The following is a 55,741-nucleotide window of genomic DNA, read 5'->3' on the forward strand; positions in this document are numbered from 1 at the left end:
GTTGGGGGCGTTGTGTGCGGGGGGGGGGCCGCCGGGGGGGGCGGGGCCCGCCGCCGCATCCTTGCGGGAACAGGGAGTATCGGTCCAGACGCAGGTGCTGGCCTCACGCCTGCATCGTTTCGCCGATGAGGACTGGCGTTCCGTATTCCAGCTGGCCGGCGATTTCATTCAAAGCGCGAGACCTCTGTGATGCGGCGGCGCGACGTCCTGTCTGCAATCCCTTTGGCGGCCGTGCCAGGGAGCGGCCTTGCGCGGCAGGCCGCCGCCCCTGTCGAGACGATCACATATGACAGCGGCGGACGCACCATCCGGGCGGCCGTCTACCGACCGGGGGCGCAGCACAGAGGGGCCGGGTTCGCTTTCATGCACGGTTCCGGCGGCGTCGGGCCGGCGTACCTCCGCCTCGCCAGCCGCTTCGCTGAAGACGGCTATGTGGTGATCGTGCCGGTCTACTATGACGCAGCGCCGGACGACGGCGTGCGGGCGGAACCCGTGATGCAGGCGTGGCGCGAGGCCGGTTCGGACGCGGTGGAATGGCTCATCGCCGACGGCCTGGAGCCTGAGCGGGTCGGGATCATGGGCTATTCGCTGGGATCCTACGTCGCCGTCGATGGCGCGCTGGGCCGCAGCCGGGCCGCGGCCGCAATCGGTGTCGCCGGCGGATGGGACGTGTATGTTCCGCGAAATCCCTACCGGCGTATCCCCGTGATGATTCTGCAGGCAGAGCGGGATGACCATGTGTCGCCTGCCAGCACACAGCGCTGGATCAATCATATGCGGGCCGCCGACGTGCCGGTGCGGTTCGAGGTCGTTCCCGGCGCCGGACACATCATGAACCCTGATCAATGGGACGACGTGTTCGCGCGATCCTCCCGCTTTTTCGCACGCAACATCGGACGCCGATAGGACAAGGAATCAGCATGACCGCCCGCAAGAACAGCCAGGGCTTCTCCACCCGCGCCATCCATGCGGGCCAGCACCCGGACCCGACCACGGGCGCGGTGATGACGCCGATCTACGCGACGTCCACCTACGCCCAGGAGAGCCCAGGGGTGAACAAGGGCTATGAGTACGCCCGGGGGAAGAACCCGACGCGCGAGGCGTTCGAGGCCTGCATCGCCGATCTGGAGGGCGGACCCCACGGCTTCGCCTTCGCCAGCGGCATGGCCGCCACGTCCACGGCGCTGGAACTGCTGGACGCGGGGTCGCACATCGTCACCGGCGACGACCTTTACGGCGGCTCGTGGCGTCTGTTCGAGCGGGTGCGGCGCCGGTCCATGGGGCTGGACTTCGCCTATGTTGACCTGTCAGACCTGAAGGCGGTCGAGGCGGCGATCACCGACAAGACGAAGATGCTGTGGGTAGAGACGCCCACCAATCCGCTGATGAAGCTGGCGGACATCGCTGCCCTGTCGAAGGTCGCGAAGGCGCACAATCTGCTGCTGGTGGTGGACAACACCTTCGCCACGCCGTGGAGCCAGCAGCCGCTGAGCCACGGCGCCGACATCGTCATGCACTCGGCCACCAAATATCTGAACGGCCATTCCGACATCATCGGCGGGGTTCTGGTGACGAAGACCCCCGAGCTGGCGACCCAGATCAAGTTCCTGCAGAACTCGGTGGGCGGCGTCATGGGGCCGTTCGACGCCTTCCTCGCCAACCGGGGGCTCAAGACCCTGGGCTTGCGCATGAAGGCGCACAACGAGAATGCGCTGGCCGTGGCGCGCTGGCTGGAAAGCCGGGCGGGCATCGAGCGGGTCATCTATCCGGGGCTGGAAAGCCATCCGCAACATGAGCTGGCGAAGCGTCAGATGAACGGCGCGTTCGGCGGCATGGTCACCGTCCTGATTGACGGCGATCTGGCGCGGACGAAACAGGTTCTGGAGCGGGTGGACGTGTTCACCCTGGCGGAGTCCCTCGGCGGCGTCGAAAGCCTGGTGAACCACCCCGCCATCATGACCCACGCCAGCGTGCCGAAAGAGGTGCGCGAGGCGGGCGGGGTGACGGACAACCTGATTCGTCTTTCAGTCGGGGTCGAGGATATGGATGACCTTATCGCCGACCTGGATCAGGCGCTGGGCTAGACTCCGATCGGCATCGGCGGAACCACGTCTCGAGCCCGCCGATGCCTTGAAGAGCGCCTGGGCTCAGGAACGCTTGTTCAGGATCGCGTCCAGGCTCCACGGGCCGGGGCCGGCGAAGATGAAGTAGAAGAAGGCGAAGCAGTACATGATCGCCAGCTCGCCGCCGTTGTTCAGCGGGTAGAGGTCGCTGGGCGCGTGAAACTGCCAGTAGGCCACCGCCATCATTCCCGACATGAGGAAGGCGGTCGGGCGCGTGAACAGGCCCAGAATGATGAGGGCGCCGCCCACAAGCTCGAGCACCCCGCCGATGCCCATCTGGGTCATCAGTTCGAAGGGACCGCGCGCCTCGGCCGGAAAGCTGAAGATTTTTTGCGTGCCGTGCTGGATGAACAGCAGGCCGGTGACGATGCGGAAGATGCTGAGCACCCTGGGTGACCAGGCCGTCAAAGCCGATGTGTTGAACATTGTCTTGCCCCCAATGGGCGGTCAGGCCGCCCTGGATTGAACCTCGGCCATCTTCTGGATGGCCACATAGTCCGTCTTGCCGGTGCCGAGCACCGGCAACTCGCCAACCTTCACTATACGCTTGGGAACCGCAAGCTCCGGCGCGCCGTGGGTGCGGGCCCATTCGGCCAGGGGTGCGACCTCGGCGTCGCTGCGGTCGGTGACCAGAACGAGACGCTCGCCCTTGCGGCTGTCGGGGATGGAGACCACGGCGTGACGACCCTCGGGCCAGACGGCGTCGGCTATTCCTTCCACGGCGGTTAGGCTGACCATCTCACCGCCGATCTTGGCGAAGCGCTTGGCCCGGCCGAGGATGCGCACATAGCCCTCGGCGTCCACATCGACGATGTCGCCGGTGTCGTGCCAGCCGTCCGGAAGCGCCTCCAGGCACTCCGGATCGTCGGGGGAAAGATAGCCGGCCATGACATTGGGGCCGCGCAGAAACAGGCGGCCGCCCTCGTCGATTCCTTCCACCGGCTCCACCCGCCACTCCATGCCCGGCAGGATCTGGCCGACGGTGCCGAAATGATTGTTCCCCGGCTGGTTCACCGCCACCACGGGCGCGGCCTCGGTGGCGCCGTAGCCTTCCAGCAACTCCAGCCCGCCGAAGCGCTGATTGAACATATCGCGCGTTTCTTCACGCACCCGCTCGGCGCCCGCGACGACGAACTGGATGGTCGAGAAGTCGTCAGGCCCGGCCACGCGAGCGTACTGGTTCAGGAAGGTGTCGGTGGTCATCAGGACCGACGCTTTCACCTCGGGCAGCAGGTCGGTGATCTGCTTGGCGTGGAGCGGGGAGGGATACTGAAACGCCTTCAACCCCTGAAGCATGGGCAGGATCACCCCGCCGGTCAGGCCGAAGCAGTGGAATGTCGGCAGCGGGTTGAAGAAGACCCAATCGGGGTCCAGCTCGATATGTGAGGCGATCTGCATGGCGTTGGCCACCAGATTCGCCTGGGTCAGCATCACGCCCTTGGGCGCGCCGAAGCTGCCGGAAGTGAACAGGATCACGCCCGCGTCACCGGGGCTGGTTTCCGCGCAGAAGCGCCGGGGGAAGATGCCCGCCATCAGGCCGTACAGCTTGTCCTGAAGGCCCACCGTCTTGCGGATGTCGTCCAGCCAGATGATCTCGGCGACCGGCTCCAGCGCCACGACAAGATCATCCAGCTTCGCCTGTTCGATGAAGCGGCGCGCGGTCAGGATCTTCTTCACTCCCGCCGTGGCGCAGGCGGCCTTGAGATTCCGTGCGCCGGACGTGAAGTTCAGCATCACAGGCGTGCGCCCGAAGGCGTGCAGACCGAAGAAGGTCACCACCACCCCCATGCTGGACGGCAGCATGATGGCCACGCGCTCGCCCGGCTCGGTCATGGCCGCGATCTTGCGGCCCAGCACGAAGGCGGCGCGGATCAGGCCGGTGTAGGTCAGGGGCTTCCTGTCCTGATCCTCGATGATCTCCTTGTCGCCGAACTGTTCGCGCGCCCCGATCAGGGCGTCGAACATCGACTGGTGAACAGCCTTCTCATCAAACGGAACCGGCAAACGCGCATCTCCCTTGGGGCTTTGAGCCGCCCTCTGCTTGTCGCGGCGTAAACTAGAGGCGGGTCACACCGTTGAAAAGGTCTGTAACATCCGGCGCCATGAAAGGCTTCGTGACCGGGGCGGGCCTTGCCTTTGCGGGCCGAAAGCCCGACATAGCGCCTTCGTTGCAAGGAGTTCCGTCACGCGATGGTGACGCTGATCGACACCCTGGCCAGGAAGCCGTCCGAGCTTCGCCACCCGGAAAAGCAGAACCGGCCGGAGAGCCCTGTGCTGCGCAAGCCGGACTGGCTGCGCGTCAAGGCGCCGGGTTCGGGCCAGTACAACGCCACCAAGGCCATCGTGAAGGACAAGGGTCTGGTCACGGTCTGCGAAGAGGCGGCTTGCCCCAATATCGGCGAGTGCTGGAGCCAGAAGCACGCCACCCTGATGATCATGGGCGACACCTGCACGCGGGCCTGCGCCTTCTGCAACGTCAAGACGGGCCTGCCCCAGCCGCTGGATCCGGAAGAGCCGGGCAAGGTCGGTCTGGCGGTGGCGCAGCTGGGCCTGAACCACGTGGTGATCACATCGGTGGACCGGGATGACGTCTCGGACGGCGGTGCGGCCCACTTCGCCGAGGTGGTGCGTCAGATCCGGCTGCAGGCGCCGAAGACGACCGTCGAGATCCTGACCCCGGACTTCCTGCGCAAAGACGGCGCGGCGGAGGTGATGATCGACGCGAAGCCCGACGTCTTCAATCACAACCTGGAGACCGTCCCGCGCCTTTATCTGAAGATCCGGCCCGGCGCCCGCTACTTCCATTCCCTGCGCCTGCTGCAGATGGTCAAGGAGCGCGACCCGAACCAGTTCACCAAGTCCGGCATCATGGTCGGTCTGGGCGAGACCAAGGAAGAGGTCATGCAGGTTATGGACGACATGCGCTCGGCCGGCGTGGACTTCATCACCATCGGCCAGTACCTGCAGCCGACCCGCAAGCACGCCCCCATCGACCGCTTCGTCACGCCCGAAGAGTTCAAGGCCTATGAGGCCATCGCTCGGGCCAAGGGCTTCCTGATGGTGTCGTCCTCGCCCCTGACCCGCAGCTCGCACCACGCCGGCGATGACTTCGCCCGGTTGAAGGCCGCGCGCATGGCCCAACTGGGCCGCTGAGGCGCCGCACCGCTTGGCTGTTCACCGCGTCACCCGCATCCTGCCCTATACGCCGGACCAGTTGCTTGATCTGGTGGCGAACGTGCGCGCCTATCCCGAGTTCGTGCCGTGGGTCACCGCCATGCGCGTGTGGAACGAGCGGGAGGAGGGGCCCTGCGTGACCCTGCTGGACGCCGAGGCGGGCGTGGGCTTCGCGGTGCTGCGCGAGAAGTTCTCCACCTGGGTCCGGCGCGATGCGAACCGCAAGGTGGTGGAGGTGGGCCTGATCCGGGGGCCGTTCAAACATCTGAAGAACCGCTGGGAGTTTCATCCGCACCCTGACGGGACGCGGCTGGAATTCATGATCGATTTCGCCTTCAAGTCCCGCATGTTGGACATGATGCTGAGCGCGAATTTCGACCGGGCCGTCAACGCCCTGATCCGCTGTTTTGAGGCGCGGGCGCGGGCGCTGTACGGCGGCTAAGCCCGTTCCGCGTCCGGCTATGGGCGCGGCGCGTATTTGGGCCTATCCTTGTGAGGTAGACGGAGGGTTCAACATGTCGCGCATTTCCCTGACGGGCATCGCCCTGATCGCCGCTCTGGCCGCCTGTGACCGGGCCGAGCCCGCCGCCGAGACCGAAACAGCGCAGGCGGAAGAGCAGGAACTGGCCCCGACCGAGGCCGTGAACGCGGCTGTCGCAGAGCATCAGGCCCTGTTCGCCGCCGCGCCGCCGGTGGAGCAGGCGCCCGAGGGCACGGCTTACCGATTCGCTTTCGACGGCCTGTCGACGCCGAACCTGCCCATGACGGCGTTCCAGGGCGATGTGGTGCTGGTGGTCAACACCGCCTCCAAATGCGGTTTCACGCCCCAGTATGAAGGCCTGCAGACGCTTTACGAGGAATACGGCGGCCAAGGCTTTGCCGTGGTCGGCGTGCCGTCCGGCGATTTCCTGAATCAGGAGCTCGAGAATGCGGACGAGATCCGCGAGTTCTGCACGCTGAACTTCGGCGTCACCTTCCCCATGGCGGGGCGGACCCGCGTCACGGGCGACGACGCGCACCCGTTCTATCAATGGGCGCGGGCCGAGATGGGCGATGACGCCGTGCCGGGCTGGAATTTCCACAAGCTGCTGATCGACCGTCAGGGCCGCCTCATCGCGGCCTTCCCCTCAGCGACGACGCCGACGGCTGATGAGGTTCGTCAGGCGATTGAGGGCGCCCTGTCGGCCTAGGTCTCCGTTTTCCGGCGTCGGCGTTCCAGCCACCACAGCAGAGCCAGCACGACCAGCAAGCCGAGGAACCATGGCCAGGGCGATCCGGCCTCGCGGCGCTGGGCGCGGGCCTCGGCGTCCGGCGTCGCGGCCGCCATGTCCAGCGTCGCCCGGCGGTTTGCGGCGCGGACCAGCGATGGCGCAGCATCGGAGAGATGGACGTAGAAGGGGGCTTGCCGGTCGCGGCTGTCCAGGGCGACGTGCCAACCTTCCGCTTCCGGCCAGTAAGCCGCGCAACGACCGCCGCCGGCTGCGGGATCGATGACCAGACGGCGCTCCTGGCCAGAGGGGGCGACGACCCGCCCTTCGTCCTCCAGCCCGCACACCGCCGTGCGCTGGCCCGCCCATGCCATGCCGCCCGCCTCGGGCCGCCCGTCCTCGGCCGGCCGCGCCAGAGCCGAGACCATGGACGCCCAGATGCGGCTGTGTGCGTCTGATCGCCCCGTCAGCGCCAGGGTGTAGGTGTCCGCCAGGGTGATCACCCCCACACGCCCCAGACCCATGCCGGACCAGCTGGCCGTGGTCTGACCGTCCTCGTCGCGCAGGGCCGGGACCGTGCCCCGACCGTCGTGAACGAAATCCAGCCGGGTCAGGGCTTCAGCGCCCTCGGGCGGCGCCACCGCGTCGCCGGAGCCGGATAGAGCCGCCCCGAGCGCCGCCCATTGATTGCGAGTGGCCCCATCCAGAGGCCCCGTGGGGCGTAGCAGCAGACCCATGCCGCCCCGTACGGCTGAGGTGATGGCGGAGCGCGAAGCGGCGGGCAGCCCCTGCCAGCGGCGGTCGTCGATGACCAGCAGGTCGAGGTCGCCAAGCGCGGCGGCTGTGAGGGGCGCCGCGCCGCCCAGCCTGACGCCGGCGCCAAGATCGACTTGCAGATTGACGTCCAGATCCGCGCTCTCCGCCCAGCGACGGACCTGCCGAACCTCAGGCCCAGGCGCGCCGGCCAGCAGCATCATGCGGACCTCGGTCGGGTCTCGCGTTTCCACCGGGACGGCGATGTCCTCGATCAGGTCGCCCGCCCCATCGCGAAGGCGCAGATGGAACAGGGCCAGACCAGACGCCCGGGCGGTTGCGGCGAGGGTGAAGCGGTCTCCGGCCCGCACATCCGCGCGATCGATCACCTGATCGGCGGGATCGACCAGTTCCACCGTGCCGGAAGACAGGGCGTCGGCCCGGCCGCCCACCTCGAACCCGGCGCCCGGCGCGACAGGCCGGGGCAGGGTCAGTTCGACGACGCCGACGGGCGCCGGCCCCGGTTCATAAGTCAGCGGGACGGGCAGGGGGCCGTGGTCGCGGGGCGGCAGGCCTGCGCCGGACACCCGGACCGACTGAGCCTCTGGGAAACGCCGCAAGGCCGCCGCCAGATCGGGGACGCGCGTGGCGCCCGGCGGTGCGCCGGCCTCGGGCAAGGCGACCAGAATTTCGCCCGGCGCGGGGGTCTGTTCGGCGTCTCCGCCCGTCAGCACCCGCAAGGCGGATCCGCTTGTGACGGCGGTCGGTGGATTGAGCGTCAGCCAGAGCAGGGCGGCGGCCGTAAGCTGAAGACCGACCAGGGCGGGCAATCGCCACGCAGGCGCCTCGGCCTGAGATGCGCGCCGCCACAGCCACAGGCGGATGACGCCCGCCAACACGGCCGCCGCGATGACGAGGGCCGTCAGCCACGGCCAGATCGCGCCAGCGCCGATCATTGCAACTGCTCCAGATAGCGACGGCCGCGACGGTTCGGGGCTTCGCGGCGCTCGACCCGCGCGGGTCCGGCGCCCATGGCTTCCCACAGCAGGCCTCGCAGGGCGCGGCGGCAGTCGCTGCATCGCGGCTCGGCCCGCAGCGTGTCGATGGCGGCGATGAGACCCAGGGGATCGCCCAGACGGCTCGCGTTCCCCCGGACCCAGCGCTCCAGCCCTTCCAGATCGGCCCCCCCGCCGCCGGGCTCGCCGCCCAGCGCGCGCCAGGCGGTGGCGAGCGTGGGATCGGCGTTCGGAACAGGCGCGGGCGGCAGGCGCGCGTCGATGTCGTCCCGGTCGCCGGTGAGGCGCCGGCTCATGTCCAGCGGCGGCAGGTCCGATCCGGTTCGGGGCAGGAAGACCCGATCCGCCCGCTGCGCTTCCTGCAGGAACTCCAGCGCCTGATAGGCGAAGGGCAGGGCTTCCTCCGGTCGTCCCTGGCGCAGGGCCCGCTCCGAGCTCCACATGGCGTCCAGCGCATTGCCGAGGGTCGAGCGTGTGCCGGGATCGAAAAGGGTCGCCGCGTCGCCGTCGTCATGGGCGTGGCCGTACTGGTTCAGGACATCGACCGCGGAGCCGAACGAGGCCAGTTCTTCCTCGGAATGGTCATGACCGTCGTTCGGCCCATGGACCTCTGGCTCGGGTTCGGGCGCCGGGGCGTCATTGGTCGGCAGGGCGGGCGCGTCGTTGGTGGGCAGGGCCAAACCGCCGCCCTCGGACTCCTCGCCCAGGAACTGGCCATAGCGCAGACGAAGGCGCGCCTGATCGACGCCCAGACCGTTGGACCGGTCGAGGAACTGGCGCGGCTGGATCTCTCCGCGCTGGGCGATGAGCGCCTCGGCGTCCATGATGATCTGCCGCTGGCTGGCGAAATAGGCGGGCATGACCGGGCGCAGCAGCCCGTCCAGACCGTCTGCCAGACCGAGTTCCGAGGAACGGCGCAGGATGACGCTGGGACCCTCGGTGACCTGCCCCTGTGGGCGCCGGTTGTCGCGGGCGATCAGCTGGACGATCAGGTCGCCGGGTTCGATCAGGCCCTCACGCGCCAGATTCAGGGTCGCGGAGAAGCGCTTGCTGCGGCCGTCGCCGCGCCCGCGAACGGTCATGGTGCGCGTCTGCGTCGTGATGCTTTCGCCTTCGCCCTGGGTCACGGTGATGCGCAGTTCAGCGGCGGCCGAGACGCCGTAGTCGTCGCTGACCTCGAACACCGGCGCGAAGGTGGTCTGGTCGGCGGCGGCGAGGACGAGCTGGCTGTCCGGCGTGACGAGGCTGACGACCGGCGGGGCGTCCTCGACGGCGTCGATGCGGTGCAAACGCTGGCGCGCCATGCCGTCCGCCTCGATGCGGTACAGGGTCGAGCGGTTGATGACGCGGGTTCCGGTCCAGCGGTCGCGGCGACGGCTGAAGGCGAGACGCGCTCCTTCCGAGAATTCCGCCCATACGCCGTCGGGGCGGGGTGAGACGTCCAGCAGCCATTCAACCCGCGAGCCGGCGGGCACGCGGGCGTCCAGCTCGGCCTGCTCGCGGGCGGGGAGGCCCGTATAGCCGGGCGGCACGATGCGAAGGCGCGCGCCGGTGATGCGCGGGGCGGCGGTGGCGGTGGCCTCCGGCGACGCGTCGGTCGGCTGCGGGTCGGTGCGACGGCCATCCGGCCAGAAGAGCGCAGCCAGAATGATGACGGCCCCAATCAGCCAGGCGCCGAGGATGCGGCGGCGCGACCAGTCGGGACGCAGATCGAGGCGGCGCGCCTCGTCCAGTCGGGCTTCGAGCCTGCGGCGCTGAAGGATGGCGAAGCCGGTCAGGTCGGCCGCGTCGCGGAACAGCAGATCGCCGCTATCCTCGAATTTGGGCGAGGCGGCGTCGAGACGGGCGGCGAGCCATTCGTCGCCGTACTGCTGAACCCTGCGCGCGGCGATGAAGCTCAGCAACCCGGCAACGGCGAGGGCGCACCCGAACGCGACCGGCGCCCCGAAGAACCGCCAGGCGACAGCGCCCACCGCCAGGACGATTGGCAGGCTGATAGCCAGGGCTTCAAGCCAAAGGCGCAGGCGGACGGCGCCCTGCTGTCGGCGAAGGACAGGATGCAGCATCATGGCGTCGCGCCTCGCCGGGCGCTGGTGGCCAGCCATCGCTCCGCCGCGAACAGCAAAGCGATCAGAAGCGCCAGCCACGGTCGGAGGTCCAGAGGCGGCTGGTCGAACGGCGCGACGCCCGCCAGCGGCGCGTGGTCGGCGGCCAACACCCGAGCGGGCGGAGGCGGGGGCGTCAGCAGCCGTTCCAGCACATCGGGGAAATCCGCCTCCAGAAGCTGGGGCATGGCGGCGGGATCGAGGGGCCGGGTGAACTGGACGACCCGTCCACGGCCATAGCGGGCTTCCGTGGCCATAGGCTGGCCTGCCGTGTCGCTCCACGCCTCGGCGGCGTCCTGCACGTCGAGGGTGGCGTCGTGGGACAGCAGGGCGGTTCCGCCGTTCTCGATCCAGTCGGTGACGGACTGGGGCGGCGGTCCAGCGGCCAGCCAGACCAGATGGCTGGCAGCAGCACTCAATGGTTGATCGACGGCCGCGACATCCAGCCTCGGTTCGGCGTCCGGCGGCGTCCATGAGGTGGCGGCGGCAGTAAAGTAACGGACGCTTTCGGCCGCCTCGGCGGAATGGCGGATGGAGAGGGCAGGGGCGGGGGCTGGCGCTGGCTCGTCCGCATCGCCTCCGCCCCCGGACACGCGCCAGTTCACCGACCGCGTCAGGCGGGGGCGTTCTGCGTCCGCATGGTCCAGGACCGGCGGGACGACGACATCCAGCCGCGCCTCCGGGGACAGTTCGGCGTCCAGCTGACGGATCAGGCTGACGGCGTCGGCGGACACCTCTGGCGCGGCCTCCTCGATATTGGGAAAACCCGGCGCAAGCCAAAGGATAAGGGTTCCGCGCGGGGCTGCATCGATAACGGGCGCTGGATCGACACCGGGCGCCACCGCGATGACCGGGCGCGCATCCTCCACGCCCCACAGCACCGGCCGCGCCAGCCACAGGGCGAGCAGCGTCAGCAGCAGGATGCGCGCGATCAGGAGCGGGATTTCGTCGATGCGCGGACGCCGACGGGGCCGGGCGCTGGGGGTCAGCCAGCGCAGGGCGGCGAAATCGACGACGCGGGTCTCGGTCCGTCGCGAGATGTGAATGACGATCGGGATCGCCAACGCCGCAAGCGCAGCCAGCGCCATGGGCAGGATCAGGGCCGGCGTCATCGGCGACCGCCTGTACGGAACAGGTCACGGATCGGCTGGTCGGCGGGCTGGTCGATGAAGTGGGCGGCGTGCCTGACGCCCAGCGCATCCAGACGGGCGTCCAGCGCCGCGCGGGCCTCGGCGAAGCGGGCGAGGAAGTCGTCGCGCATGGCCCGTCCGTCGCCCAGCACCTCTACCCCGCCCTCAACATCGCGGAACCGATGGCCGTGATCGAAGGGAAAGTCGCGTTCGTCGGCAGTGAGGATCTGGATCAGGCACAGGTCACGCCCGGACCGGGCCAACTGCTCGGCGGCGTCAATGCAGCTCTCGTCGAAGCCGTCGGTGAGCAGGATGACCAGATCGCTGCGCCCCATCTTCCCGCCGAACGTCGCCATATCGCGCGCCCATGCGCCAACGCCGCCCGCATGGATCCGGCCTAGCGCCAGCAGTATCTGATCGCGGTGGCGCGGCCCGGCGCCAGGCTCGATGATGACGGGGCCGTCCGCGGCCTCCACCAACACGCCGAAGCGGTCGCCCTGGCGCAGGGCGATCTCCATCAGGCCCGCAGCGATGCGGCGTGCGGCGTCGAAGCGCGACCAGTCGGGCCGGCCCACATCGGCCTGGGCCATGGAGGCGCTGGCGTCGATGACGATCCACAGGGCCAGCGGGCTTTCCCGCTCGGCGTCGCGGACGAAGAAGCGGTCCGACCGGGCGTAGAGCTTCCAGTCCACCTGACGCAGGTCGTCGCCCCGTTCGTAGGCCCGGTACTGCGCGAACTCGAGCCCGCCGCCGCGATTGCGGCTGGCGTGGGCGCCGGCCTCGGTCAGGGCCGTGGCGCGCCGCGGAACCAGCGACAGGCGCCGCAAGCGGCTTCGCACATCAGGGGGCAGGGCGAAGGGGGACACGGCGGTGGCCTAGTCTCCGGCCGGGGCTGGCAGGGCGGTGAGCAGGCCCGCGATGACGTCATCGGCGGACTTGCGCTCGGCTTCGGCGGCGAAGGACAGCAGGATGCGGTGACGCATCACCGGCGCCGCCAGGGCGGTCACATCCTCGCGGGTGGCCGCCAGCCGTCCGTGCAGCATGGCGCGGGCCTTGGCAGCCAGAACCAGCGCCTGTCCCGCGCGGGGCCCGGCGCCCCAGGCCACATAGTCGCGCACCACCTGCGGCGCGTCCGGCTCCGGCCGGCTGGCGCGGACCAGGGCGGTGATCCAGCTGAGCAGGGCGTCGCTGACGTGGACGTCCCGGCACCAGGCCTGAAGGGTCAGGATGTCCTTGCCGTGCATGACCGGCTGGACTGCGGTCGAGGCCCGGCCCGTGGTCTGCACGAGGATCGCCCGTTCCTCGGCCTCGGTGGGATAGTTCACCCGGATGTTCAGCAGGAAGCGGTCCAGCTGCGCCTCGGGCAGGGGATAGGTGCCCGCCTGCTCCAGCGGGTTCTGGGTGGCCAGAACGAAGAAGGGTTCCGGCAGAGCGTGGGTGACGCCCGCATAGCTGACGGTCTGCTCCTGCATGGCCTCCAGCAGGGCCGCCTGGGTCTTGGGCGGGGTGCGGTTCAGTTCGTCGGCCAGCAGCAGGTTGGTGAACACCGGCCCCGGCTGGAAGCGGAAGTGGCGGTGGCCGGTGCCGTGATCCTCCTCCAGCACCTCGGTGCCGAGGATGTCGCTGGGCATCAGATCCGGCGTGAACTGCACGCGCCGGAACTCCAGCGACAGGGCCTGGCCCAGGGTGCGGACCAGCAGGGTCTTGCCCAGGCCGGGGACGCCCTCGATCAGGCAGTGGCCGCCGGCCAGCAGGCCGATCAGCAATTGCTCGACCACCTCGTCCTGGCCGACCACGGCCTGGCCGATCGCCTCGCGAAGCCGGGACAGTTGCTCCAGCCTTGCGGCGACGTCGGACTCGGTTGGCGTACTCATCGGAACTCCGGGGAGGGAAAGCGAACGAAATCAGGCGGTCAGGGCGTAGATGATGATGTTGACCGCGAATCGGGTGTTGTCCTCGGCCAGGAAGCGCTTGTTGCGCCAGTCATAGTCCCACTCGCAGCCGTAGTCCTTGTTGCTGTAGAGGACCGCGACCCGGCCGTTGATGACGATGCCCTTCAGGTAGTCGTGGACCAGATCGTCGCCCCAGCCGTTCAGCTCGAAGCTGGTGGCCGGCGGGCCGTCGAAGGTGAAGAAGCTGGAGTAGATCGGGTGATCGTTGGGCAGGGTCACCAGCGAATCCTCCCCGAACATCCGCGCCATCTGCCGCTCGAAGGAGCGGGCGAACAGGCCGTCGATGTCGTGGTTGCAGTCGTCCACGAAGACGAAGCCGCCGTTACGCACATAGCGCTCGAAATTGGCGGCCTCGGCCTGGTTGAACTCCACCAGGGTGTGGCCGGACAGATAGCAGAACGGGGCCGTCAGCATCGCCGGATCGGCCAGGCTGACCACGCGCTCCTCCGGGTCGACGCGCAGGTTGGTGTAGTCCACCAGCGAGGTCAGAACGTTGGCGGGCATGCGCCGATCCACGTCCCAGTCGCCGGAATCATACCGCAGCCGGGTGAACCAGAAATCATAGACCGGCTGGGCGCCGGCGACGCGGGGCAGGGCGCCCAGAAGGGCCCCCGCCGCGCCGCCGGTCAGCAACCTGAGACACTCCGCGCGCGTCATCGCAGCCTATGACCCGCGCGGCCCCATCAGACCGCGTCCGACAGGGAGGTGAAGGTGAAGTCGCGGATGCGCATGGGCGGGATCATCGCCGTGAAGGACGAGTTGTTGCCCGCTGTACGAACCGGCCGACCCAGCTCATCAATGTTGTTGAGCATGATCACCGGGGACTCGTTGAAGCGGAAATTCTTCACCGGATACCGCAGCTCGCCGTTCTCGATGTAGAAGGTGCCGTCGCGGGTCAGGCCGGTCAGCAGAACGGTCTGAGGGTCCACCATGCGGATGTACCAGGTTCGGGTCACCAGAATGCCCCGCTCGGTCTCGCGCACCAGGTCCGAGGTCGACTTGGTCCCGCCCAGCATGATCAGGTTGCCCGGCTGGCCGGCGGCGGTCTGACCCTGACGATCAGCCCAGTAACGGGAGTAGTTCAGGTTCGCGATGCGGCCGTTCTCGACCAGCGCCCGTCGTTCGCGCGGCAGGCCTTCCCCGTCCCAGGGGAAGGTTTCGGCGCCTTCGTACCAGGGGTCGTTGAGGAAGGTGACGCGCGGGTCGAAAACCTGTTCACCCAGCTTGTTGCCGCCGCCTGCCTTGGACAGGAAGCTGCGGCCCTCGTCCGCCTGACGCGCATCGAAGTAGCGCATCATGAAGGTGATGAGGCCCTCGGCCGCGGCGGGCTCCAGGATCACGGTGTACTTGCCCGGCTCAAGGGCGCGCGCTTCCGACGAGGCGGCCGCCTTGCGCATGGCCACCTGGATATCGCTGGCGGGGTCGAAGCCGCTGATGTCCTGAAGGTTGCGACCGACCCAGCCGGAGCCGGTGCCGTCCTCGGTGCGCACGGTGCAGGTGTAGTCCATGCCCGTGGCGCGCTGATAGCCGAAGGCGCCGTTGCTGTTGGCGAAGGCCACGAAGCTGGCGCTATCGTCCAGGAACCCGGCGGCGATCAGATTCTCGGCGCGGCACGGCTCGATGGAGGCCCGCGCCACCTCGGCCCGCTGCTCCGGGGTGATGGCGGCGGTGGCGTCGCTCCAGGTCGCGCTGGGGCGATACTCCTGGGGCCCCACGGCCGGCATGAACTCAGGGTTCTCGGGCGCCAGACGGGCCAGATCCTCGGCCCGCCGGACCACACGTTCAAGCGCGGCGTCGGAGAACTCATTGATGGTGGTGGTTCCGACCCGGCGGCCGAAGGCCACCTGCACCGACAGCTCGGTGTTGCGCACCACGCCGCTGGTGGAGACGTTGTTCAGGGCGAAGCGGATGTTGCCGTCGACGGCGCCGGTCAGCTGGGCGACGCACTCGTCGGCGGTCGACAGGGCGACCACCTTCTCGAGGATCGTCCGGGCTTCGGATTCGGTCATGATGCTCATTGTGTTCTTTCCCCGATCCGATCAGCCGAGCGAGCGCGCGGTGTTGATGACGTTGATGCCGTCGAAGCGGGTCGTGGGCGACCCGTGGCTGACGGCCGAGACCTGGCTGGGCTGACCCTTGCCGTCGAAGAACGACCCGAACAGGCGGTAGTCGCTCTCGTCGCAGATGGCCGAACAGGCGTTCCAGAACTCCGGCGTGCGCATCTGATAGGCCACGTCCTCCAGCGGCTGGGTGATGCGTCCGTCCTTGATCTCGAAGAACAGGGTGCCGCCGAACTGGGCGTTGTAGCGCTGCTGGTCGATGGAGAAGGAGCCGCGGCCCAGGATGTAGATGCCGTTCTCCACATTGGCGATCATGTCGGCGGCGGTCATGGGCGTCGTGCCCGGGCGCAGCGAGACGTTCGGCATGCGCTGGAACTGCACCGAGGACCAGGAGTCGGCGTAGGAGCAGCCGTCGGATTCGGTCTTGCCCAGGATGTGGGCCTGATCGCGGATGGTCTGATAGTCCACCAGACGGCCGTTCTGGATCAGCGGCCAGCTCTTGGTGGCCACGCCCTCGTCGTCATAGCCCACGGCGCCGAGGCTGCCGACCTCGGTCTTGTCGGCGAAGACGTTGACGATCTCGCTGCCGTACTGGAAGCGCTGTTCGCGCTTGTCGAGGGTGGCGAAGCTGGTGCCCGCATAGTTGGCCTCGTAGCCCAGCACCCGGTCCAGCTCCAGCGGGTGACCGATGGACTCGTGGATGGTCAGACCCAGGTGGTTGGGGTCCAGCACCAGATCGTACTGGCCCGGCTCCACCGACTTGGCGGAAAGCTTCTCGCGCGCCTGATGGGCGGCGGCGATGGCGTCCTCGACCATGTCATAGGACTTGTTGTAGCTGACCACGCCGTTGGGCGAGACGATCTTGTCCTCGGCGCGGCCGTCCAGATACTCGTAGCCGAGGCCCATGGGCGCCGACAGGCCGTCGCGGGACCGGAACTTGCCGGTGGTCTGATCGACGGCTGTGACCGAGAAGGGCGCCCAGATGCGGTGCACGTCCTGATCGATGTACGAGCCGTCCGTGCTGGCGAAGTACTTCTGCTCGTTGACCAGGAACAGCTGCGAGTTGACGAAATTGGCGCCCGCCTGCATGGCCGCGTTGTTGACCGCCAAGAGCAGATCGACCTTGTCCTGGATCGGCACCTCCATGGCGTTGCGCTGGATCGGGGTGCGCCAGCTGACCTCGCCGACGCCGGGCGTGGGAGCCAGTTGCACCGGCTGGGTCTGGTTGCGGGCGTTGGCGCGGGCGATGGCTGTCGCTGTGCGGGCGGCCTCGGCCACCGCCTCGGCCGTCATGGTGTTGGTGGCCGAGAAGCCCCAGGCCCCGTCGGCGATCACACGAACACCCACGCCGAGGGACTCGGTGTTGACGATGTTCTGAACATTGGCTTCGCGCGTAATGACGAACTGGCGCAGATACCGGCCCACGCGAACGTCACAGTAGCTGGCGCCCGCGTCCGTGGCGGCGGTCAGACCGGCGTCGGCCAGACGCTTCTTGACCGCGATGTCGATGGTTTCGGCCAGCTGCTGGGCCGCGATGGCCCGCCCGGCGAATCCGGGAAGCAAAGCGCCCCCCGCTCCAATGCCGCATGCGGCGAGGAACTGACGTCTATCCAAGGTTCTATCTCCCCCGATGCTCGCCCCGATCCGGTGACGAACCACTGACTGGTTGACCCGCGCTCGAGTCGAGCCGGCCACGAGAGACGCACTGTTGTCCCCTGCGCGCGCGGGGTCAAACGCGCGAGGGGTCAAAGAACATGACGATTTTGTAATGGCGGACAGGGTGGGATTCGAACCCACGGTAGGCTCACACCTACGGCGGTTTTCAAGACCGCTGCCTTAAACCACTCGGCCACCTGTCCGGCGCGGGGTGCATAGCAGGGAAGGGGGCCGTTAACCAAAGCGGAAAATTTCGCCGCGATCATGGCCGCCGATTCCTTGAGTGAGGCAGGCGTGCTGGAACGGCTCATCCCATCTTTGCGCATCGGCGCTGTGGCGGCGTCCATGTTGGTTCTGGCGGCCTGCGCCTCGGGCGGACGGGACCTGCCGCGCGGCGGTCTGCCGACGCCGCCTGTGGTGAATGATCCGGCTCCCATCGTCAGCGGGACCATGCGCCCGTACCAGATCCGGGGGCGCTGGTATCATCCGGCGCACCAGCCCAATTATGAAGAAGTGGGCCAGGCGTCCTGGTACGGACCGGGCTTTCACGGCCGCCCCACGGCCACCGGCGAGCGCTTCGACGAGAACGCCCTGACCGCCGCGCACAAGACCCTGCCGCTGCCCGGGCTGGTGGAGGTGACCAACCTGGCCAATGGGCGCAGCGCCATTCTGCGGCTCAACGACCGGGGGCCGTTCGTGGACGACCGCATCATCGATCTGTCGCGCGGCGCGGCCGCCGAGCTCGGCCTGCTGGACGCGGGTCTGGGACAGGTGCGGGTGCGCTATCTGGGGCCGGCGCCGCGTCAGGGCGGCTGGGTCGCAGGGGGCGTGCAGACGGCCTCGACGCCCGCGCCTGCATCCGTTTCACCCCCCGCACCGACGACCGCCACCAGTATCTACTGGATTCAGGCGGGATCTTTCGCCGACCGCGACAACGCCCGCGCCGCGACCCGGCGTCTGGGCGACCGGGCGCGGATGGATTCGGTCCATGTGAACGGCCGGCGTCTGTGGCGCGTCATGGTCGGGCCGTGGGGTGATCCCAATCAGGCCGAGCAGGCCCGGCGCGGCGTCATCGCCCATGGATTCGCCGACGCGGCCATCGTCGGGGGATAGAGGCGGCTTCGGGCTTGCCTCAGGCGTCAGGCTCGCCATTGTGCGGGCGTGACTCGCGGACGGTTCATCACCCTTGAAGGCGGCGAAGGCGCCGGCAAATCGACCCAGGCCCGCCGCCTGGCCGATGCCCTGCGCGCTGAAGGCCATGCGGTAGTGCTGACCCGCGAACCGGGCGGTTCGCCGGGCGCGGAGACCCTGCGCGAGGTGCTGGTCAACGGCGCGGCCGATCGCTGGACCCCAACGGCCGAGGCTTTGCTGATGTACGCCGCACGCTCGGACCATCTGGACCGGCTAATCCGTCCGGCGCTGGCGCAGGGCGCCTGGGTCATCAGCGACCGGTTCGCCGATTCCAGCCGCGCCTATCAGGGTGTGGCCGGCGGACTGGATCCAGAATTCATCGAGGCTCTGGATCGCGGCGTGGTGGGTGCGGACCAGCCGGACCTGACCCTGATCTTCGACCTGCCGGCGTCGGCGGGTCTGGCCCGTGCGGCGGATCGCGGCGCGGCCGAGGCGCGGTTCGAGGGCAAGGGCGCGGCCTTCCACGAACGCCTGCGCGAGGGCTTCGCCGCCATCGCGAAGGCCCATCCGGAACGCTGCGTCATGATCGACGCCGACGCCACGCCGGACGCCGTGTTCGACCGGATCTGGGCCGTGGTGCGGGAGCGGCTGGCGTGAGCGATCATCCCCGCGACCGCTTCGACCTGGCGCCCCATCAGGACGCCGAGCGCGCCTTCACCGACGCCCTGTCGCGCGGGCGGCTGCACCACGCCTGGATGCTGACCGGGGTGGAGGGCGTCGGCAAGGCCACCTTCGCCTACCGCGCGGCGCGTCGTCTGCTGGGCGCCGAGCCGGACCCGTCTCGGGGCGAACTGGGTGCGCGACCCATGGATCCGGTCAGCCAGCTGGTCTCGGCCCAGTCTCATCCCGACCTGATGATCCTTGAACGGGCCGGGGAGGGCGCCAAGCTGAAGCGCAACATCTCTGTGGATCAGGCGCGGGAGCTGCCGGAGTTCTTCTCCATGAGCCCGTCGCGGGCGCGCTATCGAGTGGCGATCATCGATGCGGCGGACGACCTGAACATGAACGCCGCTAATGCCTTGCTGAAGGTTCTCGAGGAACCACCTGAGCGAGGCGTGCTGTTTCTGGTGACCCATGCGCCGGGGCGGCTGCTGCCCACCATCCGCTCACGCTGCCGCCGCCTGAACTTCCCCAACTGGAGCGTGGAGGCCCTCGGCGCGCTGGTCAGCCGACAGGCGGGTCTGCCCGATGAAGAAGCGAGCCGCATCGCCGCCATGGCCGCCGGGTCGCCGGGCGCGGCCCTGATACTGGCGGGCGACCAGATGCTGGAGCTGGACCGGCTGGCGCGCGGCTGGGTCAATGAGGGCAGGGGCGATGTGGCGGAGGAAATCGCATTGTCGGCCAAGTTCCGGGGCGCCGACGGGGCCGAGAATTTCGAGCGCCTGTTCGACCGTCTGTTAGCCGCCGTCAAGGACCGCGCCGCATCCTCCAGCGGGCGCGAGGCCGCCGCATGGTCAGAGACCTGGAGCCGTCTCAGCGTCATGCCGGATCAGGTTTCGGGCATCAATCTGGACCGGGCCGACGTTCTGGCCGCCGCCATGGCCGAGATCGGCCGCGCCCAGCGCATCGGAGCCGCCTGAATGCTGATCGACAGCCACGTAAACCTGCACGCACCGCAGTTCGACGAGGATCGCGACGCGGTCATCGCCCGGGCGCGCGAGGCGGGCGTGGCGCTGATGGTCGAAATCTCGGACAAGGTCTCCACCTTTGAGGCCACCCACGCCCTGGCCATGGCCCATGACGACATCTGGTGCACGGTCGGTACGCACCCTCACGAAGCCAAGGAAAATCCGTCGCTTGAGGCGATTGACCTGATCCAGCTTGCGAACCGTCCTAAGGTCGTAGGCATCGGCGAATGCGGGCTGGATTTCCACTATGATCTCAGCCCCCGCGACGTTCAGGCCCAGGTCTTCCGGGCCCATGTGGCCGCCGCCCGCGAAACCGGTCTGCCGCTGGTGGTCCACACCCGCGAGGCCGACGACGTGATGGCCGACATCCTGCGCGAAGAGCACGCGGCGGGGCCGTTCAAGTTCCTCATGCACTGCTACACCAGCGGCCCGGAACTGGCTGAACTGACAGCGAAATTGGGCGGGTGGTTTTCGGTTTCCGGGATCGCCACCTTCAAGGCGGCCGAGGACGTGCGGGCCGTGATCCGCGCCATGCCCGGGGACCGCATCATCGTCGAGACCGACTGCCCCTATCTGGCGCCCGTGCCCCACCGGGGCCGCCGCAACGAACCGGCCTACATCGGCCATGTGCTGGACAAGCTCGGCGAGATTCGGGGCTGGAGCCGCGATGAGGCCGAGCGGCGCACGACCGACGCCTTCTTCAATCTGTTCGACCGGATTCCCCGCCCGTGAGCGGCCGCTGGGTCTTCACCATTCTGGGCAGCGGCTCATCCGGCGGGGTGCCGCGCGGCGACGGCGACTGGGGCGCCTGCGATCCCGAGAATCCCCGAAACCGGCGCCGTCGCTGTTCACTGCTGGTGCAGCGGTACGGGGCAGGGGAGACGCCCACCAGCATCCTGATCGACACCTCGCCGGACCTGCGCGAACAGATGCTGGACGCCGGTGTCCGCCATCTGGATGCGGTGCTCTACACCCACGATCACGCCGATCAGGCCCACGGCATCGACGACCTGCGGGTGTTCGCCATGCGCACGCGGCGGCGCATCCCGTGCTGGATGGATGCGGCCACGCGCGCGACGCTGGAAAGCCGTTTCCGCTACATCTTCGAGCCCGTCGAGGGCTATCCCGCCATCTGCGACCTGCACGACCTGCCGCCGCTGGGCACGCCGTTCACCGTCGACGGCCCCGGCGGCCCGGTGGAGATCATGACCTTCGACCAGATGCATGGCCCGATCCACAGCGTCGGCTATCGCATCGGGCCTGTGGCCTATTCGCCAGACGTGTCCGATCTGGACAACGCAGCGCTGGCCGAGGTCGCCCGGGCCGACTCCTGGATTGTGGACGCTCTGCGCTGGACGCCGCATCCCACGCATACCCACGTGGACAAGACCCTGCGGTGGATCGAGCGATCAGGCGTGAAAGCGGCCGTACTCACCAACCTGCATCTTGATCTGGACTATGATCAACTGGCGACGGTCTTGCCGGAGGGCGTCGCCGTGGCCCACGACGGCCTGGCTCTTTCATTCAGTGACTAATCAAATTTCGCATAATATATCTTAGGCGATGAACACATCAGGGCGCGACAAGGCCGAAACAGGTCCCCTTGCCTAAACCTTCCTGACGAACTCCGCCCGAAGCACCAGGCCCTTGATCGTCGGGTGGCGGCAGTCGATTTCCTGATCGTCACCGGTCAGGCGGATTGATTTGATTGTCGTGCCCCGCTTCAGGGTCTGGCCCGCACCCTTGACCGCCAGATCCTTGATCAGGGTCACGCTGTCGCCATCGGCCAGCGCATTGCCCACCGCGTCGCGGACGACGACCTGGCTCGCTTCGGCGCGGGCGATGGCCTCGTCCGGGCTGAGCCACTCGCCCGAGGCCTCGTCATAGACGTAGTCACCGCTGTCGCTCGTCATGTGTTCTCCAGACAAGCCATGGTGCGGATGAGAGGACTCGAACCTCCACGCCTTGCGGCGCTGGAACCTAAATCCAGTGCGTCTACCAGTTCCGCCACATCCGCGCCCTGGCGCGCACCGGCTTCTATAGGGATTGCTTGAAATCGCAAGCGGCGCACGCCGCCCCCGTCGCTGGAGGCCAAGGACGAAAGCGGCGCGCAAACGCTGTCGTCATTCCATTTCGGTGATGCGCAGCCGGGCCGTCGGCGTGTCGGAGCCGAAGACGCCGACCCACACGTCATACTGACCGCTCGCCGGCGAGCGGTAGACGATGCCGGGATTCAGGCTGCCGCCGGTGTCGTCATTGCAGGACCAGCGGCCGTCGGGGCCGTTGATCACCAGGGTGGTGTCCGTCGACGAATTGACGCGGAACGTCAGGGCCAGCCCCGATCCGGCGGTGTAGTTGACCCGGTAATCCGGCGCCCGGCTCACCATGCCCGCGCAGCCGTTGATCCGGCTGGCGTCCTGATCACCGCCGGCGCGCAGCTCCACCACATGCGGGTCCGGCTGAAAGCCCGCCCGCAGCGTGGCCGTGCCGAAGTTCGGGGTCAGGCTGGAGTCCTGGGCGGCGCCCGCGCCGGCGGCGCCCAGCATCAGAACGGCAGCGAGCGCCGCGCTGGAGACAATGATTTTCATGGGGAATTCTCCGGCAAGCCACATGCTCGCAAAGCATGACTATACGAGAATGCTCCCGCGACATAGCGGCGATCGGTCTGAGCCAGGGAACCGTGACGTCAGTTCCGCGCTTCCGAAGTCAAGGCAGCAATCAGGCGTCATGGGACAATCGTTTCATTATCGACCGGCTGATTTCACGGACGCGGAGGTTGAGGTTCTGCGGCTGAAGCTGCTCGATGCGGCCGGACGCATGACCGAGGACCAGGTTCTGATGCTGGCGGACGCATTGCATGAGGTGATGCGCCGGCGTCGTGGTTCGCGATCATTCCAGCGCACAGACTTGAGCCTTTAGGCGAGCAACGCGCCCAGGATCGGGCCGATCCTGTCCGGCAGGTCCTCGGAAATCAGGCCCGGCCCTGTCGCCTCCCCCGCCTCTGCGTGCATCCAGACAGCCGCACCGGCGGCGTCGAAACTGTCCATCTTCTGGGCCAGAAGGCCGCCGATCATGCCCGCGAGCACATCGCCCGTCCCGGCTGTCGCAAGCCAGGGAGAGCCATTCTGGTTGAGGCGCAGACGTCCGTCGGGCGAAGCAATAACCGTCTCCGCGCCCTTCAGAACGACGATCGCGCCTGCGCTCTCGGCAGCGAGGCGCGCCGCCCGTTCCCTGCCATGCTGTTTCAACAGACCCGGAAAGAGGCGCTCGAACTCGCCCGCATGGGGCGTCAGCACATCGTCCCGGTCCAGACCGGCGAACAGGTCCCCTGCCCGGCCCTCGAACAGGGTCAGGCCGTCGGCGTCGATGACCAGGGCCGCGCCGTTGCGCTGAAGCGCGGCGATGTTGGCGGCGGTTGCGTCTGTCAGCCCTGCGGCCGGGCCGATCACCATGGCGTCCATGGGCGCGGCCAGGCGGCCAAGCTCGTCCGGGTCGTGGAACACGTCCAGCATCACCGCTTCGAGCACCGGCGCAAGAACCGGCGCGGCGTCCGGCGGGCAGAACACCTTCACCAGCCCCGCGCCGATGCGCAGCCCTGCCCGCGCCGCCAGTCGCGCGGCTCCTGTTCGCAGGGCGGGGCCGGACACCACCCCGAGCCGCCCCCGGCTATGTTTATGGCTCTGTGCGCCCGGCCGGGGCAGCGATTCCGTCCACAGGTCCGGGTGGTTGGTTTGCATCATAGCGTCGTCACCCTGTGACAATTCCGCAAAAGAGGCTTGCGTTATTGTGCAATGCAATGTCCCTTATCATCCCGTGTGCCGAGTGGCGAAACGCCACGCTACGGGGTCCCAATGAAGAAGATCGAAGCCGTCATCAAACCCTTCAAGCTCGATGAAGTGAAGGAAGCCCTTCAGGACATCGGCGTGCAGGGCATGACCGTTCTGGAAGCCAAGGGATACGGCCGCCAGAAGGGGCATTCCGAACTGTATCGGGGCGCCGAGTACGTCATCGACTTCCTGCCCAAGATCAAGCTGGAGGTAGTCGCGCCCGACGACATGGTTCCAGCCATCGTGGAAGCCATTCAGGTGGCGGCCCGCACGGGCAAGATCGGCGACGGCAAGATCTTCATCACCGATGTGTCCGATGTGATCCGCATCCGCACCGGAGAGACCGGAGCCCAGGCCATCTGACTTCCGCCGCCGGCCGCCCCGTGAGGGAGCGGCCGTTTCCTTTTCAACCTCCCCAAACCCGGACTTACGAGAATGAGCAGCGCCAGCAAGATCCTCCAGGAGATCAAGGACAAGGACGTGAAATACGTCGACGTCCGTTTCACCGACACGCGGGGCAAGCTCCAGCATGTCACCTTCGACATCGATCTGGTGGACGAGGAATTCCTGAACGAAGGCACCATGTTCGACGGCTCGTCCATCGCTGGATGGAAGGCCATCAATGAGTCCGACATGCTGCTCAAGCCGGACCTGGACACGGCCTACATCGACCCGTTCTACCAGCAGACCACCATGTTCCTGTTCTGCGACGTGATGAACCCGGACACCGGCGAGCCCTATTCCCGCGACAGCCGTTCCATGGCCAAGAAGGCGCTGGCGTACGTCCAGTCCTCCGGCGTGGGCGACAAGGTCTATTTCGGCCCCGAGGCCGAGTTCTTCATCTTCGACGACGTGCGCTGGTCCACCGCCGCGCATGAGACCGGTTACGCCTTCGACTCCACCGAGCTGCCGGCCAATACGGGCGCCGAATACACCGAAGGCAACATGGGCCACCGCCCGCGCGCCAAGGGCGGCTATTTCCCCGTAAACCCGGTGGACTCCGGCCAGGACCTGCGCGGCGAGATGCTGGCGGTCATGAAGGACCTGGGCCTCGATCCCGAAAAGCATCACCACGAAGTTGCTCCGGCGCAGCACGAGCTGGGCCTGAAGTTCGCCGAGCTGGTGACCATGGCTGACCGGCTGCAGCTGTATAAGTACGTGATCCACAACGTTGCGGCGGCCTACGGCAAGTCCGCCACCTTCATGGCCAAGCCCATGTTCGGCGATAACGGCTCGGGCATGCACGTGCACCAGTCCATCTGGAAGGACGGCAAGCCCCAGTTCGCCGGCGACAAGTACGCCGGCCTGTCGGAACAGTGCCTGTGGTACATCGGCGGCATCATCAAGCACGCCAAGGCCATCAACGCCTTCTCAAACTCGACCACCAACAGCTACAAGCGTCTGGTGCCGGGTTACGAGGCGCCGGTGAAGCTGGCCTACTCCAGCCGCAACCGCTCGGCGTCGATCCGTATCCCGTGGGTGTCCTCGCCCAAGGCCAAGCGCATCGAGGCCCGCTTCCCCGATCCCATGGGCAACCCCTATCTGACCTTCGTGGCCCTGCTGATGGCCGGTCTGGACGGCATCGAGAACCGGATCGATCCCGGCCCGGCCGCCGACAAGAACCTGTACGACCTGCCCCCGCAGGAGCGCGGCTCCATCCCCGAGGTCTGCGGCTCGCTGCGCGAGGCGCTCGAGAGCCTCGACAAGGATCGCGAGTTCCTCAAGAAGGGCGGCGTCATGGATGACGACTTCATCGACAGCTACATCGAGCTGAAGATGGAAGAGGTGGAGCGGCTGCAACTGCACCCGCACCCGGTCGAGTTCGACATGTACTACAGCTGCTGATCGACGCTTCGGAGACGATCGCGGGAACGCCGGGTCCGAAGGGGCCCGGCGTTTTTGCTGCGCCCTACTCCGCCGCGACCTCGGCGGCGTCTTCCTCCGCGGCCTCCCGTTCAGCCTGATTCAGCAGTTCGATAGTCTCGCGGATATAGTTGGCGTGGACCACGACGCCGATGCCCAGGCGCTCGCTGTCCATCTCCACCTGCTGGGTCAGGACGCCGGCGATGAAGGGGTGCTCCGGCTCGGGCACGCCGGGCCTGCGCCGCGATGCGCCGGTCATGAAGACGGGCCCGCCCGAGTTGCCCGGAAAGACCGTGAAATCAACGAGGAACGTGGGAAAGGCCACGACCGGCGACAGGGGGTAGGACGCGATCCGGCCCACCCGCAGAATCGGGAAGCCCGCCCGGTTCGCCGACAGGCCACGCGGAAAGCCCAGCGACATCATCTCGTCGCCCGGCGCAACATCGAACCGCGCGAAGGTGTAGCCGTCCGCCAGCCAGCCGATTGGGATGGCCGCCCGCGCGAAGGCGTCCGGCGCCTCGATGCTCATCACCGCCACGTCGTGGTCTGGATGGCTGGTCCACAGGGGCTCGCCCTCTTCGTCGCGAATGGTCAACGGCGAGGGCGTGAAGCGCCAGTTGCCGTCACTGAGCGGCACGCGCCAGCCGATGCGCGCGTCCTGTCTCGGCATGCGCTCCACCACGTGTCCGGCCGTGACCAGAACCACGCGGGGCGTGCCGTCGGCACGTGGCGCGTCGATCAGGAAGCCGGTGCCCACCGTGCGCGTGCCATCGCCCTGGGGTTGGTCCAACTGCACCGTCGCATTGATCAGCGACACGGTCAGATCCCAGGTCACGGCTTCGGCGAACATGAACTCTCCTCAATGATGCGCATCGCCATTTGACGGCCCCGCGAAGTCAGGCACAAGGTCGCGGCGCCAATAGGGCTGTCCAGTTCAGGGAATCGCGGATGAACCGCCGTCAAATGATCGTGTCCGCGGCCGCTTCGGCCACCCTCGCCGCCTCGGGCGGCCCTGTCCTGGCCCGCCAGCAATCCGGAGTTTCGATGCCCCAGCCGCCCGTCGCCCGCCGCGAACCCCACAGCATCACCCAGCTGGGGCGCACCCGCACCGACAACTACTTCTGGATGAAGGACGACAACTGGCAGGCGGTGATGCGCGATCCGTCGGTGTTGCGCGCCGACATCCGCGCGCATCTGGATGCCGAGAACGCCTATTCCCGCGCCATGCTGGCCTCCACCGAGGACCTCCAGACCACCCTGTTCGAGGAGATGAAGGGCCGCATCAAGGAGGACGACAGCTCCGTCCCCGCGCCCGATGGCGACTGGGAGTACTATGTCCGCTATCAGGTGGGGGCCCAGCATCCCCTGCACGCCCGGCGCCCACGCGGGCGCGAGGACGGCGAGCAGATCCTGATCGATGTGGACGACCTGGCCCAGCCTCACGACTACTATGACGTGGGCGGCGCCGAGCACAGTCCGGACCACGCCCTCTACGCCTGGGCCGAGGACGCGCAGGGTTCGGAATACTACGTCATCAAGGTCAAGGATCTGACCACCGGGGAGGTCCTGCCCGGATCGGTGGAAAGCTCCACGGGCGGCTTTACCTTCTCGCCCGACGGCCAGTGGCTGTTCTGGACCTTCCGCGACGAAAACGGGCGGCCCACGAAGATCTACCGCCGCCCGGCGCGCGGTGGCGAGGATGTGCTGGTCTATGAGGAAACCGACCCGGGCATGTTCATCGGCGTCGGAGTGACCGGCTCCGACAAGTACATCTCAATCGGCATCCAGAATCAGGAGACCAGCGAATACCGCCTGATCCCTGCGGCCACGCCCACCGCCGAGCCGGCCGTCTTCGCGCCGCGCCGCACAGGCGTCCGCTATGACATCGACCATTGGGGCGATCGTTTCGTCGTCCTGACCAACGCCGACGGCGCCATCGACTTCAAGCTGATGTGGGCGGAAGAGGACGCCACCGACTGGAGCGACTGGACCGAGTGGAAGCCGCACCGCCCGGGCACCTTCGTCATGGAGACCATGGCGTTCGAGAACCATCTGGTGCGCCGCGAGCGGGTTAACGCCAACACCCGTCTGGTCATCACCCGCAAGGACGATCTGAGCGAGCACGAGATCGTCCAGCCGGAAGAAGCCTATGTGCTGGGCATGCAGGGCGGTTACGAGTTCGACACCACCACCCTGCGCTACGTCTACACCTCGCCGACCACCCCGACCCAGACCTTCGACTACGACATGGCCACGCGCGAGAAGGTGCTGCGCAAGACCCAGGAAATTCCCTCTGGCCACAACCCCGAGGATTACTTGGCCCGCCGCCTGTTCGCCACGGCGCCGGACGGCGAGCAGGTGCCGGTGACCATCCTGGCCCGTCGGGATACGCCCATCGACGGCTCGGCCCCGCTGATGGTCTATGGTTATGGCTCCTACGGCATGTCGATGGATCCCAGCTTCTCGATCCGCAATCTGTCGCTGGTGGACCGCGGCTGGGTCTGGGCCACCGCCCATATCCGTGGCGGCACGGAAAAGGGCTGGGGCTGGTTCCTGGACGGCCGCACGGACAAGAAGATCAACACCTTCACCGACTTCAACGCGGTGACCGATCACCTGCTGGCCAATGGCTATGGCGATCCGGCCAAGGTGGTGGCCTACGGCGGTTCGGCCGGCGGCCTGCTGATGGGCGCCATCATCAATCTGCGGCCCGAGCTCTACACCGGCATCATCGCGGCGGTGCCGTTCGTGGATGTGCTGAACACCATGAGCGACGTTACCCTGCCCCTGACGCCGCCGGAATGGCCCGAGTGGGGCAACCCGCTGGAGGACGAGGCGGCCTACGACTACATCGCCAGCTACAGCCCCTATGACAATGTGACGGCGGCCCCCTACCCCGCCGTGCTGGCCACCGGCGGTCTGTCGGATCCGCGCGTGACCTACTGGGAGCCCGCCAAGTGGGCGGCCAAGCTGCGCGAGTTCAGCACCTCGGGCGACCCCATCCTGCTGAAGATCAACATGGAGGCCGGGCACGGCGGCGCCTCGGGCCGGTTCGATTTCCTCAAGGAAATCGCCTTCGACTACGCCTTCGCCCTGTGGTCGGTGGAGCGCGGATGGGAACGGGCCTGATCATCCGGGACGCGGCGGCGGGCGATCTGCCCGCCGTGACGGCCCTGTACGGGCACAGCGTCCGCACCGGAACCGGCAGTTTTGAATACGACCAGCCGGACCATGCCGAGATGACGGGCCGGTTCGCGCGCATCCGTGACCTGGGCTTGCCGTGGCTGATCGCGGAGATCGACGGCGTGTTCGCCGGATATGCCTATGCCGGGCCGTTCCGCATGCGGGCGGGTTACGGCTGGCTGGTGGAGGATTCGGTCTATGTGGAACCGGACATGCAGGGACGCGGCGTCGGCGCAGCCCTGCTGACCGCCCTGATCAACCGTTGCGAAGCCATGGGCCTGCGCCAGATGGTGGCCGTCATCGGCGACGCCGAGAACACCGGCTCCATCCGCTTGCACGAACGCTGTGGTTTCACCCACGCGGGCGCATTCCGCGCGGCGGGCTGGAAGCTGGACGACTGGCGCGACGTGATCTTCATGCAGCGGGCGCTCGGCCCCGGCGACGGCGAGCCGCCGACGGCGGATGGGCTGCCGTTCGTAGGGGCCTGACGGCGCCGGAACGGCGGCGGCGGGATGAACCCCGCCTGGCCACCGCCGTTCAGATCAGGCTCAGCGGCGAGACTCTATGGTGGGGGCAATCGACACTCCCGTCGAAGAGGAGAACCCCATGAAGAACAAGGCTCTCACCGCCGCCGTCGCCGCCGTCCTCGCCGCCAGTTCGCTGGGCGTGGCCTCCGCCGCCGAAGCCCAGTCGCGTCCTGATCGCGGCGACCGTTATGAACAACGCCACGACCGTGGCGATCGCTTCGACCGTCGTCAGGACCGCCGTCAGGATCGCCAGTGGCGCCAGAACCAGCGTCAGCAGCAGCGTGCCGTCCAGCAGCGTCAACGCCAGATGCAGCGCCAGCACCAGCAGGCCCTGCGCCAGCATCAGCGGTTGATGAATCAGCGCATCCGCGCCCAGCAGCGCTTCAACGCCGGCGCCTACCAGCGGCCCTATGGCTATCAGTATCGCCAGTGGCAGCCCGGCTACACCCTGCCCCCGGCCTATCGCCACAGCCGCTATGCGGTGGACCACCGCCGCTATGGCCTCCAGGCCCCGCCTTACGGCTATGAGTACCGGCGCGTGGACAACGACGTGGTCCTGACCGCCGTGGCCACCGGCCTGATCGGCGCGGTCATCGCGGGTCTGTTCAACTAAGGCCTGCCAAACCGGAACGGCCCCGTCGCAGCGATGCGGCGGGGCTTTTCCGTGCGCTCTGAACCGTCAGCCCCGTGATTCGTTCTGTCGCCACACGAAGGGGAATGACATGGTTGCGAGACCCACCTGGCAAGGTCGCCTGAAGCTGTCGCTGGTCAGCTGTCCGGTGTCGCTATTCACGGCGACGACGTCGGCCAATGACGTGCGCTTTCACCTGATCAATCCCGAGACCAACAACCGCATCCGCATGGTGCCCACCGATCCGGACACCGGCCCGGTCGAGCGGTCCGATCTGGTGCGGGGCTATGAGGTCAAGAAGGACGAGTACGTCCTTTTCGACGACGCCGACTTCGACAAGGTCAAGCTGGAGAGCACCAAGGCCATCAGCATCGACCGCTTCGTGGACGAGAAGGACATCGACCGGCTGTACTGGGACACGCCCCATTACATGGTACCGGACAAGGACGGGGCCGAGGCGTTCTCGGTCATTCGCGAGGCCATGAAGAAGGCGGGCAAGGTGGCCCTGGGCTGTCTGGTGCTGCGAGGCAAGGAGCGTCAGGTGGCGCTGGAGGTTCGCGACAAGGGCATCATCGCCTACACGCTGCGCGCCCAGGACGAGGTGCGCGACGCGGGCGACTTCTTCGACGACATCCCGACGGTGAAAGCCGACAAGGACATGATCGAGATCGCCCACAAGATCATCGGCCAGAAGGAAGCGGACTTCGATCCGGCCGAGTTCAAGGACGGCTATGACGACGCCCTGCGCGAGATGATCAAGGCCAAGACCAAGGGCAAGAAGCTGGTCGCCTCGCCCGAGCTGGAGGAGAGCAACGTCGTCGATCTGATGGAGGCGCTGAAGAAGAGCCTCAAGGGCTCGGCGTCGCCCGCGAAAAAGGCGCCGACGAAGAAGGCCGCGCCGAGGAAGAAGGCCGGCTGACCCTCTTCCCCGGCTGCGACCATGGCCGTCAGCCGTGCAGCTTTTTCGCCGTCTCGGCCACGTAGCGTCCCTGCCAGCGGGCGCCTTCCAGCTCATTGTCGCTGGGCATGCGCGATCCGTCGCCGCCGGTGATGGTGGTGGCGCCGTAGGGGCTGCCGCCGGTCACTTCGTCGATGCGCAGCTGGCCCTGCCAGGCGTAGGGCAGGCCCGCCACCACCATGCCGTGGTGCAGCAGGGTCTGGATCATGCCGATCAGGGTGGTTTCCTGGCCGCCGTGCTGGGAGGCGGTGGAGGTGAAGGCCGAGCCCACCTTGCCCGCAAAGGCGCCGCTGGCCCACAGCCCGCCGGTCTGGTCGAGGAAATTGCGCAGTTGCGATGCGGCCGTACCGAAGCGGGTGCCCGCGCCGATGATGATGGCGTCGTAGTCGCTCAGCTCGTCGATCTTGGCGATGGGCGCGGCCTGATCCAGCTTGTAACCGGACTTCTTCGCCAGTTCCTCGGGCACCAACTCGGGGACGCGCTTGATATCCACCTGGGCGCCGTCCACCTGCCGCGCGCCTTCGGCGATGGCTTCGGCCATGGCTTCAACGTGGCCGTAGGTGGAGTGATAGAGCACGAGAATCTTGGGCATGTGGGGAGCTCCCTGTCTGGAATGATCGCGGCCCGATACTGCAACCGGTCCAGTTGCCGATCTGGGCGCTGCCGTCCATCGATTCAACCCATCGCGGCCAGAAAAGATGCCTCAGGCTCGCAAACGGTCGCCGGCGCCCATGCCACACGCCGGAAACGGCACCACGGCACGATAAAAGGCGGCCCGCGCCGGCGCCGCCTGCCCACGACTCAGCCGAAACGCGTGCTCCACGGCGGAGGCCTGCTGCTCGATGTTCAGGCCGTCCCATGCACAATGCTCGAGCGGATAGGCGTAGGCGGCGCGGTCGTCACCCGCTTTCAGCTTGGCCAGCAGCAGGTTCACACCCTGCTGCGCCTGCCACACGTGAACCAGCTCGTGGATGAAGGTGGCCTGGATCTTCACCGGCGCGGCGGCGATATTGGCCGGCAGGCTCCGGCCCGGCCAGACGATCAGGTCCCGCCCGAACCAGCGGCCGGGCACGAACGCGCGGGACAAGGGCGAACTGACGATGCGGATCCCGTCCATCGCAAGGGCGTCGCCGAACACCTCAAAGGCCAGCGCCAGCTCGCCCGCGGTCAGGCGACGGATCAAGGCCCCACCCATTCCCAATGCCAGGGCTCATAGACATAGGGCACGAAGCCGAAACGGCGGGCGTTGGCCACCAGCCAGCGATAGGTCGGCCCCCGGCTTTGTTGCAGACGGTTGTAGGCGTCGGTGGAGTCCACGCCATAGCCGAAGGCGTGGCCCACATAGATGTCGATGGCCGTCCCGGTCCGGTGCGGCGAACAGACCGCCCGGCGCAGGCCGTCGCAGTTGCCTTCGGCGGCGCAGCGAGCGGCGTCGGCGGCCGGATCGCGCAGGCCCGAGAAGATCTGCAGCAGTTCCGGGTTGGCGGCTATCTCGGGAACCTCGGCTCGGGCGGCGGCGGCCATGCGGCGGTAGGCCTCCAGCACGTCCCGGCGCAGCATGCGGGTGATGCGGTCGGCGTGCTCCTCCTCCGGCAGCAGATAGGCCCAGGTGTTGATGGGCTGCGGTTCGGGACATTCCCCCGCCACCCGCGCCATGACGAACGGCCGCCGCTCCTGCCACACGCCCTTGAACACCTGGAATGTCTCGGCGTCGAACACCCCGGTCGGGATCAGGTCATAGCGGGTCTGGAACGCCGCCAGGGCCGCCGCAAAACCGGGCGAACCGGGCGAGCACGCCGTCGACAGCTCCTGCTGGATCAGCGGCGAATAGGTCTCCCACCCCGTCTCCACGGCGGCGAAGGGCGTCCATTCCAGACTCAGCACCGACTGCCCGTTGACCACAGCCGCGTCGCTGTACGCGTCCAGTTGGCTCCAGCAGGGATCGTCCGGCGCCTGGGCGCGGGCCGCCGTGGCCATTGCGAGGGCCATAAACAGGGTCAAGATCAGGCGTGAAACGATCATGGCGTCACATTCGATCAGCCCGCGCCGACCCGCAAGCCGCTTGCTCATATGCATCGGCGGCGGTCAGATGCCGCAGACCGCGACTCAGCGGCCGTCTCAGGCGTCATCCATGCCCCAGCCCGCCGCCGCGCCCGCCGGTTCATCGGCCACAGCCGCCCCCCGCCGCAGCAATGGCGTCCTGGCCGCCTTCTCCGCCGCCTGCCTGCCCTACGCGGCGCTGGGCCTGCCGGTCTATGTGACCTTGCCCGAGTTCTACGCCAGCCATGTGGGCGTCGATCTGGCGCTCGTGGGCATCATCTTTCTGGTGATCCGCATGGCCGACATTTTCGTGGATCCGGCGCTGGGCATGGTCATCGACCGCACTCACAGCCGTTTCGGTCGCTATCGTCTGTGGATGGGCCTGGCCGCGCCGGTGCTGATGCTGGCGGTGGCCATGCTGTTCATGGTGGGGCCGGGCGCTGGTCCTGCCTATCTGGCCCTGTGGCTGATCGTCATGTCGCTGGGTTTCTCGGTCAGCATCCTGTCCCAGATCAGCTGGGCGTCCGCCCTGTCGTCCGACTACGACCAGCGGTCGCGCATCTACGGCTGGTGGCAGACCGCCAATATCGTCGGCGTGCTGACCGTGCTGCTGATCCCGGTTCTGGTCCAGTCCATGGGATGGGGCGATTACGCCGCCGCCGTGCGCTGGCAGGGATGGTTCATCGTCATCGCCCTGCCCGTGACCCTGGCCATCACCTTCGCCTTCACGCCGGAACCGCCCCCCGGCCCGCCATCCGACAAGGCGTCTCGTTTCGCCTATCTGTCACTCTTCAAGCTGCCCGTGATGCAGCGGCTGCTGGGCGCCGATTTGATGCTGGGCATCGCGCGGGGCGTCGTCGGCGCGCTGTTCTTCTATTTCTTTGAGGCTGTGCAGGGCTTCGAGCGGGCCCAGACCTCCATCCTGCTGCTGGTCTATTTCGTCGCCGGCCTGATCGGCGCCCCCGTGTGGAGCGCGCTGGCGGTGCGGCTGGGCAAGCACGCCGCCCTGATCCTGGCCTGCGTCTATTTCGCCGTGACACTGCTGCTCGCCAGCTTCGGCGCGCCGGTCCTTGCGGGCGCGCTCGGGGTCTCGCCGATGATCATGGCGGCGATCATGGTGGCGCTGGTGGGCCTGGCCTTCGCCTCGGGCGACCTTTTGCTGCGGGCCATGATGGCCGACGTGGCCGACCAGGTGCGGCTCGAGCAGGGCGCGGACCGCACCGGCCTGCTGTTCTCGATCCTGACCGCAACCTCCAAGCTGGGCTATGCGGTGTCGGTGCTGACCTTCACCGGGCTGCAGTTCGCTGGCTTCAATCCGGCGCTGGTGGAAAATAACAGCCCCGCCGCCCTGATGTGGCTGCAGGTCATGTTCGCCGGTCTGCCGGCCCTCTGCCTGATGGTCGGCGCATGGGCGCTCTACCGCTATCCCCTGACCCAGACGCGCCACGCCGATATCCGCGCGGCTCTGGATGCGGCGGGCGCAGCACGATAAGCCCCCGCCATGACCGAACCCCGCCCCATCGACCGCCTGATCCAGATCATGGAGCGCCTGCGCGATCCCGACGGCGGTTGCCCGTGGGATGTGGCCCAGACCTTCGCCACCATCGCGCCCTACACCATCGAGGAAGCCTATGAGGTGGCCGACGCCATCGAGCGCGGCGATCTGGATGACCTGAAGGGCGAACTGGGCGACCTTCTGTTCCAGGTGGTGTTCCATGCCCGCATGGCCGAGGAGCAGGGCCTGTTCGCCTTCGATGATGTGGCCGTCGCCATGGCCGACAAGCTGGAGCGTCGCCATCCCCACGTCTTCGGCGACGAGGCGGCCAGAACCGACGCGGCCTCCCAGAAGGCGCGCTGGGAGGACATCAAGGCCGGGGAGCGCGTGGCCAAGGCCCAGCACGGGGTGCTGGACGACGTGCCTGTGGGCCTGCCCGCGCTGGCCCGGGCCGCCAAGCTGACCAAGCGCGCCGGCCGCGTCGGCTTCGACTGGCCCTCCACCGACGAGGTGTTCGACAAGCTGCACGAGGAAGTGGCCGAACTGCGCGCCGAGATCGCAGCGGGCGATCTGGACAAGGCCCGCGAGGAGATGGGCGACCTGCTGTTCGTAGTGGCCAACCTGGCGCGCAAGCTGGAGGTGGAGCCTGAGGACGCCCTGCGCGGCGCCAACGCCAAATTCATCCGCCGTTTCGGGTTCATCGAGGCCGAACTGGCGAAGGACGGCCGCACGCCGGACCAGTCGGACCTGGCCGAAATGGACGCCCTGTGGAATGCGGCGAAGGCGGCGGAGAAATCCGCCTGACCCGTCAAGCCGCCCGGATGATGCCCAGGAAGTCCGCGGCCTTCAGGGAAGCCCCGCCCACCAGCGCCCCGCCCACTTCGGGCGTGTTGAGGATCTCGGCGGCGTTCGACGGCTTGACCGACCCGCCGTACAGGATCGGGGCTTTGCGCGCCGTTTCGCCCAATCGCTCCACCATCGCCGCCCGCACCGCCCGGTGGACTTCCTCGATCTGCTCGACCGTCGGCGTAAGCCCTGTGCCGATGGCCCAGACCGGCTCGTAGGCCACGGCGAACGCCTTGCCGATCAGGGCGTCAGGCAGCGAGCCTGCGACTTGCGCCTGAACGACGGTCACCGCCTGCCCGGCCTCGCGCTGCTCCAGCGTCTCGCCGACGCAGACGATGGGCTCCAGACCGGCCGCCAGCGCCGCCCCCACCTTGGCCGCCACATCGGCGTCGGTTTCTCCGTGAAACGACCGCCGCTCGGAGTGGCCCAGAATCACCAGGCCCGCGCCCGCATCCGCCAGCATTGCGGCCGCTACGTCGCCGGTGAAGGCGCCGGAGGCTTCCGCCCGGCAGTCCTGCCCGCCAACCTCGACGGCCGAGCCTTCAACTGTTCGGGCCAGACGCTCGATCAGGGTCGCGGGCGGGCACAGGGCCACGCGCATGGCGGCGGGGCCGGCCTTCAGCGCCTCGGCCAAAGCTTCCGCCTCGGTCAGGGCCGATCCGACCCCGTTCATCTTCCAGTTTCCGGCGATCAGCCGTCGCATTTCGGTCATGACGGCTGTTTAGGCGGGCCATAAGGCCAAGCCAAGGGGCTGCCCGCTTGCGGGACCGCCGCCCCCTCCCCTATACGGCCAGTCTGCGCACTCTTGCGCTTCGTGATCCAAGGCCCGCCGCATGATCTCCTCGTTCCGCAAGCTCTCGAAGTCCTGGGTCGCCCCGATCATCGTGGGTCTGATCGCCATCAGCTTCATCATCGTTGGCGGAATGACGGACCTTTTCAGCGGCGGCAATCTGAACGGCCCGGTCGTCAAGGCTGGAAGCCGGGAAATCAGCCAGATCGAGTTTCGCCGCGTCGTTGATGGACGCATAGCGGAGTTCCGCGAACAGTCGGGTCAGAACATCACGATGGAAGAGGTGGTGGCCCAGGGCGGCCATGTGCAGGTTCTGGAAGGTCTGGCCGAGACCGAGGGCTTCCTGGCCTGGGCCTGGCGCGCTGGCCTGCGCCCCGGCGCCGAGCTGATCGCCGCCCAGATCCGTGAGTTCCCGGTGTTCTTCAATCAGGTTACCGGCCAGTTCGATCCGGACCAGTACGCCGCCGCCCTGGCCGAGCAGAACGTCACCCAGGCGGATTTCGAGGAAGAGATCCGCGACCAGCTGGCCGCCAACCACTACGGCGCCGCCATGTACGCCGGCCTGCGCCTGCCGCGCATCTACGGCGCGGTGCTGGCCGGTCAGTCGCTGCACACCCGCGACGGCAGCTGGTTCGTCGTCACGCAAGCCATGGCCGGCGAGGCGGAAGCCCCGACCGAAGAACAGCTCACCGCTTTCCTCAACGAGAACGCCGAGCAACTGCGCCGTCCCGAGTTCCGGACCATCTCGCTGGTTGTGTTCACCCCGGCCTCCGAAGCTGACCTTCCGGCGATCACCGAGGAGCAAATTCAGGAACGCTTCGAGTTCCGCCGGGAGTCCCTGTCCCAGGCCGAGACGCGCACCTTCACGACTCTGACCGCCGGCGACGCGGAAACCGCCGCGGCCATGGCCCAGGCCCTGCGCGGCGGCCAGTCGCCTGCCGCCGTGGCCGAAGCCAATGACGTGCAGCCGGTGGAATATGAGAACCGCGCCCGGTCCGCCGTCACCGACCCGGCCATCGCCGCCGCCGCTTTCGGCGCCGAGGAAGGCGCGATCGTCGGCCCGGTCCAGAGCGGCCTGGGTCAGACGGTGATCGTGGTCGATTCGGTCACGGCCGGTCAGGCCGCGACACTGGAGTCGGCCCGGGAAGGGATCGTCCAGGAACTGCGCGAGGAGGCCGCGCGGGGCCAGACCTATGACGCCGTAGAAGCCTATGAGCAGGCCCGTCAGGACGGCGCCTCCCTGGCCGATGCGGTCGAGACCGCCGGCGCCCGGATTATCGATCTGCCGCCCTTCACCGAGGACGGTCGCCTGCCGAACGGCCAGCCCCTGAACGCCCCCGAGCCGGTGCTGCGCAGCGCCTACGCCCAGGAAGAAGGTGGCGAAAGCGACGTCATCGACGCCGGCCAGGGCCAGTATTTCGTGGTTCGCGTCAACGAGATCACGCCCGCCGCCATGCCGTCGCTTGACGAGGTCCGCGAGCCTCTGACCCAGAACTGGCTGCAGCGGGAGAACGCGCGCCGTCTGGCCGCCCTCGCCGACCAGCTGGCCGGCCGGGTGCGCGGCGGCGAAGCCATCGCCGATGTCGCCGCCTCTGTGAACGCCACCCTGGTCGCCCGCACCGGCGTGCAGCAGGACGAGGAAACCCAGAACGAAGTCGGTCAGGGCGTCCTGCGCGGCCTGTTCGGCCAGGGCGCCGAACAGGTGTTCAGCGGTCCGCAGGACGGTCAGAGCTTCGTGGTCGGCCGCGTCGACCGTATCCGCGCTCCGGTTCCGGCCCTGGCCGCTCCGCAAGCCGAGCAGATCCGCCCGCAGATGAGCATGCAGGCGGCCGAGGCGCTGGGGAACGACGCCCGGGCCGCCGCCGCCGGACGGGTGAACGTCCGGACCTGGCCTGACCGCGCCCTCGTCGCTCTGGGCATCGACCCCGACCAGGCGCCCGCTGCGCCCGCCGCCGAAGAAGAATGAGTCGCGAGGCCGCTTCGCCCTGTCCGGAGGACTTCGCGCGCGGCTGGGCGGACGGCAGCGCGCAGGTGGTTTTCCGCCGCTTGATCGACGATCTCGAGACGCCCGTCTCGGCCTGCCTCAAGCTGGGACAGGGCGAGCCCTACGCCTTCCTGTTCGAATCGGTCGAGGGCGGCGCCTGGCGCGGGCGTTATTCGATCCTGACGCTGGCGCCGGATCTGGTCTGGCGTTGCCGGGGCGACAAGGCCGAGGTCGCGCGCGGCGACGACATCGCGGCGGACCGCTTCACGGCCGAGCCCGACGGCGCGGTCGCCTCCATGAAGCGTTTGGTCGACGACGCCCGCATCGCCCTGCCCGATGGCCTGCCGCCCATGGCCGCCGGCGTGTTCGGCGTGTTCGGCTATGATCTGGTGCGCCTGTTCGAGCCCATCGGCGAGGCCAATCCCGACCCGCTGGACCTGCCCGACGCCGTCCTGACGCGCCCATCCATCGTCGCTATCTTCGACGGCGTGGCCCAGGAGATCATCCTGGCCACCCCCGCCTGGCAGGACGGCGGCGACGCGGAGACCGCCTACGCCGCCGCCGTGGCCCGCCTGGACGCCGTGGTCGAGCGTCTGAACCAGCCCACGCCGCGCCCTGCACCCGGCGCGCCCGATCCCGTTGTCTTCGAGGGCTCTGAAACCGAGGAGAGCTTCGGCGCCATCGTCGGCCGAGCCAAGGACTACATCGCCGCCGGCGACATCTTTCAGGTGGTGCCCAGCCAGCGCTTCAGCGCGCCGTTCGCCCGGGATTCCTTCGCCTTCTACCGTTCCTTGCGCCGCACCAACCCGTCGCCCTTCCTGTTCCACATGAACTTCGGCGACTTCCAGCTGGCGGGCTCCAGCCCCGAGATTCTGGTGCGCCTGCGCGACGGCGAACTGACGATCCGCCCCCTTGCCGGCACCCGCCCGCGCGGCAGGACGCCGGAAGAGGATCAAGCGCTGGAGGCCGAACTTCTGGCCGATCCCAAGGAACTGGCCGAGCATCTGATGCTGGTGGATCTGGGCCGCAACGACGTGGGCCGGGTGGCCGAGCCGGCCTCGGTCAAGGTCACGAAGAGCTTCTTCGTGGAGCGCTACAGCCACGTCATGCATCTGGTCTCCAACGTCACGGGCAAGGCGCGGCCGGACCTGCATCCGGTGGACATCCTGCTGGCCGCCCTGCCCGCCGGCACCTTGTCGGGCGCGCCCAAGGTGCGGGCCATGGAGATCATCGACGAGCTGGAGACGGTCAAGCGCGGCGTCGGCTATGCGGGTGCGGCAGGCTATATCTCGTCAGGCGGCGAGATCGACGCCTGCATCGTCCTGCGCACCGCCCTGTTCAAGGACGGCGTGATGCACGTTCAGGCCGGCGCCGGCGTGGTCGCCGACAGCGACCCGAAGGCCGAGTACGAAGAGACCCTGCACAAGTCCCGCGCCCTCAAGGCCGCCGCCGAGGAAGCCTGGCGCTTCGGCTGATCAATAGAACGGCTCGGGCCCCGCGTCGGGATAGGGCCGCCGGGCGTACGGCGAAGGCTCTGCCCGGGGCGACTCGAACCGCGACGATTCGGCGTAAGGACCGGGATAGGACTGGTATCCAGACGTGTCTCGATAAGGGGCGGGTTCGTACCGATGCGGTTCGCGCGTCGCTTCGCGCTCCACGATGGCTCCGCCTTCGAAATAGCGCTCCTCCGTCATCATCTCGCGGCTCTCATAGCTGGAGCCGCCGCGGACCGAATGGCGGCGATCGCCCCAGGAATAGCCGTCTGAATACCGGCGGACGTGCGGACCCTCATAGGCCTCGTACCCATAGCCGTATTCGCGATAGCCCGGGGGCGGACCATAGGGCGGCGGCCCCTGGTATCCTTCGCCGTACCCATAGCCGGGGCCCGGTCCATAAGGGCCGTAAGCCGGTCCCGGCGCATACACCGGCCCGGTGCGGCCGAAGCCCTGCGACCCGCTGCGATAGCGGTAATCGGTCCCTGGCGCGGGCACGTGAAGCAGATACGGCGCCTCGGCGACCGGATAGGGCTGCGGTCTCGGCGCGCAGGCGGCGGCCAGGACGACGAAAGCGGAGAGTGTCAGAATGGTGCGCATGACGCGTGTGCAGCAAGCGCCGGGCCAGACCTCAGTCGAAACCGCGCATCGCATCCGCCGACGACCGATCCACCTCGAACCCCGGCCCCACGATCACTGCGCCGGCCATCATGAGGGCGGACACCGCCGCCAGCAGGGCCGCGCCCAGCGCGCCCATGGCCGGATCACGGACCGTAGGCGGTCCCAGCAATTCTCGCGCACGTTCGATGGCGTCGGCCTCGGTCATGGCCCCTCTCCGCTTGTTGCCCGCAGAGGTTAGGCCCCACCCGTTAGCTTTCCCTTTCCGGGACAGACGCATTGTCCTTGGCGACACAGGCTGCGCCGCCTAGAACAGCCAGATCATGATCCTCGTCATCGATAACTACGACAGCTTCACCTACAACCTGGTCCACTATCTGGCGGAACTGGGCGCGCCCACGCACGTCATCCGCAATGACGACCTGAGCGCCGACGAGGCGCTGGCGCTGAACCCCGATGCGGTGCTGCTGTCCCCCGGCCCCTGTGCGCCGGATCAGGCGGGCATCTGTCTGGACGTGCTGGCGAAAGCCCCCGAAAGCCTGCCCATCTTCGGCGTCTGCCTGGGTTATCAGGCCATGGGTCAGGCCTTCGGCGGCAAGGTGATCCGGGCCAAGGCGCTGATGCACGGCAAGACCTCGCCCATCCGCCATGAGGGCAAAAGCGTGTTCCGGGGGCTGCCCGATCCCTTCACCGCCACCCGCTATCACAGCCTGGCCGTGGAGCGCGAAAGCCTGCCCGACGTGCTGGAGGTCACCGCCTGGACGGCGGACGGCGAGATCATGGGGCTCGCGCACCGCACCCGCCCGATCCACGGGGTCCAGTTCCACCCCGAGTCCATCGCCACAGAGCGCGGCCACGACCTGCTGGCCAACTTCCTCGACCTCGCCGGCGTGCGCCGTCTGGCCGCCGCCTGAGCCATGTCCGACGCCTTCAAGCCCATCCTGTCAAAGCTGGCCGACGGCCGCGCCCTGACCGCCAACGAGGCGCGGGCCTTCTTCGCCGCCTGCCTGCGCGGCGAGCCGACCCCGGCCCAGATGGCCGCCGCCGTCACCGCCCTGCGCCTGCGCGGCGAGACGGTGGAGGAGATCGCCGCCTTCGCCACCGAAATGCGCGCCGCGGCGCTGAAGCTGGACCTGCCCTATGAGGTGATCGACACCTGCGGCACCGGCGGCTCGGGCCTGCACACCTTCAACATCTCCACCGCCTCGGCCCTTGTGCTGGCGGGCGCGGGCCTGAAGGTGGCCAAGCACGGCAACCGGGCGGTCAGCTCGAAATCCGGGTCGTCTGACGTGCTGGCCGCGCTGGGCGTGAACCTGGCGGCCAGTCCCGCCCAGCAGCGCCGCGCGCTTGACGAGGCCGGCATCGCCTTCCTGTTCGCGCCCGCCCACCACAGCGCCATGAAGCATGTGGGCCCGGTCCGCGCCGATATCGGATTCCGTACGGTTTTCAACCTATTGGGCCCGCTTTCCAATCCAGCGAATGCAAAGCGTCAGGTCATGGGCGTCTATGATCCGCGCCTGCTGGAGCCGCTGGCCGAGGTGCTGGGGCGTCTGGGCGCCGTGCGGGCATGGACCGTCCACGGTCAGGGTCTGGACGAGCTGACCACCACGGGCGCCACCGAGATCGCGGAATGGCGCGACGGCGCCGTGCGCCGCTTCACCGTCACCGCCGCCGACGCCGGTTTGGCCGAGGCGGCCATGGGCGACCTCATGGGCGGCGACGGCGCGCATAACGCCCGCGCCCTCAACGCCCTGCTGGACGGCGCCGCCGGTCCCTATCGCGACATCGTGCTGCTGAACGCCGCCGCCGCCCTGGTGGTCAGCGACGGGGCCGATGATCTGGCGCAGGGCGCCGCTCTGGCCGCCGCCGCCATCGATGACGGACGCGCCCGCGCCGCGCTGGACGCGCTTGTGCGTATCACCAATGAGGAAGAGGCCGCCGCGTGACAGACGTTCTGAGCCGCATCGCCGCCTACAAGCGTCAGGACGTGGCGGCGCGCAAGGCCGCCCGCTCGCAAACCGACATCGAGGCGCTGGCCGCCGTCGCCTCGCCGCCGCGCGGTTTTCGACAGGCGCTGGAAGACAAGGCTGCGCCGGACCGTCCGGCCCTGATCGCCGAGATCAAGAAGGCCAGCCCGTCCAAGGGCCTGATCCGTCCCGACTTCGACCCGCCTGCGCTGGCCAAGGCGTATGAAGCCGGCGGCGCGGCCTGCCTGTCCGTGCTGACCGACGGCCCCAGTTTCCAGGGCGACGACGCCTATCTGGCCGCCGCCCGCGAGGCGACCGCCCTGCCCTGTCTCCGCAAGGACTTTCTGGTCGACCCGTGGCAGGTGGCCGAAAGCCGCGCGCTGGGCGCCGACTGCATCCTCGTCATCCTCGCCATGATCGACGACGGCCTGGCCGCCGAGCTGATGGCCGAGGCGGCGCGATTCGGCATGGACGCCCTGGTCGAGACCCACGACGAAGAGGAAATGGCCCGCGCCTGCGCCCTGAAAGCCGATCTGGTGGGGATCAACAACCGGTCGCTGCGCACCTTCGAGGTCGATCTGGCCACGACCGAACGTCTGGCCTTGCTGCGCCCGTCCAACGCCCTTCTGGTGGCCGAAAGCGGCATCTTCACGCCCGCCGACGTGGCCCGCGTGGCCGATGCCCGGGCGCGCGCGATCCTGGTGGGCGAAAGCCTCATGCGGCAGGACGACGTGACGGCGGCGACGAAAGCGTTGCTGTCGGTAAGTTGACATTAACGAAGAACACTTACAGAACATCGACATCAGTTCACGGCTTGTTCCCGGAGTGATTCCGGAGGCGGCCTGCGGGGAAGATGGCCGATGCTCACGCGCAAGCAGCACGAACTCCTGATGTTCATTCATGAACGCATCAAGGAGACGGGCGTCTCGCCCTCCTTCGACGAGATGAAGGAGGCGCTGGATCTGGCGTCCAAGTCCGGCATCCACCGCCTGATCACGGCCTTGGAGGAACGGGGCTTCATTCGTCGTCTGGCGCACCGGGCGCGGGCGCTCGAGGTGCTGAAACTGCCGGACCAGGCCACGGCGGGCGCGCCGCGCGGTCAGGCCGGGTTCAAGCCGGGCGTCATCGAGGGCGGTCGGCCCGCGGCTTCGCCCGAACCCGCCAACGACACCCGCGAACTGCCCCTGCTGGGCAAGATCGCCGCCGGCACGCCCATCGCCGCCATCCAGCACGAGCGCGACCGCCTTATTGTGCCCGAGAGCATGCTGGGCGCGGGCGAGCATTACGTGCTTGAGATCGAGGGCGACTCCATGATCGAGGCCGGCATCCTCGACGGCGACATGGTGGTCATCAAGCGCGTCGACACGGCCAGCTCCGGCGAGATCGTCGTGGCTCTGGTGGAAGGCGAGGAAGCCACCCTCAAGCGCCTGAGAAGGAAGGGCGCCTCCATCGCTCTGGAGCCCGCCAACCGCGCCTACGAAACGCGAATCTTCGGGCCCGACCAGGTCGAGGTGCAGGGCAAGCTGGTCGGCCTCATGCGGCGGTATCACTGAGGGCTGCCAAGTCTGAAACTCGTCATCGCCGGGCTCGTCCCGGCGATCCATAGGCTCGGACGGGTCGGGGTGACCTTTGACGTTCCGCGTGTCTGGATTCCCGGGACAAGCCCGGGAATGACGCATTAGCTAACGCGCTTGCGCCGCCTCACGCATCCTCCAGCATCACCACGCCCGGCGCGGACTTCAGCGCCCCGCGCAGGGACGCGTCCAGCCGGTAGCGGCCGGGCAGCTTCATATCCACCTCTGTGCGGCCCTCCAGAGAAGCGACCAGCACCACCTCCCCGCCCCGCTCGCTGGCCGCGCGGTCCAGCCTTGAGCGCAGGGCGTCAAGCTCGGCCGCGCGCGGCGACACGTGGATGCGCAGGCCCACGGCCGCCTGCTCCACCGCCGTGTCGATGGGGCTGGCGGAATCGCCGAAGAAGCGCACCTCCCCGTCCGCCGCCTTGGCTCGCACCCGCACCAGAACCGCCGCGCCGGGCTCCAGCACCTCGCGGCAGTTGCGAAGTTGCTCGGGCGGGAACAGGCATTCGAACTCGCCGGTGGGGTCCGAGAAGGTGACGAAGGCGAATTTCTCGCCGGTCCGCGCGCTGGCCCGCTCCTGACGACGGCGCACCACGCCGGCCATGTTGAACGCCTCGTGCCCGGCCTCGGCCAGACCCAGGGCCTCGGCCACGAAGGTCACGCGCTTCCTGCGCTTCAGCACCTCGGCCATGTCTTCCAGCGGGTGCCCGGACAGATAGAAGCCGACAGCCGACAGTTCCTCGTCCAGTCGCTCAGGCCCGACCCAGGGCTCCACGGGCGTCAGACGCGGCCGCGCCGCGCCGGCCTGATCGCCGCCGAACAGGCTTACCTGCGACGAGGCGCGCTCGGCCGCTACGCTCTGGCAATAGGCCATCAGCTTGTCGGCCTGCTCGAACAGCTGACGCCGGTTCGGATGGATGCTGTCGAAAGCGCCCGACCGGGCCAGGTTTTCCAGCGCCCGCTTGTTGACGCTGCGCGGATCGACCCGCTCCAGGAAGTCGAAGATATCCGCGAACGGCCCGCCCTCTTCCCGCACGGCCTGGACGTGGCGCATGGCCTCCAGCCCCACATTGCGGATGGCGCCCAGCGCATAGAGCACCGCCCCCTTGCCCTCATCGTCGAAGGCCACGTCGAAATCGGCCGAGGAGGCGTTGATGTCCGGCGAGCGGATCGGCACCTCGAACCGCCGCGCATCCTGATAGAACACCGCCAGCTTGTCAGTGTTCGAGATATCCAGGCTCATGGACGCGGCGAAGAATTCCACCGGATGGTTGGCCTTCAGCCAGCCGGTCTGGAACGAGATCATCGCATAGGCGGCGGCGTGTGACTTGTTGAAGCCGTACCCGGCGAACTTGGCCACAAGATCGAAGATGCCGCCCGACTGTTCCTCCGGGACCCCCTTTTCCGACGCGCCCTTGGTGAAGCGCGCCCGCTGGAAGTCCATCTCCTCTTTCTTCTTCTTGCCCATGGCGCGACGCAGCAGGTCGGCCTCGCCCAGGCTGTAGCCGGCCAGGATCTGGGCGATCTTCATCACCTGTTCCTGATAGATGATGACGCCGTAGGTCTCGGTCAGAACCTCGGTCAGGCTGGGATGCAGATAGTCCACCTCGGCCCGCCCGAACTTGCGGTCGATATAGGTGTCGATCATCTCCATCGGGCCCGGCCGATACAGCGAGATCAGGGCGGTGATCTCCTCGATTGAGCCGCAGCGCATCTTGCGCAGGGTGTCGCGCATGCCCTGGGATTCCAGCTGGAACACCCCGACGGTCTGGCCCGAGGCCATCAGCTCATAGGTGCGCGCGTCGTCCAGCGGCAGGCGGCTCCATTCCGGCGCCGCCCCGCGCCGTTCCAGATACCCCCGCGCCCGGTCCAGCACCGTCAGGGTCTTCAGGCCCAGGAAGTCGAACTTCACCAGCCCCGCCGGCTCCACCCACTTCATGTTGAACTGGGTGGCCGGGATGTCCGAACGCGGATCCTGATACAGCGGCACCAGTTCGGTCAGCGGCCGGTCGCCGATCACCACGCCCGCCGCGTGGGTCGAGGCGTTGCGGTACAGGCCTTCCAGCTCCAGCGCCGTGTCCAGCAGGTGGCGCACCGAGGCCTCGGCGGCGCGGGCCTCCTTCAGGCGTGGCTCGATCTCGATGGCCTGGGCCAGGGTCACCGGATTGGCGGGGTTGGCCGGGACCATCTTGGCGAGGCGGTCCACCTGTCCCAGCGGCATCTGCAGCACCCGGCCCACGTCGCGCAGCACGGCCCGCGCCTGCAAGGTGCCGAAGGTGATGATCTGGGCCACCCGGTCCGCGCCGTAATGCTGCTGGACGTAGGTGATGACCTCCTCGCGCCGCTCCTGACAGAAGTCGATGTCGAAGTCGGGCATGGACACCCGTTCGGGGTTCAGGAATCGCTCGAACAGCAGGCCGAACCGCATGGGGTCCAGATCGGTGATGGTCAGGGACCAGGCCACCAGCGAACCGGCGCCCGAGCCCCGGCCCGGTCCCACGGGAATCCCGTGCGCCTTTGCCCATTTGATGAAGTCCGACACGATCAGGAAGTAGCCGGGGAAGCCCATCTGCTGGATGATGGACACCTCCCACTCCAGCCGCTTCCAGTAGTCCTCCTCCGGCGCCGACAGGGTCAGGCCGTCCAGCCGCGCCTTCAGGCCCTCGCGGGCCTGGTGCATCAGTTCGTCGGCCTCGTTACGGCCCGCGCCGGTGTCGAACCGCGGCAGGATCGGCGCGCGGGTCTGCACCAGAAAGGCGCAGCGGCGGGCGATCTCGATGGTGTTGTCGCAGGCCTCGGGCAGGTCGGCGAACAGGGCGCGCATGTCGGCGGCGGACTTGAACCAGTGCTGGCCCGTGACCCGGCGGCGGTCGTCCTGGCCGATGAAGGCCCCGTCGGCGATGCACATCAGGGCGTCGTGGGACTTGGCCTGCCGCGCCTCGGCGTAATGGACGTCATTGGTGGCGACCAACGGCACGTCGCTGTCATAGGCCCAGCGCACCAGTCCCGGCTCGGCGGCCTTCTCGGCGTCCAGGCCGTGGCGCTGCAGCTCCACATAGAAGCGATCGCCGAAGGCCGCCTTCATGGTGTCCAGCGCCGCCCGCGCCTCGGCGGTCTTGCCCCCCGCGAACAGGCAGTCCACCGGCCCGTCCGGCCCGCCCGACAGCAGGATCAGACCCTCGGCGTGCTGCTCCACCAGCGACCACGGCACGCCCGGCTCGGCCAGCTCCATGGAGCCCAGATATGCGGCCGACGACAGGGCGCACAGGTTCAGCCAGCCGGCCTCGTTCTGGGCGATCAGGACGACCGTGGGCGTCTTGGCCCAGCGCTGGCTCATCCGCCCGCCGATCTCCAGCACCGGCAACGCGCAGGCAATGATGGGCTGCACCCCGGCGTCGCGCGCGGCCTGGCTGAACTCCAGCGCCCCGAACAGGTTGGCGCGGTCCGCGACGCCCACGGCGGGCATGCCCTGCCCGGCCGCCAGTTGCCCGACCTTGCCCGCCTTGATCGCGCCTTCCAGCAACGAATAGGCCGACTTGACCCGAAGATGGATGAACCCGTTACCGGCCTCGTGCGCCACGCCTTGCTCCGAAACTCATGGGTCGGGGCGGCGTCACGTCACCAGAAAAGCGACCTGCCAGACCACCCAGACAACCCCGGCGCACGATGCCAGAGACAGCGATTCCCGAACCAGACGCGTCATGCCTTATCCCCAGAAGTGATGTTCCGGGAATGTTCTATGTTCTGTTTTTGTTTCGGTCAACCGCAGATTTGTCTCAGGACTCGCCGAGGCCTGTTGTAGACTGACACCAACGCCCTTCCCCGCCCTTCCGGCGGCCGCCGGCGCCCGGAGCGCCTGTCATGGCCAAGGGTCAGAAACGCAGCACCAAGGAAATCCGCAAACCCAAGGCGGAGAAGACCAAGCCCCCTATCACCGTCGGCGCCTCGCCCTTCACCGTCCCGCCCGGCAAGAAGTAGGGGCTCAGTAGGCCTGGCTCTGGGCCGGGCGCTCTTCCAGATGGCCGTCGCGCAGGGCGAAGACCCGGTCCATGTGACCGGCCAGCTCCATATTGTGGGTGGCGATCAGGGCGGCGACGCCCGTGGTCTTGGCCAGTTCGCGCAGGGATTCGAACACCGCCTGGCTGGTGCTTGGGTCCAGGTTGCCTGTGGGCTCATCGGCCAGCAGCAGGCGCGGCTGGTTGGCCAGCGCCCGGGCCACGGCGACCCGCTGCTGCTCGCCGCCCGACAGCTGCGCCGGCTGGTGCGTCAGCCGCTCGCCCAGCCCCAGAGCCGTCAGCAGCTCTGACGCCCGCCCCCGGGCCACGCTGTGCGACACGCCGTTGATGCGCATGGGCAGGGCCACGTTGTCGCCTGCGTCGAACTCCGGCAGCAGGTGATGGAACTGGTAGACGAACCCCACCTTGGCCAGACGGATGCGCGTACGCGCCCGCTCCGGCAGGGCGCCCACGTCCTGACCATCGATCATCACCTGACCGTCGGTGGGCCGCTCCAGCAGGCCGGCGGCGTGCAGCAGCGACGACTTGCCCGAGCCCGAGGGCCCGATCAGACCGACCACCTCGCCCGGAAACACGTCCAGATCGACGCCTTTCAACACCTGCAGACCGCCCTGGGCGGTGTCATAGGTGCGCGTCACGCCCCGCAGGGACAGTACGGGGCTACTCATAGCGAAGGGCCTCCACCGGATCGATGCGCGAGGCGTTCCATGACGGCGGCAGGCTGGCGAGGCAGGACATCAGCAGCGACCACACCGTGACCCAGAACACGTCGCCCGGATCGACCAGGGCCGGCACGCCGTCCAGCATATAAACGTCCGCGGGGAACAGTTGCACCTGCAGGACCCACTCGAGGAAGCTCTGGATGGCGCCGATGTTCCAGCAGAACAGAAGCCCGAGGACGAGGCCCGCCAACGTCCCCGCCACGCCGATGGTCGCCCCGGCCATGAAGAAGATGCGAAGGATCGACGACGGGCTGGCCCCGATGGTGCGCAGGATGGCGATGTCGCGCCCCTTGTTCTTCACCAGCATGACGATGCCCGAGATGATGTTCATGGCCGCGATGGCCACCACGAGGCCCAGAATAATGCCCATGGCCACGCGCTCGATCTTCAGCGCGCTCCAGAAGGCCGCCATGGTGTTGCGCCAGTCGCTGACCAGCGCGCCCTGCCCCGCCGCTTCGGCCACCGGCTGGACATAGCGAGCCACCTGATCCGGCTCCTCCACCTTCATCTCGATGGCGTCCCACATACCTTCCTTGCCGAAGAACAACTGCGCCTGCTCCAGCGGCATGAAGACATAGGCGCGGTCATAATCCGCCGCGCCCGACTGGAAGATGCCGCCGATCACATAGGTCTTGGACGTGCCCAGATCGCCGAACGCCGTGGCCCCGCCCTGGGGCGAGATCAGCGTCATCAGATCGCCGATGCGCAGGCCCATCTGGTCCGCCAAAGCCTGGCCGATCAAGATATTGTCGCCGCCGTACTCGCCCTGTCCGAACCGGGCGCGGGCCTCCTCGTCCAGGCTCTGATAGACGAAGCTCATGGAGTTCAGGTTTTCCGGCGCGATGCCTCGAACTACCCCGCCAGTCGTGCGGCCGTGGGCGGTGAACATGGCGGGAGACTCGGTCAGGGGCGTGACACTGACGATGCCGGGCACTTCGCGGATGCGTTCGAGCGCCTGCTCCCGGTCCGGCGCCTCCAGCACCTGACCGTGCACATACATGTGCCCGTTGAACGATAGCATCCGGTTCAGCAGCTCGGTGCGGAACCCGGACATGATGCTCATGACGCTGATCAGCACGGCCACGGCCAGCATGATGCCGATGAAACTGATCACGGCGATCAGGGCGACCCCGCCCTCCTTGCGCTTGGCGCGCAGATAGCGAAGGGCCAGGCCGAGCTCCCAGGCGCTGAACGCCCCGGCGGGCTTGGCGGGCTTCCCGGCGGTCGTGTCGGTCATGCGGTCAGCTTCTGCAGGGCCGCGTCCAGCGGCAGGGTCTCGCGTTCGCCCGTGGCGCGGCGCTTCAGCTCCACCACCCCGTCGGCCAGGCCCTTGGGCCCGATGATCAGTTGCCACGGCAGGCCGATCAGGTCGGCGGTGGCGAACTTGCCGCCGGGACGCTCATCGCGGTCGTCGTACAGCACCGTCTTGCCCGCCGCCTCGAGCCGGGCGGTGGCGTCCTCACAGGCGGCCGAGACCGCCTCGTCATTGGGGCGCAGATTGATGACGCCCACGTCGAACGGGGCCACGGCCTCGGGCCAGATGATGCCGGCGTCGTCGTGGCTGGCCTCGATGATCGCCCCGATCAGGCGCGAGACGCCGACGCCATAGCTGCCCATGTGCACGGGCACGTCCTTGCCGTCCGGCCCGGCCACGATGGCCTTCATGGGCTTGGAGTACTTGGTGCCGAAATAGAAGATATGGCCCACCTCGATGCCGCGCGCGGTCAGGCGATCGCCCTCGGCCACCTCGGCGTCAAAGCGGTCCGCCTCGTGCATTTCTTCGGTGGCGGCGTAGAGCGACGTTCGCTGATCAACGGTTGACTGCAGATCGTTCCAGTCCACGTCCGGACCGGGCGCCGGCATGTCCACCAGACGGCGGTCGCAGAACACCTGGCTCTCGCCCGTGTCGGCCAGGATGACGAACTCGTGGCTCAGATCGCCGCCGATGGGGCCGGTGTCGGCGCGCATGGGCACGGCCTTCAGGCCCAGCCGCGAGAAGGTGTTCAGATAGGCCACGAACATGCGGTTGTAGGACTTGCGGGCGCCCGCCTCGTCCACGTCGAACGAATAGGCGTCCTTCATCAGGAACTCGCGCCCGCGCATCACCCCGAACCGGGGCCGTTGCTCGTCGCGGAACTTCCACTGGATGTTGAACAGGTTCAGCGGCAGGTCGCGATAGCTCTTCACGAAACCGCGGAAGATGTCGGTGACCACTTCCTCGGCCGTGGGGCCGTACAGCATGTCGCGCTTGTGCCGGTCGACGATGCGCAGCATCTCCGGCCCATAGGCGTCATAGCGGCCGGACTCGCGCCACAGCTCGGCCAGCTGGATGGTCGGCATCAGGATTTCAACGGCGCCCGCCCGCTCCTGCTCCTCGCGGACGATCTGCTCGATCTTCTTGAGCACCCGCAGGCCCAGCGGCAGCCAGGCGTAGATGCCCGCCGCCTCCTGACAGATCAGGCCCGCGCGCAGCATCAGCCGGTGCGAGACGATCTGCGCCTCGGACGGCGTCTCCTTGAGGGTGGGCAGGAAGTAGCGCGAAAGACGCATCGGGAATCCGTTTTTAACTGAGCCTACGCCTTTAGCCGGGGCGCCGGGGGATAGGCAATCAAAGTCGACTCGGTTCCCGACTTGTCGAAATCACCCCGCGCCCGGCAGGTCCGGCAGCGGCAGGATCCCGGTGAAGATGATCGCCATGATCACGGCCCAGACGATGGCCGAAACCCAGGTTGTGGTGATGAATTTCTTCTTCAGGTTCGGATTGGCTGGCGCGCCCCAGTCGCCGCCGTCGGTCTGACGCTCGCGCGGCCCCTGATTCATGCCCAGCGGCAGGACCGCGAACAGCACGGTCCACCAGACCACGAAATAGATGGCGATGGCTGTGGTCGGTCCGATCATGGGTGCGGCTCCTTCGGTGTTTCCATCAGCTCCACCAGCACTCCGCCCATATCCTTCGGATGCACGAAGATGATGGGCGTGCCGTGGGCGCCGATGCGCGGTTCGCCGGTCCCCAGAATGGTCGCCCCCCTGGCGCGCAGGGCGTCACGGGCCGCGATGATGTCCTCGACCTCGTAACAGACGTGGTGCTGGCCGCCCCTGGGGTTCTTGGCCAGAAAGCCGTGGATCGGTGAATCGTCGCCCAGCGGCTCGATCAGCTCGATCTGGCTGTTGGGCAGGTCGATGAAACAGACCCGCACCCCCTGCGCCGGCAGGTCAAACGGCTTGCCCACCGCCGTCGCGCCCAGCAGGTCGCGGTACATGGCTGTCGAGGTCTCGATGGAGGGCGTGGCCACTCCAACATGGTTCAATCGTCCGATCATCGGTCTGGCTTAGACCGTTTGGATCGCGGGGGCGAGACTCAGCACGCGGGCTGCGACGACGCATCCTCGTCCGCATCGGCGCCGGTCAGATCGCGCAGGTTCCAGTCGTTCTGGACGCTGCGGACATTAATGATGCGCCATTCACCGTTGTCGCGGCGGCACAGGTCATAGGCCATGGACACAGGCCGCCCGGCCCGGTCGAAGCGCGCCACGACCGATGAGCCGTCCGGCCCGGCCGCCAGCTCTTCCACCACCAGCTCGTCGATCGCCCCGTCCTGGGCGTCCAGACGATAGTCGAAACCGATCCCCTCCTCGCCCGACAGGCCGTCCACCAGCGGCTCGGCGAAATACAGGCGCACATGGGGCGCGGCGGTGGGAATCTGCGGCTCCATGTACAGGGCCTGCACCAGATCCTCCGGCGTCATGGCCTCTGGCGCGGGCGCCGGAACCGGCTCGGCGGCAGGCACCGCCTCATTGGCCTCGATCCGCTCGGGCCGGTCACAGGCCGCCACGGCGAGAAGCGCTGCAAGAAAGGCGAAGCGAACCCTGACGCTCATGATGATCTCCCTGTCGAGGCCTGAAGCTGGGCGCAAAGCCCTGCCCTGTCCACCGTCAAACGCACTCCGCGCCGAGCCCCGGCGCGCGCACAGCCAGAAGCGCCCCGGACCGCTCTTCACGCGTCATCACGCCTGCATCCTCGAGCAGGCACCCGATCACAGTGTTTGAGTTGGGGGCCAGCACGCCATAGGTGGCTTCAGCCTCTTCAAGCTCGCGGGCCGCTGCCTCCAACCGCTCCAGCGCGTCCCCCGCAACCTCGTCCGATACGCGGGTCATCAGGTGCACCGCCTGCCCCGAAGACGGAAAATCGTAGGCGCCGACCTCGTACGTCTGAAGCCTCGCGCGCAGTTGGTTCGGGTGTTCCGCGTCGTCGTCCAGCTTCTCGTTCACGCTGGCGGAAAACACCGTGGCCTCGCCCTGTTCAGGCACGACCAGGATGTAGGCATGGCGCGGAAAGAACATGAAGTGCGCCATGTGCCGGGTCACATAAACCATCGGCGCCGTGTCCGGCCCCATGGCCCGCAAGCCCACATAGACACCCGGCGGAAACACCCGCGCATCCAGCCCGCCGTTCAGGGCGTCCATCCGCTGGACCATGACATGCTCCAGAACGAACTGCCCCCGCCGTGATTGGTCGGCGAAATAGTCGCGGATTTCGGCCGCCTCCGGCTCGGCGCTCAGGGCCTCGCCATACAGGGCGGTGAACCTCTGGTCCGAAGCGTTTTGTCCATCCAGGGGGCTGTAGGCCAGCGCCTCCACCTCCCACAGCGCCTGACGGATCGCGCCGCCGGGCCGGTCGATGGAGAACCACAGAGCCAGGTTCACCAGCGCGAACAGCAGGAACAGGCCCACCAACGCCTGAACACCGATGACCGCCCAGCGCCGCCAGCCGTGCAGCGGGTGGCGGGCGTGGCGCACGCGCTCCAGCGCACGCCGGCCCCGCTCTCGGCCGCGGGCGGAAAGCTCTTGAAAGTTCGGCACGGCGTGCTCTCCGCGTGGGCTGAGGTTACAGCCGCAGGATGATGGTTTCCACGATCGGACGACGGTCCCAGATCTGCTGGCTGGCCTTCTTCAGCGCGCGCGCCACGGCCTGCTCGACCACCAGTTCGTCCTCAAGCGCCTCGCCCTTCAGGCCGCGCACCACGTCCTCGACCCGCTCGGCCAGATCGTCCAGGGCGTCGCCCAGCGGCGTGCCCTCGTCGCCCGGCAGGCCGATGCCGCGCACATCGATGTCGCTGACGATGCGACCGCGCTTGTCCAGGGCGAAGCTGACCACCAGCACGCCGTTGTTGGCCGCGTGGCGACGTTCGCGGATCGCTTCGCCCGCCTCGGTCACCAGCATGCCGCCGTCCACGTAAAGACGGCCGGACGGAACCTCGTCGATGATCGCCGCCGGGCCCGGCGCCAGACGGACCAGATCGCCGTTGCGCGGTGTCACCGTCTCCGGCACGCCCATGTCCTTCGCCAGATTGGCGTGCTCCATCAGGTGGCGGCGCATGCCGTGGGTGGGCACCGCGATGCGCGGGCGCACCCAGTCGTACATCTGCTTCAGTTCGTCCCGGCACGGGTGGCCGGACACGTGGATGCCGGGGTGATCCTTCTCGGTGTAGAGGCGCACGCCCCGGTCTGCGAGACGGTCTTGCAGATCGCCGATAGCCAGCTCGTTGCCCGGGATGACCCGCGACGAGAAAATGCAGTGATCGCCCGACCCCAACTTGACCACGGGGTGCGTCCCGTCAGCGATGCGCGACAGGGCCGCGCGCGCCTCGCCCTGGCTGCCGGTGCAAAGATAAAGCACTTCGTCCGGCGCCCAGACGCGGGCTTCCTCGTCCGACAGGAACGGCGGCAGGTCGCCCAGCAGGCCCACGTGCTTGGCGGCGGCCGTGATGCGGTGCATGGACCGCCCGGCCAGCGCCACGCGCCGCCCCGCCGCCTTGGCCGCCAAGGCCACGCTGTGGACCCGCGCCACATTGGAGGCGAAACAGCCCACGGCCACACGGCCACGCAGGGGCTTGATCAGATCGACCAGAGCATCGGCCACGCCGCCCTCGGAGCCGGCGACGCCGTCCACGAAGACATTGGTGGAATCGCCCACCATCGCCAGCACGCCCTCATCACCCAGCCGGGACAACCTCTTGCCATCGGTCTGCGACCCGACCACGGGGTCGTCGTCGATCTTCCAGTCGCCGGTGTGCATCACCGTGCCCAGCGGGGTCTTGATGGCGATGCCGTTCGGCTCGGCGATGGAGTGCGTCATGGTGACGAACTCGCATTCGAACGGCCCCAGATTGACCGTGCCGCCCAGCGGCACCTCGTGCAGCTTGGCTTCCTGCAGCAGGTTCTGCTCGCGCAGTTTGTCGCGGATCAGATAGGCGGTGAACGGCGTGGCGTAGAGCGGCGCCTGGAGGCGCGGCCACAGCCAGCCCAGGGCGCCGATGTGGTCCTCGTGGGCGTGGGTCAGCAGGATGCCGAGAATTTTCTCGCCCTTCAGGGCCTCGGGATCGGGCACGATGATGTCGACGCCGGGCGTCGACAGGTCGCCGAAGGTCACGCCCACATCGACGATGATCCACTTGCGGTCGTGGGCCGGGCCGAAGCCGTAGGCGTTCAGGTTCATGCCGATCTCTCCGGAACCGCCCAGCGGCAGGAAGACCAGTTCGTCTTGATTTGATTTTTTCATGTTGTTTTCAGATGGGCGTTGCGACGCCAGATTTCCAGAAGGCCGCGGATGGTCAGATCCGCGTCGAAGTGATCGATGCTGTCGGTTGCGCCCTCGAACAGGCTGGCCACGCCGCCGGTTCCGATGACGGTCATGGGTTTCGCCCATTCGGCCTTCATGCGTGCCACCATGCCCTCGATCAGCGAGACATAGCCCCAGAACACGCCGGACTGCATGTTGGACACCGTGTCCTTGCCGATGACCCGGTCCGGCTTCTGGATGGCGATGCGGGGCAGCATGGCCGCCGCCTCGTGCAGGGCCTGAAGGCTCAGATTGATTCCCGGCGCGATCACCCCGCCCTCGAACGCGCCGTCGGCGGCGATGACGTCAAAGGTGGTGGCGGTGCCGGAGTCGATGACGATCAGGTCGCCGGAATATTTCAGATGCGCCCCGATGGCGTTGACCAGTCGGTCGGCGCCCGCCTCGCTGGGCTTGGTGATGCGCACCGGAATGCCCAGGTCCACATTGTCCCCGATCACCAGCGGCTCGACGTTCAGATAGCGCCTCGACAGGTTCTTCAGGTTGAAGATCGACTGGGGCACGACGCTGGAGATGATGCAGCCCTGCAGGGCCGCCATCTTGATGTCCCGCATGGACAGCAGCTGACTCAG

Annotated in this window: 55 protein-coding genes and 2 tRNA genes (1 of these 57 cut by a window edge); 25 read left to right on the forward strand and 32 right to left on the reverse strand. The window is 67.9% G+C overall.

The features are described 5' to 3' along the window. Positions 1-189: 189 nt before the first annotated feature. Positions 190-906, forward strand: a complete 717-nt coding sequence (locus ACI8U3_RS05060; RefSeq protein WP_415013784.1) for a dienelactone hydrolase family protein — start codon at positions 190-192, stop codon at positions 904-906. A 14-nt stretch (positions 907-920) separates the two neighbouring features. Further along, positions 921-2,084, forward strand: coding sequence for a cystathionine gamma-synthase (locus ACI8U3_RS05065; protein WP_415013785.1), 1,164 nt, complete (start codon positions 921-923; stop codon positions 2,082-2,084). Between the two features lie 63 nt (positions 2,085-2,147). Here the strand turns inward: ACI8U3_RS05065 and ACI8U3_RS05070 are convergent, their stop codons facing one another. Together ACI8U3_RS05070 and ACI8U3_RS05075 are read right to left on the reverse strand one after the other, a co-directional pair. Beyond that, complete coding sequence (locus ACI8U3_RS05070) at positions 2,148-2,549, reverse strand: DoxX family protein (RefSeq protein ID WP_415013786.1); 402 nt, start codon at positions 2,547-2,549, stop codon at positions 2,148-2,150. 21 nt (positions 2,550-2,570) lie between these two features. After that, positions 2,571-4,088, reverse strand: coding sequence for an AMP-binding protein (locus ACI8U3_RS05075; RefSeq protein ID WP_415014043.1), 1,518 nt, complete (start codon positions 4,086-4,088; stop codon positions 2,571-2,573). 225 nt (positions 4,089-4,313) lie between these two features. On the opposite strand from ACI8U3_RS05075, the gene lipA reads away from it, so the two are divergent. From lipA to ACI8U3_RS05090, 3 genes are all read left to right on the forward strand, one after another. Then, a complete protein-coding gene (lipA, locus tag ACI8U3_RS05080) occupies positions 4,314-5,276 on the forward strand; it encodes a lipoyl synthase (protein ID WP_415013787.1) in 963 nt (320 codons plus the stop codon). Positions 5,277-5,289: 13 nt separating this feature from the next. Continuing rightward, positions 5,290-5,739 carry a type II toxin-antitoxin system RatA family toxin gene (locus tag ACI8U3_RS05085; protein WP_415013788.1) on the forward strand — a complete coding sequence of 150 codons (450 nt, stop codon included), beginning with the start codon at positions 5,290-5,292 and terminating at the stop codon, positions 5,737-5,739. Between the two features lie 73 nt (positions 5,740-5,812). Next, entirely contained in the window at positions 5,813-6,487 is a 675-nt protein-coding gene (locus ACI8U3_RS05090; protein ID WP_415013789.1) for a glutathione peroxidase, read from the forward strand. Here ACI8U3_RS05090 and ACI8U3_RS05095 read toward each other — a convergent pair. The 9 genes from ACI8U3_RS05095 to ACI8U3_RS05135 form a co-directional block, all read right to left on the reverse strand. Then, the gene (locus tag ACI8U3_RS05095) at positions 6,484-8,214 is read right to left on the reverse strand and encodes a hypothetical protein (RefSeq protein WP_415013790.1); all 1,731 of its coding nucleotides are present in this window, start codon (positions 8,212-8,214) and stop codon (positions 6,484-6,486) included. The genes ACI8U3_RS05090 and ACI8U3_RS05095 overlap by 4 nt on opposite strands. Further along, a complete protein-coding gene (locus tag ACI8U3_RS05100) occupies positions 8,211-10,343 on the reverse strand; it encodes a DUF4175 family protein (protein ID WP_415013791.1) in 2,133 nt (710 codons plus the stop codon). Before ACI8U3_RS05100 ends, ACI8U3_RS05095 begins: the two co-directional genes overlap by 4 nt. Further along, the gene (locus tag ACI8U3_RS05105) at positions 10,340-11,491 is read right to left on the reverse strand and encodes a BatA domain-containing protein (protein ID WP_415013792.1); all 1,152 of its coding nucleotides are present in this window, start codon (positions 11,489-11,491) and stop codon (positions 10,340-10,342) included. Before ACI8U3_RS05105 ends, ACI8U3_RS05100 begins: the two co-directional genes overlap by 4 nt. Continuing rightward, positions 11,488-12,375: a DUF58 domain-containing protein gene (locus tag ACI8U3_RS05110; RefSeq protein ID WP_415013793.1), complete on the reverse strand. Its 888-nt coding sequence runs from the start codon at positions 12,373-12,375 to the stop codon at positions 11,488-11,490. Before ACI8U3_RS05110 ends, ACI8U3_RS05105 begins: the two co-directional genes overlap by 4 nt. A 9-nt stretch (positions 12,376-12,384) precedes the next feature. Beyond that, the gene (locus ACI8U3_RS05115; RefSeq protein WP_415013794.1) at positions 12,385-13,383 is read right to left on the reverse strand and encodes an AAA family ATPase; all 999 of its coding nucleotides are present in this window, start codon (positions 13,381-13,383) and stop codon (positions 12,385-12,387) included. Positions 13,384-13,413: 30 nt separating this feature from the next. Further along, positions 13,414-14,118: a DUF4159 domain-containing protein gene (locus ACI8U3_RS05120; RefSeq protein ID WP_415013795.1), complete on the reverse strand. Its 705-nt coding sequence runs from the start codon at positions 14,116-14,118 to the stop codon at positions 13,414-13,416. A 26-nt stretch (positions 14,119-14,144) separates the two neighbouring features. Beyond that, entirely contained in the window at positions 14,145-15,479 is a 1,335-nt protein-coding gene (locus ACI8U3_RS05125) for a TldD/PmbA family protein (protein ID WP_415013796.1), read from the reverse strand. 21 nt (positions 15,480-15,500) lie between these two features. Then, complete coding sequence (locus ACI8U3_RS05130) at positions 15,501-17,135, reverse strand: TldD/PmbA family protein (RefSeq protein ID WP_415013797.1); 1,635 nt, start codon at positions 17,133-17,135, stop codon at positions 15,501-15,503. A 155-nt stretch (positions 17,136-17,290) separates the two neighbouring features. After that, a tRNA-Ser gene (locus tag ACI8U3_RS05135) sits at positions 17,291-17,380 on the reverse strand. 91 nt (positions 17,381-17,471) lie between these two features. Between ACI8U3_RS05135 and ACI8U3_RS05140 the strand changes: the two genes are divergently transcribed. The 5 genes from ACI8U3_RS05140 to ACI8U3_RS05160 are packed head-to-tail and all read left to right on the forward strand — an operon-like array spanning position 17,472 to position 21,531. Continuing rightward, complete coding sequence (locus tag ACI8U3_RS05140) at positions 17,472-18,290, forward strand: septal ring lytic transglycosylase RlpA family protein (RefSeq protein WP_415013798.1); 819 nt, start codon at positions 17,472-17,474, stop codon at positions 18,288-18,290. A gap of 48 nt (positions 18,291-18,338) precedes the next feature. After that, positions 18,339-18,965, forward strand: a complete 627-nt coding sequence (gene tmk, locus ACI8U3_RS05145; protein WP_415013799.1) for a dTMP kinase — start codon at positions 18,339-18,341, stop codon at positions 18,963-18,965. Next, complete coding sequence (locus ACI8U3_RS05150) at positions 18,962-19,948, forward strand: DNA polymerase III subunit delta' (protein ID WP_415013800.1); 987 nt, start codon at positions 18,962-18,964, stop codon at positions 19,946-19,948. Before tmk ends, ACI8U3_RS05150 begins: the two co-directional genes overlap by 4 nt. After that, positions 19,949-20,728: a TatD family hydrolase gene (locus ACI8U3_RS05155; RefSeq protein WP_415013801.1), complete on the forward strand. Its 780-nt coding sequence runs from the start codon at positions 19,949-19,951 to the stop codon at positions 20,726-20,728. Continuing rightward, entirely contained in the window at positions 20,725-21,531 is an 807-nt protein-coding gene (locus tag ACI8U3_RS05160) for an MBL fold metallo-hydrolase (protein WP_415013802.1), read from the forward strand. Before ACI8U3_RS05155 ends, ACI8U3_RS05160 begins: the two co-directional genes overlap by 4 nt. Before the next feature lie 72 nt (positions 21,532-21,603). Here ACI8U3_RS05160 and ACI8U3_RS05165 read toward each other — a convergent pair whose 3' ends face one another. The 4 genes from ACI8U3_RS05165 to ACI8U3_RS05180 form a co-directional block, all read right to left on the reverse strand. After that, positions 21,604-21,909 (reverse strand): alkylphosphonate utilization protein, encoded by a 306-nt coding sequence (locus ACI8U3_RS05165; protein WP_415013803.1) that lies wholly within the window; start codon positions 21,907-21,909, stop codon positions 21,604-21,606. A gap of 19 nt (positions 21,910-21,928) precedes the next feature. Beyond that, positions 21,929-22,013 (reverse strand) — tRNA-Leu (locus ACI8U3_RS05170). Positions 22,014-22,119: 106 nt separating this feature from the next. Continuing rightward, positions 22,120-22,584: a peptidase S1 gene (locus ACI8U3_RS05175; RefSeq protein ID WP_415013804.1), complete on the reverse strand. Its 465-nt coding sequence runs from the start codon at positions 22,582-22,584 to the stop codon at positions 22,120-22,122. Between the two features lie 327 nt (positions 22,585-22,911). Continuing rightward, a complete protein-coding gene (locus ACI8U3_RS05180; protein WP_415013805.1) occupies positions 22,912-23,736 on the reverse strand; it encodes an NAD(P)H-hydrate dehydratase in 825 nt (274 codons plus the stop codon). A gap of 111 nt (positions 23,737-23,847) precedes the next feature. Between ACI8U3_RS05180 and ACI8U3_RS05185 the strand changes: the two genes are divergently transcribed. Together ACI8U3_RS05185 and glnA are read left to right on the forward strand one after the other, a co-directional pair. Next, positions 23,848-24,186, forward strand: coding sequence for a P-II family nitrogen regulator (locus ACI8U3_RS05185; protein WP_415013806.1), 339 nt, complete (start codon positions 23,848-23,850; stop codon positions 24,184-24,186). Positions 24,187-24,258: 72 nt separating this feature from the next. Beyond that, complete coding sequence (gene glnA, locus ACI8U3_RS05190) at positions 24,259-25,668, forward strand: type I glutamate--ammonia ligase (protein ID WP_415013807.1); 1,410 nt, start codon at positions 24,259-24,261, stop codon at positions 25,666-25,668. A 64-nt stretch (positions 25,669-25,732) separates the two neighbouring features. Here the strand turns inward: glnA and ACI8U3_RS05195 are convergent, their stop codons facing one another. Next, the gene (locus ACI8U3_RS05195; RefSeq protein ID WP_415013808.1) at positions 25,733-26,536 is read right to left on the reverse strand and encodes a trypsin-like serine peptidase; all 804 of its coding nucleotides are present in this window, start codon (positions 26,534-26,536) and stop codon (positions 25,733-25,735) included. Positions 26,537-26,634: 98 nt separating this feature from the next. On the opposite strand from ACI8U3_RS05195, the gene ACI8U3_RS05200 reads away from it, so the two are divergent. The 4 genes from ACI8U3_RS05200 (at position 26,635) to ACI8U3_RS05215 (ending at position 30,946) form a co-directional block, all read left to right on the forward strand. Then, complete coding sequence (locus ACI8U3_RS05200; protein ID WP_415013809.1) at positions 26,635-28,815, forward strand: S9 family peptidase; 2,181 nt, start codon at positions 26,635-26,637, stop codon at positions 28,813-28,815. Further along, complete coding sequence (locus ACI8U3_RS05205; RefSeq protein WP_415013810.1) at positions 28,800-29,357, forward strand: GNAT family N-acetyltransferase; 558 nt, start codon at positions 28,800-28,802, stop codon at positions 29,355-29,357. Before ACI8U3_RS05200 ends, ACI8U3_RS05205 begins: the two co-directional genes overlap by 16 nt. Before the next feature lie 118 nt (positions 29,358-29,475). Further along, complete coding sequence (locus ACI8U3_RS05210; RefSeq protein WP_415013811.1) at positions 29,476-30,009, forward strand: RcnB family protein; 534 nt, start codon at positions 29,476-29,478, stop codon at positions 30,007-30,009. Positions 30,010-30,118: 109 nt separating this feature from the next. Next, positions 30,119-30,946 carry a Ku protein gene (locus ACI8U3_RS05215; RefSeq protein WP_415013812.1) on the forward strand — a complete coding sequence of 276 codons (828 nt, stop codon included), beginning with the start codon at positions 30,119-30,121 and terminating at the stop codon, positions 30,944-30,946. A 28-nt stretch (positions 30,947-30,974) separates the two neighbouring features. Here ACI8U3_RS05215 and wrbA read toward each other — a convergent pair whose 3' ends face one another. The 3 genes from wrbA to ACI8U3_RS05230 form a co-directional block, all read right to left on the reverse strand. Further along, a complete protein-coding gene (gene wrbA, locus ACI8U3_RS05220) occupies positions 30,975-31,577 on the reverse strand; it encodes an NAD(P)H:quinone oxidoreductase (protein ID WP_415013813.1) in 603 nt (200 codons plus the stop codon). Positions 31,578-31,688: 111 nt separating this feature from the next. Further along, positions 31,689-32,168: a hypothetical protein gene (locus tag ACI8U3_RS05225; protein ID WP_415013814.1), complete on the reverse strand. Its 480-nt coding sequence runs from the start codon at positions 32,166-32,168 to the stop codon at positions 31,689-31,691. Beyond that, the gene (locus ACI8U3_RS05230) at positions 32,165-33,007 is read right to left on the reverse strand and encodes a D-alanyl-D-alanine carboxypeptidase family protein (protein ID WP_415013815.1); all 843 of its coding nucleotides are present in this window, start codon (positions 33,005-33,007) and stop codon (positions 32,165-32,167) included. The genes ACI8U3_RS05225 and ACI8U3_RS05230 overlap by 4 nt, the downstream gene beginning before the upstream one ends. A 109-nt stretch (positions 33,008-33,116) precedes the next feature. On the opposite strand from ACI8U3_RS05230, the gene ACI8U3_RS05235 reads away from it, so the two are divergent. Together ACI8U3_RS05235 and mazG are read left to right on the forward strand one after the other, a co-directional pair. Next, positions 33,117-34,517, forward strand: a complete 1,401-nt coding sequence (locus tag ACI8U3_RS05235) for an MFS transporter (RefSeq protein WP_415013816.1) — start codon at positions 33,117-33,119, stop codon at positions 34,515-34,517. Between the two features lie 9 nt (positions 34,518-34,526). After that, positions 34,527-35,324: a nucleoside triphosphate pyrophosphohydrolase gene (gene mazG, locus ACI8U3_RS05240; RefSeq protein WP_415013817.1), complete on the forward strand. Its 798-nt coding sequence runs from the start codon at positions 34,527-34,529 to the stop codon at positions 35,322-35,324. 4 nt (positions 35,325-35,328) lie between these two features. On the opposite strand, the gene tpiA is transcribed toward mazG, so the two are convergent. Further along, a complete protein-coding gene (gene tpiA / locus ACI8U3_RS05245) occupies positions 35,329-36,078 on the reverse strand; it encodes a triose-phosphate isomerase (protein WP_415013818.1) in 750 nt (249 codons plus the stop codon). 121 nt (positions 36,079-36,199) lie between these two features. Between tpiA and ACI8U3_RS05250 the strand changes: the two genes are divergently transcribed. Together ACI8U3_RS05250 and trpE are read left to right on the forward strand one after the other, a co-directional pair. Then, positions 36,200-38,122 (forward strand): SurA N-terminal domain-containing protein, encoded by a 1,923-nt coding sequence (locus tag ACI8U3_RS05250; RefSeq protein ID WP_415013819.1) that lies wholly within the window; start codon positions 36,200-36,202, stop codon positions 38,120-38,122. After that, the gene (trpE, locus tag ACI8U3_RS05255) at positions 38,119-39,615 is read left to right on the forward strand and encodes an anthranilate synthase component I (protein WP_415013820.1); all 1,497 of its coding nucleotides are present in this window, start codon (positions 38,119-38,121) and stop codon (positions 39,613-39,615) included. Before ACI8U3_RS05250 ends, trpE begins: the two co-directional genes overlap by 4 nt. On the opposite strand, the gene ACI8U3_RS05260 is transcribed toward trpE, so the two are convergent. Together ACI8U3_RS05260 and ACI8U3_RS05265 are read right to left on the reverse strand one after the other, a co-directional pair. Next, a complete protein-coding gene (locus tag ACI8U3_RS05260; protein ID WP_415013821.1) occupies positions 39,616-40,233 on the reverse strand; it encodes a hypothetical protein in 618 nt (205 codons plus the stop codon). Positions 40,234-40,264: 31 nt separating this feature from the next. Beyond that, positions 40,265-40,459 (reverse strand): hypothetical protein, encoded by a 195-nt coding sequence (locus tag ACI8U3_RS05265; protein ID WP_415013822.1) that lies wholly within the window; start codon positions 40,457-40,459, stop codon positions 40,265-40,267. A 115-nt stretch (positions 40,460-40,574) separates the two neighbouring features. On the opposite strand from ACI8U3_RS05265, the gene ACI8U3_RS05270 reads away from it, so the two are divergent. From ACI8U3_RS05270 to lexA, 4 genes are all read left to right on the forward strand, one after another. Beyond that, positions 40,575-41,165 carry an anthranilate synthase component II gene (locus tag ACI8U3_RS05270; RefSeq protein ID WP_415013823.1) on the forward strand — a complete coding sequence of 197 codons (591 nt, stop codon included), beginning with the start codon at positions 40,575-40,577 and terminating at the stop codon, positions 41,163-41,165. 3 nt (positions 41,166-41,168) lie between these two features. Next, entirely contained in the window at positions 41,169-42,197 is a 1,029-nt protein-coding gene (trpD, locus tag ACI8U3_RS05275; protein WP_415013824.1) for an anthranilate phosphoribosyltransferase, read from the forward strand. After that, complete coding sequence (gene trpC, locus ACI8U3_RS05280) at positions 42,194-42,988, forward strand: indole-3-glycerol phosphate synthase TrpC (protein ID WP_415013825.1); 795 nt, start codon at positions 42,194-42,196, stop codon at positions 42,986-42,988. Before trpD ends, trpC begins: the two co-directional genes overlap by 4 nt. A 90-nt stretch (positions 42,989-43,078) precedes the next feature. Continuing rightward, positions 43,079-43,771 (forward strand): transcriptional repressor LexA, encoded by a 693-nt coding sequence (gene lexA, locus ACI8U3_RS05285; protein WP_415013826.1) that lies wholly within the window; start codon positions 43,079-43,081, stop codon positions 43,769-43,771. A gap of 148 nt (positions 43,772-43,919) precedes the next feature. On the opposite strand, the gene dnaE is transcribed toward lexA, so the two are convergent. Beyond that, the gene (dnaE, locus tag ACI8U3_RS05290; RefSeq protein WP_415013827.1) at positions 43,920-47,375 is read right to left on the reverse strand and encodes a DNA polymerase III subunit alpha; all 3,456 of its coding nucleotides are present in this window, start codon (positions 47,373-47,375) and stop codon (positions 43,920-43,922) included. Positions 47,376-47,656: 281 nt separating this feature from the next. Between dnaE and ACI8U3_RS05295 the strand changes: the two genes are divergently transcribed. Then, the gene (locus ACI8U3_RS05295; RefSeq protein ID WP_415013828.1) at positions 47,657-47,773 is read left to right on the forward strand and encodes a hypothetical protein; all 117 of its coding nucleotides are present in this window, start codon (positions 47,657-47,659) and stop codon (positions 47,771-47,773) included. Between the two features lie 4 nt (positions 47,774-47,777). Here the strand turns inward: ACI8U3_RS05295 and ACI8U3_RS05300 are convergent, their stop codons facing one another. The 9 genes from ACI8U3_RS05300 to ACI8U3_RS05340 all read right to left on the reverse strand — a co-directional run. Continuing rightward, positions 47,778-48,479: an ABC transporter ATP-binding protein gene (locus ACI8U3_RS05300; RefSeq protein ID WP_415013829.1), complete on the reverse strand. Its 702-nt coding sequence runs from the start codon at positions 48,477-48,479 to the stop codon at positions 47,778-47,780. Beyond that, positions 48,472-49,770, reverse strand: coding sequence for a lipoprotein-releasing ABC transporter permease subunit (locus tag ACI8U3_RS05305; RefSeq protein WP_415013830.1), 1,299 nt, complete (start codon positions 49,768-49,770; stop codon positions 48,472-48,474). The genes ACI8U3_RS05300 and ACI8U3_RS05305 overlap by 8 nt, the downstream gene beginning before the upstream one ends. Beyond that, entirely contained in the window at positions 49,767-51,083 is a 1,317-nt protein-coding gene (proS, locus tag ACI8U3_RS05310; protein WP_415013831.1) for a proline--tRNA ligase, read from the reverse strand. The genes ACI8U3_RS05305 and proS overlap by 4 nt, the downstream gene beginning before the upstream one ends. 90 nt (positions 51,084-51,173) lie before the next feature. Beyond that, complete coding sequence (locus ACI8U3_RS05315; protein ID WP_415014044.1) at positions 51,174-51,428, reverse strand: DUF1467 family protein; 255 nt, start codon at positions 51,426-51,428, stop codon at positions 51,174-51,176. Further along, positions 51,428-51,853, reverse strand: a complete 426-nt coding sequence (mce, locus tag ACI8U3_RS05320; protein WP_415013832.1) for a methylmalonyl-CoA epimerase — start codon at positions 51,851-51,853, stop codon at positions 51,428-51,430. The genes ACI8U3_RS05315 and mce overlap by 1 nt, the downstream gene beginning before the upstream one ends. A gap of 38 nt (positions 51,854-51,891) precedes the next feature. Beyond that, positions 51,892-52,410, reverse strand: a complete 519-nt coding sequence (locus tag ACI8U3_RS05325) for a hypothetical protein (protein WP_415013833.1) — start codon at positions 52,408-52,410, stop codon at positions 51,892-51,894. A gap of 55 nt (positions 52,411-52,465) precedes the next feature. Beyond that, entirely contained in the window at positions 52,466-53,392 is a 927-nt protein-coding gene (locus tag ACI8U3_RS05330) for a hypothetical protein (RefSeq protein ID WP_415013834.1), read from the reverse strand. Between the two features lie 25 nt (positions 53,393-53,417). Next, complete coding sequence (locus tag ACI8U3_RS05335; RefSeq protein WP_415013835.1) at positions 53,418-55,091, reverse strand: ribonuclease J; 1,674 nt, start codon at positions 55,089-55,091, stop codon at positions 53,418-53,420. Next, a protein-coding gene (locus ACI8U3_RS05340) for a type III pantothenate kinase (RefSeq protein WP_415014045.1) crosses the window boundary here: on the reverse strand, positions 55,088-55,741 show its 3' portion. 129 nt of this gene lie beyond the right edge of the window; the window shows 654 of its 783 coding nt (coding positions 130-783); the start codon falls outside the window, past its right edge — the gene reads right to left on this strand; its stop codon occupies positions 55,088-55,090. Before ACI8U3_RS05340 ends, ACI8U3_RS05335 begins: the two co-directional genes overlap by 4 nt.

The sequence above is a fragment of the Brevundimonas sp. genome (assembly GCF_047617075.1).
Classification (GTDB): domain Bacteria; phylum Pseudomonadota; class Alphaproteobacteria; order Caulobacterales; family Caulobacteraceae; genus Brevundimonas.

Bases quoted from the DNA above. Each gene is read 5' to 3' on its own strand.
- ACI8U3_RS05060 (WP_415013784.1), top strand. From the start codon at position 190: ATGCGGCGGCGCGACGTCCTGTCTGCAATCCCTTTGGCGGCCGTGCCA.
- ACI8U3_RS05065 (WP_415013785.1), top strand. From the start codon at position 921: ATGACCGCCCGCAAGAACAGCCAGGGCTTCTCCACCCGCGCCATCCAT.
- ACI8U3_RS05070 (WP_415013786.1), bottom strand. From the start codon at position 2,549: ATGTTCAACACATCGGCTTTGACGGCCTGGTCACCCAGGGTGCTCAGC.
- ACI8U3_RS05075 (WP_415014043.1), bottom strand. From the start codon at position 4,088: ATGTTCGACGCCCTGATCGGGGCGCGCGAACAGTTCGGCGACAAGGAG.
- lipA (WP_415013787.1), top strand. From the start codon at position 4,314: ATGGTGACGCTGATCGACACCCTGGCCAGGAAGCCGTCCGAGCTTCGC.
- ACI8U3_RS05090 (WP_415013789.1), top strand. From the start codon at position 5,813: ATGTCGCGCATTTCCCTGACGGGCATCGCCCTGATCGCCGCTCTGGCC.
- ACI8U3_RS05095 (WP_415013790.1), bottom strand. From the start codon at position 8,214: ATGATCGGCGCTGGCGCGATCTGGCCGTGGCTGACGGCCCTCGTCATC.
- ACI8U3_RS05100 (WP_415013791.1), bottom strand. From the start codon at position 10,343: ATGATGCTGCATCCTGTCCTTCGCCGACAGCAGGGCGCCGTCCGCCTG.
- ACI8U3_RS05105 (WP_415013792.1), bottom strand. From the start codon at position 11,491: ATGACGCCGGCCCTGATCCTGCCCATGGCGCTGGCTGCGCTTGCGGCG.
- ACI8U3_RS05115 (WP_415013794.1), bottom strand. From the start codon at position 13,383: ATGAGTACGCCAACCGAGTCCGACGTCGCCGCAAGGCTGGAGCAACTG.
- ACI8U3_RS05120 (WP_415013795.1), bottom strand. From the start codon at position 14,118: ATGACGCGCGCGGAGTGTCTCAGGTTGCTGACCGGCGGCGCGGCGGGG.
- ACI8U3_RS05125 (WP_415013796.1), bottom strand. From the start codon at position 15,479: ATGAGCATCATGACCGAATCCGAAGCCCGGACGATCCTCGAGAAGGTG.
- ACI8U3_RS05155 (WP_415013801.1), top strand. From the start codon at position 19,949: ATGCTGATCGACAGCCACGTAAACCTGCACGCACCGCAGTTCGACGAG.
- ACI8U3_RS05165 (WP_415013803.1), bottom strand. From the start codon at position 21,909: ATGACGAGCGACAGCGGTGACTACGTCTATGACGAGGCCTCGGGCGAG.
- ACI8U3_RS05175 (WP_415013804.1), bottom strand. From the start codon at position 22,584: ATGAAAATCATTGTCTCCAGCGCGGCGCTCGCTGCCGTTCTGATGCTG.
- ACI8U3_RS05180 (WP_415013805.1), bottom strand. From the start codon at position 23,736: ATGATGCAAACCAACCACCCGGACCTGTGGACGGAATCGCTGCCCCGG.
- ACI8U3_RS05185 (WP_415013806.1), top strand. From the start codon at position 23,848: ATGAAGAAGATCGAAGCCGTCATCAAACCCTTCAAGCTCGATGAAGTG.
- glnA (WP_415013807.1), top strand. From the start codon at position 24,259: ATGAGCAGCGCCAGCAAGATCCTCCAGGAGATCAAGGACAAGGACGTG.
- ACI8U3_RS05195 (WP_415013808.1), bottom strand. From the start codon at position 26,536: ATGTTCGCCGAAGCCGTGACCTGGGATCTGACCGTGTCGCTGATCAAT.
- ACI8U3_RS05200 (WP_415013809.1), top strand. From the start codon at position 26,635: ATGAACCGCCGTCAAATGATCGTGTCCGCGGCCGCTTCGGCCACCCTC.
- ACI8U3_RS05205 (WP_415013810.1), top strand. From the start codon at position 28,800: ATGGGAACGGGCCTGATCATCCGGGACGCGGCGGCGGGCGATCTGCCC.
- ACI8U3_RS05210 (WP_415013811.1), top strand. From the start codon at position 29,476: ATGAAGAACAAGGCTCTCACCGCCGCCGTCGCCGCCGTCCTCGCCGCC.
- ACI8U3_RS05215 (WP_415013812.1), top strand. From the start codon at position 30,119: ATGGTTGCGAGACCCACCTGGCAAGGTCGCCTGAAGCTGTCGCTGGTC.
- wrbA (WP_415013813.1), bottom strand. From the start codon at position 31,577: ATGCCCAAGATTCTCGTGCTCTATCACTCCACCTACGGCCACGTTGAA.
- ACI8U3_RS05230 (WP_415013815.1), bottom strand. From the start codon at position 33,007: ATGATCGTTTCACGCCTGATCTTGACCCTGTTTATGGCCCTCGCAATG.
- ACI8U3_RS05235 (WP_415013816.1), top strand. From the start codon at position 33,117: ATGCCCCAGCCCGCCGCCGCGCCCGCCGGTTCATCGGCCACAGCCGCC.
- mazG (WP_415013817.1), top strand. From the start codon at position 34,527: ATGACCGAACCCCGCCCCATCGACCGCCTGATCCAGATCATGGAGCGC.
- tpiA (WP_415013818.1), bottom strand. From the start codon at position 36,078: ATGACCGAAATGCGACGGCTGATCGCCGGAAACTGGAAGATGAACGGG.
- ACI8U3_RS05250 (WP_415013819.1), top strand. From the start codon at position 36,200: ATGATCTCCTCGTTCCGCAAGCTCTCGAAGTCCTGGGTCGCCCCGATC.
- trpE (WP_415013820.1), top strand. From the start codon at position 38,119: ATGAGTCGCGAGGCCGCTTCGCCCTGTCCGGAGGACTTCGCGCGCGGC.
- ACI8U3_RS05260 (WP_415013821.1), bottom strand. From the start codon at position 40,233: ATGCGCACCATTCTGACACTCTCCGCTTTCGTCGTCCTGGCCGCCGCC.
- ACI8U3_RS05265 (WP_415013822.1), bottom strand. From the start codon at position 40,459: ATGACCGAGGCCGACGCCATCGAACGTGCGCGAGAATTGCTGGGACCG.
- ACI8U3_RS05270 (WP_415013823.1), top strand. From the start codon at position 40,575: ATGATCCTCGTCATCGATAACTACGACAGCTTCACCTACAACCTGGTC.
- trpD (WP_415013824.1), top strand. From the start codon at position 41,169: ATGTCCGACGCCTTCAAGCCCATCCTGTCAAAGCTGGCCGACGGCCGC.
- lexA (WP_415013826.1), top strand. From the start codon at position 43,079: ATGCTCACGCGCAAGCAGCACGAACTCCTGATGTTCATTCATGAACGC.
- ACI8U3_RS05295 (WP_415013828.1), top strand. From the start codon at position 47,657: ATGGCCAAGGGTCAGAAACGCAGCACCAAGGAAATCCGCAAACCCAAG.
- ACI8U3_RS05300 (WP_415013829.1), bottom strand. From the start codon at position 48,479: ATGAGTAGCCCCGTACTGTCCCTGCGGGGCGTGACGCGCACCTATGAC.
- ACI8U3_RS05305 (WP_415013830.1), bottom strand. From the start codon at position 49,770: ATGACCGACACGACCGCCGGGAAGCCCGCCAAGCCCGCCGGGGCGTTC.
- proS (WP_415013831.1), bottom strand. From the start codon at position 51,083: ATGCGTCTTTCGCGCTACTTCCTGCCCACCCTCAAGGAGACGCCGTCC.
- mce (WP_415013832.1), bottom strand. From the start codon at position 51,853: ATGATCGGACGATTGAACCATGTTGGAGTGGCCACGCCCTCCATCGAG.
- ACI8U3_RS05325 (WP_415013833.1), bottom strand. From the start codon at position 52,410: ATGAGCGTCAGGGTTCGCTTCGCCTTTCTTGCAGCGCTTCTCGCCGTG.
- ACI8U3_RS05335 (WP_415013835.1), bottom strand. From the start codon at position 55,091: ATGAAAAAATCAAATCAAGACGAACTGGTCTTCCTGCCGCTGGGCGGT.